We start from the raw sequence: 53356 nt of genomic DNA on the forward strand, positions 1-53356 counted from the left end.
TGTATGGCAGCCTCCTGCATCCGGGAGTTCGGGTCCGAAACGCACCGCGAGGAGTGGCTCCCCGAGATGGCCGAGGGCCGTCCCGTCGGCGCGTTCGCGCTCTCGGAGCCCGAAGCCGGCTCGAACCCTGCGGAGATGAGTACCGAAGCGCGACTCGACGAGGACGCCGGCGAGTACGTCATCAACGGCAAGAAACAGTGGATTACCAACGGCAAACGCGCCGGCGTCGTAATCTTGTTTGCCAAGACCAACCGCGACGACCCCGATACAGTCACGCAGTTTTTGATCCCGAAAGACGCCGACGGGCTCGAGGTCGGCAAGAAAGAGGACAAACTCGGCCTCCGAGCGAGCGATACGACGACCCTGCTTTTCGACGACGTTCGGATTCCGGAAGAGAACCGGCTAACTGAGGTCGGCCGAGGACTGAAGGCAGCGTTCTCGATCCTTACCGTGGGCCGGATCGCCATCGCGAGCCAGGCAGTCGGGCTGGCACAGGCGGCACTGGACGACGCCGTCGCCTACGCCGACGAGCGCGAGCAGTTCGGACAGCCGATCGCCGACCACCAGACGATCGCACACAAGCTTGCGGACATGCAGACGCAGGTCCAGGCGTCGCGGCTGCTGGCTCGCGACGCTGCCCGCAAGAACGAGGACAGCGTCGACCCGATGGCCGCGAGCATGGCGAAGTACTTCGCGAGCGAGGCCGCCGTCGACGTGGCCAACGAGGCCGTCCAGATCCACGGCGGTTACGGCTATACAACCGACTTCGACGTCGAACGCTACTACCGCGACGCCAAGATCACGACGATCTACGAAGGTACGAGCGAGATTCAAAAGGAGATCATCGCTCGTCACGTCCGGGAGAACGGCGGGAGTCGCTAGACGCGGAGGAATCGGACCGGACGGTCGACGCGCGGTCGCTCTCGGGGCGGATTCCCGCGAAACCACACAAGACTTTAGAAACTCGCCGTACACGTTTCTACCAATGTTCGATCAAGACGAGCTCGAGGGAATCCGCGAGGAACGGGAACGCTGGGAAGCGGAGACCCGCGATCCCGTCCTCGATGCCCACGGGGAACGCCAGGATCGGTTCGCGACCGTCTCGAACCACGAGGTAGACCGGCTCTACACGCCGGAAGACATCGCGGACCTGGACTTCGAGGACGATCTTGGGTTCCCCGGGGAGCCGCCGTACACGCGGGGGCCGTATCCGACGATGTACCGCGGCCGGACGTGGACGATGCGACAGTTCGCCGGGTTCGGTACCGCCGAGGAAACAAACGAGCGGTTCCACTATCTCATCGATCAGGGCCAGACCGGTCTCTCGACGGCGTTCGACATGCCGTCGCTGATGGGCCTCGACTCCGATCACCCGATGAGCGAGGGGGAAGTCGGCAAGGAGGGCGTCGCCGTCGACACCTTGCGAGACATGGAAATTCTGTTCGATGGGATCGACATCGGCGAGGTCTCGACGTCCTTTACTATCAATCCGTCCGCGCCGGTCATCTACGCGATGTACATCGCGCTGGCAGACCAGCAGGGCGTCCCCCGCGAGCAGGTCCGTGGCACTCTCCAGAACGACATGCTCAAGGAGTTCATCGCACAGAAAGAGTGGGTGATCCCCCCACGACCCTCGCTGAATATCGTCACCGACACGGTCGAGTTCGCCGTCGAGGAGACGCCGAATTTCCACCCGATCTCCATCTCCGGCTACCACATCCGTGAGGCAGGGTCCACGGCCGCACAGGAGGCCGCCTTTACCCTCGCGGACGGCTTCGCCTACGTCGAGGACTGTCTCGACCGCGGGCTCGACGTCGACGAGTTCGCGCCGTTGCTTTCGTTTTTCTTCAACTCTCACAACTCCATCTTCGAGGAGATCGCGAAGTTCCGTGCCTCCCGTCGGATCTACGCCCGCGTGATGGAAGACTGGTACGGGGCCGAGGAAGACGAGTCCAAGCGGCTGAAGTTCCACACCCAGACCGCCGGCCAGTCGCTCACCGCCCAGCAGCCGCTCAACAACATCGTCCGCGTGACGATCCAGGCGCTCGCTGGCGTCCTCGGCGGAACCCAGTCACTGCATACGAACAGCTTCGACGAGGCACTCGCGCTCCCCTCGGAAAAGGCCGTCCGCGTCGCCTTGCGTACCCAGCAGATCATCGCCGAGGAGTCCGGTGCGGCCGACATCGTCGACCCGATGGGCGGCAGCTTCGCCATCGAGAAGCTCACTAACGAGATGGAAGCCGAGATCATGGCCTACATCGAGGAGATCAAGGAGAAAGGCGACGGCTCCGTCCGCGACGGCGTCCTCGACGGCATCGACCAGGGCTACTTCCAGCGGGAGATACAGGAGTCCAGCTACGAGTACCAACAGCGAGTCGAACGCGGCGAGGAGGTCGTCGTCGGCGTCAACGAATACACGATCGAAGAGGACACGTCACCGGAAATCCTCCACATCGACGAGACCACCCGCGACCGCCAACTCGAGCGACTCGAGGCGGTCAAGGAGGAACGCGACGACGAGGCAGTCGATGCGACGCTCGAGGCCCTCTCGGACGCGATCGAGGCGGACGAGAACGTCATGCCGTACGTCGTCGACGCCGTCAAGGCCTACGCGACGATGGGCGAGATCATGCAGGTCTTCGAGGACCATCACGGAGCGTATCAGGAAGAACTGAGCCCCGTCTGAGTGAGCGTTTCCCCCCGAATCGTCTGTCGTTCGCGGTGCTCGATCCCGTCGGTGCCGGACTCGAGATCGGTTCGGCTTGCCGTCACTGCCGAGCGACCGTTCGTCGTCAACGAACAGTCCGGGGAGCGATTTTGGCGTTGTTCGGATTAGCTGGTTCCAGCAGTATGCGTACTCTGGTGTTGTGTTTCGGTGGTCGCCGGATCGACGTTTCTGGAGCAGTTTCCAAACTGGTAGGTATGTCGTTTTACTCTCTGGAAAGACGTTCAATGTAGTTGCTATTTCTGTGTGGTTCGTGTCGAGTGTAGCCGTGAGCCACGATGCTGAACCGACGAGAAATCGCCGTCTTCGGTATCGCATCTCCCAGTGGGTTCCGTCAAAAACACCTCAGGAAGTGCAGTTGTCCGGATTGGATACAGCCTGGAGAAAGCCGTTGGTTGCAGGATCAAAGCGGTATACAGCCAATACTGCTGGCCAGTGAGTTGGACCAGTCTCGTCGACCACGACGTGATTCGGTTCGATACCAAAAGTATTCAAAATAGTATCAGTATTCGGAAGTGGTAGTTTGGAAGCCAAACTGGAGACTCAACTGCAGCAACCCACGTAATGTCTGCTCACGCTTCACGGAGTCTACTGAATCTCGATGCGATATTCACTGAATCGATCGGATTCTGACCTGCTGATCAGCAACTCCACCGTTTCACTGCTTCAAACCCCAATCTGAACAGCGCCGACGTCGAACCGACGACGAGAATTAAACGTATTCTGTCATAAAAGCCGGATTTAAACTGGTCTGCCGTTAGCCCGCGCCGGCACCGAGTGGGCTGTGCGACCCCTTCGTAACGACCTCTTCGGTGAGGAAGATCAGAGTGAAGACGGCAGCGCCGGTGATTTGGACCGTCTGCCCGGGATAGACCATGACGAAGGCACCGAGCCAGAACAACCCGAACCGTATCGGAACTCTGTACTGACGTCCGAGCTCGAAGGGGTAATTAAGCCCGCAGATGATGGTGAACGCATCCATTATAGTACCAGGTGCAAATCGTTACAGTTGGTACTATAGCAGGCAATCTCTCCCGACCGTGGTTACTGCCGTCGGCACCGATGCCTGCAGAAACGCGACCCTATATATGATCGGGGTCGGTACACGTGGTTATGGAGTTTCCCGATCGGAGTGCGGTCCAAGACCTCATCGGGCCCCAGCCCGCTCCGACGTTCGCGCGTGTCGAGTACGATCCGCCGACCGAGACGCTCGCCGGGCCGCTGGCCGAAACCCGAGACGAATTGGCCGATCTCCCGTTCGAGTCGCTGCCCGAGGGCGCGACGGTCGCCGTCGGGGTTGGGAGCCGCGGCATCCACATGATCGACGAGATCACGGCCGAAGCGGTCGATTTCCTCGAAGACCGCGGTTTCGACCCGATCCTCGTCCCCGCGATGGGGAGCCACGGCGGTGCGACGCCAGAGGGGCAACTCGAGATACTCGAAACGCTCGGGATCACCGAGGAACGGATGGGCGCGCCGATCGAGGCCACGATGGCCGTCGAACGGGTGGGCGAGGTCGAGGTCGGCGAGACCGAGACGCCAGTGTACTTCTCCGCGGCGGCACTAGAGGCCGACGCCGTGCTGGTTATCAACCGCGTCAAACCACACACGAATTTTTCGGGACGGCTCGAGAGCGGTCTCTGCAAGATGCTCACCGTCGGACTCGGCAAACAGCGGGGCGCACAGGCGTTTCACTCGACGGCGCTGACGGAAGGGTACGTCCCGACGATCGAGTCGCTGCTCGAGGTCGTCCGCGAGTCGACGCCACTTCTGGGCGGACTTGCCCTCGTCGAGAACGGTCACGAGGAGATCGGTCACCTCGAGGCGGTCCCCGCCGACGAACTCGAGCAGCGGGAGCCACCGTTGCTCGACCGGGCCTACGATGAAATGGCGACACTGCCGACCGACGAACTCGACCTCTTGATCGTCGACGAGATCGGCAAAGAAATATCAGGTGCCGGAATGGACACGAACGTCATCGGCCGCTACCGCGTCGTCAACGCGCCGGACCCGGAAACGCCCGAGGTGACGCTGATCTACGTCCGTGGGCTCACGAACGAGACGAAAGGCAACGGCAACGGGATCGGACTGGCCGATATCACCCGACAGGCGGCAGTCGACGACCTCGACTTGCAGAAAGTGTACGCCAACGCCCTGACCAGCGGCTCGCTCGCCAAGGCGAAACTCCCGCCGGTCGCGCCCGACGACGAACTCGCCTTGCGGGTCGCGCTGAACGGACTCGGGGGCTACGATCCCGAAACCGTCCGGATTGCCTGGATAGAGAACACCGATCAACTCGAGGAGTTTCGTATCTCGGAGGCGCTGGTCGGGGAACTCGACGACGCCGTCACCGTCCTCGAGCGCGAGGAACTGGTGTACGAGGACGGGACGGCCCAGTTCGTGCCGATTTCGGACGCGACGTAGCCGCCATTACTCGACGATGTGGTCGTCCGCACGTTCGGGCGACGAGTAGGTCACGTTCAACTCGAGTTCGTTCGCCGCGGCGAGCATCATGTCGGGAACCTCTTGCTCGAATCGATCACCGGTCAGCCGGTGCGAAGGGCCGGCGACGGTGAGAGCTCCGAGAATCTCGTCATTGCACATGACGGGCACAGCAATGCCATTGATACCGTCGACGTGCTCCTTGCGGTTGAACGCCACGCCGCGCTCGCGGACGCCCTCGAGTTCGTCGTAGAACTCGTCTCGATCGGTGATCGTGTGATCGGTCAGCACGGGAAGCCCCCACTTGTCGAGGATACGGTCGACTCGTTCCCGAGACGAGTGCGCGAGGATCGCCTTACCAGCCGACGAGCTGTGCAGGTGAATCTGGCGGCCGACACCGAAACCGGCCCGGACGGCGCGGCTACCGGTCTCGACGTGGACGTAGATACCGAGCCCGTGGTCCTCGACGACGAACTGGGCTCGCTCCCCGGTCTCCTCGGCCAGCTGCTGAACGTGAGATCGAGTCATCTCGTCGGCCGGGTCACGGGTCCTGGCGGCCCGCCCGAGTCGCGTAAATCGAAGCCCAAGCTGGTATTGTTCGCCGTCTCGAGAGGCGTACCTGAGGTCCCGGAGCGTCTGTAGATGGCGGTGAGTAGTGCTCTCGGCCATATCGAGTCGCTCCGCGATATCCGAGAGTCGGGCAGGTCCGATCTCTTGGAGCGTGTGTACGACCTCGAAACTCGTTTTCGTCGCTCGGATCGTTTCGTTGGTTCGCTCCCCCATACCACCCTTATTAATGACATCCTCACTTATCAGTTCTAAATATCGAAAAGACTCTTGGCAGTTGTATTGGAGCTTGAAATCGTCTTTACGTCCGGTAGCGTCGACACCGGTGGTAAGAGAGCCAGTACGATTCGATTTTACTACGGGAGCATCGACTATATGGATTCTACTTTGTGGAACAATTCGAACTTGATCGTCCGAAAGTCTCGATCGATCGACCAATAGGTTACAGGCGTACCTTTGTAATTTAATCCATCCAGAATCGACGACCCATTGCAGTAGGTTACGTAGATGTGTCGTCGTGTCGTATCTCAGCACCTGTTGTTCGGATATCGTGGCTTCTTCCGCTCGGCGGAAACTATTACGACAACGGCAAGACGCTTCCGAGAGGCATAGCCTTACCGCTACGACAACCTTTTTCGTTCTTTCCTCTGGGGATACGAACGATATGGACCTCCAGATCGATGGCAACACGGCACTGGTAACGGCTTCCTCGAGCGGGCTCGGCAAGGCGTCGGCGACAGCACTCGCTCGAGAGGGCGCGAACGTCGTCATCAACGGACGGGACGCCGACCGACTCGAGGAGACGCGGGCGGAACTCGCGGCCGTCGGCTCCGGGGAAGTCCTCGCCCAGCAGGGCGACCTCACCGAGAAAGACGACATCGAGGCGCTGATCGAGGCGACCGTCGACGAGTTCGGCGGTATCGATCACCTCGTGACCAGTGCCGGCGGCCCGCCGTCCGGTCCGTTCCTCGAGACTGACGACGAGGACTGGTACGAGGCCTACGACCTGCTCGTGATGAGCGTCGTTCGGCTGGCCCGCGAAGCCGAGCCGTCCCTCAAAGAGAGCGACCACGGTACGATCGTCAACATCACCTCCCGAAGCGTCAAGGAAGCCATCGACTCGCTCGTGCTCTCGAACTCCGTCCGTATGAGCGTCATCGGCCTCGAGAAGACCCTCTCCAAGGAGTTTGCACCGGACGTTCGCACGAACGCTGTCCTGCCAGGACCCCACGAGACCGAGCGTATCGAGACCCTCGTGAACCAGGCCATCGAACGCGGCGAGTACGATTCCTACGAGGAGGGACTGTCTGACTGGGCGAACAACCCGCTCGAGCGTGTCGGCGACCCGATGGAGCTGGGCAACACCGTTGCTTTCCTCTCGTCGCCGCGGTCGGGCTACATCAACGGTGAGAGCATCCTGATCGACGGCGGGTCCACGGGGGCGAACCTATGAAGCCGGTCGAGTTCGACGACGCCGAGACCTACGAGCCCGACGAGGGCTGGCAGCGTCGCGCGCTGGCCGGCAGCGACCGGTTCAGTTTCGAGTGGTTCGAGAAGCCGCCGGGCCACAGCTCGCCGATGCACCACCACGAAAACGAGCAGGTCTGTCTCTGCCTCGAAGGCAAACTGACCGTCACCACCGAGGACGGCGGTTCGGTCACCCTCGAGCAGTACGACTCGGTGTTCCTCGAGGCCGACGAACCACACAAAGTCGAGAACACCGGCGACGAGCGTGCGGTCGGGCTCGATGTCTTCGCACCCGGCCGCTCGTTCGACTTCTGGACTGACCGGGAGGACTGACGTGCAGTACCTCGCTCGAACCACCGACGGCCGGCCGCTGCTCGGCGACGAGGAGGGGTTCGTGCCGCTGTCGGCACGTAGCTGCGGTCGCAACCGGATCGGGATACAAGGACCGGTACGATGTCGACGCTGACGTCGACTCGCATACCCGCACGATCGGCCCCTCGACTGTCTCGTTCGACGACTGTGAACGACCCAGCAGAAGATATCTTAGAACTGACTGGTATCGAGGCGTTCAGGCCGTTGTCTCACTCCTAGAAAACATGTACTCGGAATTGATATTGGGATAAATATTAGTACACAGTTAAAACTCCTTCGACGGATTGGCCCGTCAAGTCGTCCCTGAACAACTATTTCGATACTGCTGTCGGTAAAGATATTGTATCTTCCATCCGATCCTTCTATACTAATAACAGAAGTCAGATAGTTCCCTCGAGTTCAGGCGACCAATTTAGAGTTTGAATCCTGTCTCTAAAAATTATATATATGTCATATGTGTATTAGATGAATCACTGAGGTAACGTGAATCACGGGTCCGGTCCAGGTCGTCCGCGCTGCCGACCGAATGCCGATCCCCTACGAATTCCGGGCCAGCGACGAAGTGCCGGGGCGAGCAACGCCCACTCGAGACCGGCGGCGACGCCGTTTCCGTGACAATGACTGCAATTGGCTACCACGCGTCCCACGAACAGTTCTCACCGTCCGAACTGCTCGAGTTCGTCGAACTCGCCGAGGAGAACGGGTTCGATCACGCGCTCGCGTCGGATCACTTCCACCCCTGGAGCGAACGGCAGGGCGAGTCGGGGTTCGTCTGGTCGTGGCTCGGGTCGGCGATGGAGCGGACGTCGATGACCTTCGGTACCGTCAACGCGCCGGGCTATCGCTACCACCCCGCGATCATCGCCCAGGCCGCTGCGACGCTCCGGGAGAGCTACCCCGAACGGTTCTGGCTCTCGATCGGCAGCGGTCAGTTGCTCAACGAGGGGATCACGGGCACCGACTGGCCCGTCAAGGACGAGCGCAACGCCCGTCTCGAGGAGTCTGCCGGGATCATGCGACGGCTCTGGAGCGGCAAAGAGGTTACCCACCACGGCCGGATCAGCGTCGAGCGTGCACAGCTCTACTCCCGGCCGGAGACGTCGCCGCCGCTGATCGGCGCGGCGCTGTCGGAGGAGACTGCCCGCTGGCTCGGACAGTGCGAGTGGACCGACGGCATGATTACCATCGCGACACCGGCCCGGGAGGCACTCGAGAATCGCGTTGGGGCGTTCCGGGACGGATCACCGGAGGGAGAGGTGTATCTCAAGGTACAGCTCTCGTACGCCGAAGACGAGGAAGCCGCACTCGAGGGCGCGTACGACCAGTGGCGGACGAACTGCGTTCCGGGGCCGGTCACCCAGGAGCTTCGGACCCCCGCGGAGTACGACGAACTCGGCGACGAGATCAGTCGGGAACAGGTCGCCGAGAACGTCCGAGTCTCCGCCGATCTCGACGAGCACCGCGAGTGGCTCGCGGCGGACCGCTCGATGGGGGCCGACCGGCTCCTGTTGCACAACGTCAACCGAGGACAACGGCAGTTCATCGAGGCGTTCGGCGAGGATGTCCTTCCGGCGCTCTCGCTCGAATGACGGCAGGCTGTCGGCGATCGTCGACGACGGCCGAGACTTATTACCCTGACCGTGGTCCCTCTCCGCATGGTCGATAGCAGAACCTATGCGTTCGAGGAGTCGCGACCCGACGTTCACGAGGACGCGTCGGTGAGTCGCGAGGCGGTCGTCGTCGGCGACGTCACGGTCGAGGCCGACGCGAGCGTCTGGCCTGGCGTCGTCCTCCGGGGTGACATCGCACCCGTCAGGCTTGGCCGGGAGGCACACGTCGGCGACAACGCGACCTTGCACGCGAGCGTCCTCGGCGATCGGGTAATGGTCGGCCACGGCGCGGTGCTCAACGAGGCCGTCGCCGAGGAGGGTGTGTTGATCGGGTTCAACGCCACGGTCAACACCGACGCGACGATCGGCGCTGGCAGCATCGTCGCCGCCGGCACCGTCGTTCCCGACGGCTACGAGGTCCCCCCGGAGTCGTTCGTCCGCGGGGTGCCCGCCGAGACGACACCACTCGAGGAGACCGGAATCGATCCCGAGGCCGTCTTCGAGGAGTATTCCTCGGGCGAGTACACGAACCTGGCCAAGCGACACGACGAGCTCTTCGACGACGAAAGCGGGAGAGGTGACACCAGCGGCCGGGAAACTGGTGGTCGGCACGATTGACGCCCTGTCCCGGTACGTCGGTGGCCCCGACCCGTCGGTTATCGTGTCTGTTCGGCAGTCGCTCGAATCTCGAAAATTTCCTCGTATAGCGTCTCAGCGAGCCGATCGACGTTTTCCTCGGCTTCGCCGGCGTCCATGGTGTCGCCGACGCCTTGCCACTCGACCGAGAGTCGCGCCATCGGGACGACTGGAACGCCGCCGACGGTCACGTCGCCGTCGGGGGTGTGGACGACCCACTCCGTCCGCATTCCGTCGCTGGTCCGGGAGACCCCGTCGATCGTCCCGCCCGCGTCGCTCCATCGTTCGACGAGCTCGGCCGTGACTCGGCGGAGTTTGCGCTCGCCTAACCAGTGGACGGCGAGTCCACCAGCAGTCAACAGCAGGAAGGCGACGCCGGCCATCGCGAACCCGCCGTGGGGAACGTTCACCGAGGCGGCGAGCGCTGCGGTCGCGAGGACGAGCGCGACGACGCGGGCGTCGAACGCGGTCGGCACCGTCCCGCTCCAGTCGCCAGTTCGATCGGAGGACCCCTCGAATTGCATCTCGCCGGCACTCGCGGTGCCGAACGGATAGCGGTTGGCCTGCCCGATTGCGCGCTTTATTTGATGACGTCCCCACTCGATAGGAGGCGGGAAGGCGTTCCGGTTGGAGTTCGTGCTCTCGAGGAGAGAAACGCTGCGGAGACGCGTAGAGCCCCAATACTGGGGCCGGTTTTAATATCACGCTGGCCGAACAGTTCCGTATGTACCGCGTACTGTTGCCCGTCGACACGAGCGAGGACCGCGCTCTCGCGCAAGCCGAGTACGTCGCGTCGTTGCCGAACGCGGCCGACGAGATCGAAGCCTACCTGCTGTTCGTCTTCGACGAGGGGACCGGCGAGGTCCCCGAGGAGTTCGACGGTGCCAAATCGGTCGACCGGATCGGATCGATCCGAACGGCCCGGGACCGCCTCGAGGAGGCCGGCGTCGAGACGGTCCTCTTCGAGGACAGCGGCGACGCTGCCTCGGACATTCTGAATCTGGCCGACTCCAACGACGTAGACGAGATCGTCCTCGGCGGACGGAAGCGCTCGCCGGTCGGGAAGGCGCTGTTCGGCAGCGTCACTCAGTCGGTCGTGCTCAACACGGACCGCCCGGTCGTCGTCACCGGGAGCGGGACGGAGTAGCGTGGTCGTCGCCGCCAGTCCGAACTCGAGAGACGATAGTAGCCACTGCATGTCAGTGGGCACCTGCTCGCCAGACTGATCGGCGATCAGTGTGCAAATCGTTGCAGTTGGGACGATAGACGGTTAAAGCGTACACAGGTAAAGTCCGTCGCACTTCGGGCGCTGGTTCGAACGAGGCGACCAGTATGACACGACGTCGACGCAGACGGGACGCCGGCGACGTCCGGTGGGGCTGGACCTGTCCGTGCTGTAACGGGGAAACGACAGTTACGCGAGATTCATCTTCGGGCACGTTCCGCTGGGAGTGTGACCGCGAAGACTGTGACACGCTCGGCTTCGGCTTTCGGTCGCGGCGGCGGGCACGGATCGCGATTCGAGAGTCTGCCGACGAGTATCGGGATCGCAATCGCGATCGGCGTAATTGACTACAGGCAACCGTAGAGTCGTCCCCCGTTACCCGACGAGCGGCCGCTCCCCGACCGATCCGACTTCGCCGACCGGAGCAGACGGCCCGGTGGAACCGTTGCCTGCGGTCGATTCCTCGATGACGTATCGTTGCCCCAGCATCGGGTCCAGCAGTTCGTCGACCCCGCCGCGGTCGTCGCGCAACACCGGCGCATCGCTCGTGTCCGGATCGGAGAGTCGGTTCTCCACCGCGTCCTCGAGTTCGACGCCGAGGTCCCGCTGAGCGTTTCGCTCGGCCAACTCGGCGGTCGAAACGTTCGTCCCATCGTTTGGCGCGACCAACTGGACGTTCTGGACCGCACTCGAGTCCGACGTTCGGAACCCGTACACCTCGGGGAACACCTCCTCCATGGTCCGCTGTTGGGCGTAGTAAAACTCCGATCCCGGACCACCGGGTGAGGCGATCACGTTCGCGTGGAGGACGCCGTTCTCGGCGAGCCGATCCGAGACGAGTTCCATGAACTCGACGGTCGTCAGGTGAAACGGGACCTGATCTTTCTTGTACGCGTCCAGGACGATCACGTCGTAGGTCTCGTCGGTCGACTCGAGGAACTGCCGACCGTCCGCGACGTGGGCCTCGAGGTCCACGTCGTCGCTTCGATCGAGACCGAAGTACTCCTCGGCGGCGTCGGTCACTTCGGGGTCGATCTCGACCACGTCGACGTGGGCGTCGTAGCGCTGTTCGAAGTCCTGTGGGCCGGTGTAGCCACCGCCGCCGACGAACAGTACTCGATCGATGTCGTCGGGGTCGTCGGTCACCAGCATCGGCAGGTGGAAGTACCGCGTGTAGGTGTAGACGTGTCGGTTGGGCTCGCTCAGGTCTGTCGCGCTGTGTCGCGCGCCGTCGAGGTACATCGTGCGAACGTCCCCGTTGTCGACGATCTCGAGTTGCTGGTGTGGCGTCTGGGTCTCGTAGACGATGTCGCCACGGTAGTCCAGTCCGATCGATCCACCGCCGGCCGCGGCGACGAGCAGGAGGACGGCGGCCCCGCTCGCGAGAAGCGCTCCTCGAGACGGTCGCGGGAGCCGAAGTGTGACTGCGGTTCCGACCAGGGCCACGCCGAAGAGGACGCCGATCTGGTCTACCGTCAGTGCCGGGATCAACACGAACGTCGTCGCCGCCGAGCCGACGATACTCCCGATGGTCCCGAGGGCGTAGACGTGGCCCGAGGCCTCTCCGGTACCGACTTTCGCCGAGAGTTCGGCAGCGTACGGGCTGATGAACCCGAGCAGATAGGTCGGTGGGCCAAAGAGCAGGATCACTGCGGGGAGGGAGGCATACCGCGGCGGCAACGCGAGCGCCGAGGTATACGTGAGCAGGAGGTCACTCGCGTAGACGACGATCGCGACGTAGACCGCCGTCCCGAGCATGATCCAGGACATCTCGCGGTTCGTCGCCGTCGACGCACGCTTGCCTCCCTGCCAGTAGCCGAGACTCAGCGCGATCAGGAAGACCGTCAGGATGCCGCCGACGGTGTAGATGTGGCTCCCGAACTGGGGGGCGACGATCCGCACCGCCAGGATTTCCAGGCCCATGCTCGTGACCCCGGAGACGAACACCGCCAGCTCGGGTTTGCTCGGTCGATACGACCCGATGCGTCCGTCCATCAGCCGGTGTGATGGGGTCCGGCGGTGAGTACCTGTCGCCTCGACGCCATCGATTCGCTCGCGCCAGTGTGGAGCGTGTCTCGACTGTACGCCATTTCCGGTCCATCCGACTGGAGCGGTTCCACCGGCACATCGGTACAGCGATCCGCGTCAGGGTCTGGTGACGACGTGGGTCAAGACGAACACCCCGACGGCGACGATCGCGACGTTCGGAAGCGTCATCGCCGCCGCACCGACGAGGTCGGCACCCCAGACGAGCAGCCAGGCGAACGCCGCCGACAGGACCGCGTTGATGGCGACGAGGACGCGCGGATCGCCGTGTGAGGACTCGAGTCCCTCCCGGAACCCCTTCCGGTTTCGATCTCCCTCGTCGGAGCCAGCCATGCGCCGATACGGGACCGGGGATCACTTATGGGTTCGGGGCCGGCCTCGGGTGCTCCGGGACTGGCGTACCGTCCTCCGTGGGGTCGTCGGGACCGAGATTTATATTCGGGGACACGAACGTGGCGGTATGCGGGAGGTGTCGGCGTCTCGGACGATCGACGCGACCGAACGTGAACTTCGGCGCTGGCTCGAGCCGGCGACGATCGTCGAAGCCGAAGGAAGCTTCGACGTCGTTGCCGTCGAGGACGGCGAACGGAGTGGCGACGTGAGGGCGGACCGAGTTTCGGCTTCGGACCTGGACCCGGGTGAGACCATCGTCATCGCCAGCGGCCCCGGTATGCGACTGCCGCTGCGCTTCGAGCAGCGCGAGGGAACGATCTACTACACCCAGGAGGGCGAGCGTGGCCCGTTCGACCACATGGAGACGTGGATCGACCTCGAGCCGGAATCGGGCGGTACGCGGACGGAGTTGACGATTCGCTCGGCGGTTTCGCTGTCCGCACCGCTTCCGTTCGGCGACCGGATCGCCGCCTGGAAGCGCAACAGTGAGCTCGAACGGACACTGGAGGCGGCGGTCGACGAGTTCGCCTGACGGTCAGGTCCGTGGCTCCCGAAGCGTCGCTTCCTCGCCTTCGGTGGTCGGAAACGGGTGCTGGTCCGAGTCTACGTTTAGGCTCCGGTCCGTGTCGTCGCTCCCGGTGTCGGCCGCTTGCTCCCACCTCTCGTCGGCGATCAGACACGACTCGAGTTCGTCCTGGAGCCGCCGCTCGTCGTACTCGGAGCCGATGAGGACGAACTCCGTCCGCCGGTCGCCGTAGTCGTCGTGCCACTCGAGGTAGGGTCGATTCGAGCGGTACAACGCTCGATCCACGTCGGGGAGCGTGGCAATCCACGGACCTCGGGCGGTCGCACGGACGGAGGGACCTGCCTGCGAGACGTCGATCTGGAGGTCGCTGCCGGCGAGCCAGACGGTTCCTTTCGAGCGAACGATGCCGTCGGGTAGGTCCCGGAGAAACGACGCGAACCGTTCGGGATGGAAGGGGCGACGTCGGCGGAAGACGAAGGAGTCGATGCCGTAGACGTCGTCGGGATGGCGGTGGTCGTCGTGGTGATCGTGTCCGTGGTCCTCGAGCACCCGCTGCCAGCCCGCCGACTCGTCGAATCGGTCCGGATCGAACAGACCCACGCCGAGGAGCCGATCGGGATCGACCGCGGAGAACTCCGTCCGGATCGTCTCCGCGGTCGGACACAGGGCCTCGACGAGCGCCTCGGCCTCCTCGAGTTCCGCGTCCTCGCAGAGATCGGCCTTGTTGAGCAACACCACGTTCGCGAATTCGACCTGCTCGATCCAGAGGTCGGAGAGCGGTCGACTGGCTTCCCGGTCCTCGCCGCCGCGTCGTTCCGGCGTTCCATCGCCGGCGAAGGTGTCTCTGAACCGCCGCGTATCGAGGACGGTCACGAGTGCGTCGATTTCGTACAGCCCAGCCACGCGCGAACGAGTCGTAAACAGCCGTGCGACGGGTGCGGGCTCGGAGATGCCGGAGGACTCGACGACCAGGTGGTCGAACTCCCGGTCGCGAGCCAGTCGAACGACCGCCGTCTCGAGGTCGTCTTGAAGCTCACAGCAGAGACAGCCGTTCGAGAGTTCGGCCACGTCGCCCGCAGGGTCCAGGTCCGACCCCTCGGCGACGAGCTCCGCGTCCACGTTGACCGCGCCCATATCGTTGACCAGTACCGCCAGGTCGCGGCCGCCGGCGTTCGAAAGCAAGTGATTGAGCAGCGTCGTCTTGCCGGCACCGAGCCCGCCGGAGAGGACGGTGACGGGGATCGTGCTCGTCGGTGACATACCGAACGGCTTGGCGCTCGAGAGGGAAGAAGCGTTGCCTATCGGTCGGTCCCGGTTTCGGAACCCCCAGGGAGTGTTAGATCAGCTAGCTGTGTCCGTCCTCCCGGCGCTTTCCTCGCCGGAATCGGTCGCTCCGTCGTCCGTCGAGAACGGGAGCAGTCGTGTCGTGGCCGCGGTTTCCTCGAGTGCGGCTTCGTTTCGAACGACGAGTCCGCCGAACCCGACGAACAGGACGAGATCGACGTAGCTCGCGGCGAACTGGCCGACGAAGTTGTCGGTCAGCGCGAGGTTCTGAGCGGAGACGAGCCCGAGCAGGAGCAGCCCGGCCCAGGCGAGGAGGATCAGGTACTCGAGTTTTCGGTAGAGCAATCCGCGTCGTTCACTCACGGTCGCGGCAGTCCGTGCGAGCGGGCCGACGAGCAGGTAGACGAGTCCCACGAACGACAGGACCATGGTCAGGGAAATGACCGTCCCGGCCGTCCCGCCGAAGACCCAGCCCCCGAACGTAGCCCACAGCGTGCCCATGCTACAGACGAAGACGGCGGCGGTTCGTTTCGGTCCGGCGTCCGCGACCGCGCCGAGGACGTAGCTAATCCCCGCCCAGGCGACCGTGTAGCCGAGAAACCGGACGACGGACTCGTCGTTTCCGGTCGTCTCGACGGTCCAGAGCCCCCGCGACATGAGCAGGTACGTCACAGTCATGGCACCGCAGGCGAGGACGGCCGCGTACCCGTACCGCCGGCTTGCCCGCCCGAGCCGCCGCGTCGCCAGCAGCAAGCCGACGGCGGCCGGCCCCAGCGCGGCGCTGGTCAGCAGGTAGATCGTCGTATCCTCGATCATGGCTTCGGCGTCCCCTCGCTCGAATCGCCTTTCTCCACTCGCGGCGCGTTCGGCTTCGACTCGCCCTCGAGTGACGCGACCCGGGTGGAGTGCTGGTGGGCACCCGTCCGTTCCGGGTTCGCTGTGCCGAGTCGTCCCCGCGTCGTGTGGGGAATATCCATGTTATGAATTCTCAATCCACCCGATAAAACTGTTATTGCCGCGTTCCGGTCCCGACGCGACATCTTTTTGTCCTCGCCGCCGGTCGTGTTCACTGATGACACTTGCCGAGCGGATCGAAACGGTTCGAACCGCACTCGAGGAGTGGCTACGCGGCCTCTATCACGGCATGATCTCACATCCGGCCTACGAGAAGATCGAGGCCGAAGCCGAAGACCGCGAGGACGCGTTCATGCTCGCCTGTTTCCCCGATGCGTTCGGCGTTCCCTCGCCGGTCTCGTACTACACGTCGGAGCTGCTGCCGTATCTCGAGGACGAGTTCGAGGCCTGGGAGCGGCGGCTGTGGGACCGGAGTACGCTCGTCGAACGAAAGGGACGGCAGTACCACTTCTGATGGACCGACACGTCTTTTTCGGCGGCAAAGGCGGCGTCGGAAAAACGACCGTGTCGGGAGCCTACGCGTACAAGTGTGCCCGGGACGGGCTCGAGACCCTCGCGGTGTCGACCGATCCGGCCCACTCGATGGGCGACCTCTTCGACCAATCCCTGGGGGACGAGCCGCGATCGATCGAGGGCGTCGACGGGCTGTCGGCGATGGAGATCGATCCCGACGAGGAGGTGTCTCGGCACCTGACGGAGGTCAAACGGAAGCTCTCGGATCAGGTCTCCGCGGCCATGGTCAACGAGGTCGACAGACAGATCGAGATGGCCCACGGCACTCCTGGGGCGTACGAAGCCGCGCTGTTCGATCGGTTCGTCGACGTGATGCGCGAGCGCGACGAGTTCGACCGGATCGTCTTCGACACGTCACCGACCGGCGGCACCCTGCGGCTGCTCTCTTTGCCCGACTCTCTCGAGGGGTGGATCGACCGGCTGATGGCCAAGCGCAAGCAGAGCATCGATCTGTTCGAACGGGCCGCCCTGGGCGACCGGGAACCGAGACGCGTCCTCGAAGGTGATCCTGTCCTCGCCCACCTCCAGCAGCGCAAGGAGTTCTTCGAGTACGCCGGCGAGACGCTTCGTGAAGACGCGTCGTTTTACCTCGTGTTCAACCCGGATTCGCTGTCGATCCGCGAGACCGAACGGACGATCGACGAACTGGCTACACAGGCTCTCACGGTTCGTGGACTCGTCGCCAACCGACTCACGCCGGCTCCCGACCCCGACGAGGACGGACGCGGCGCACGCTACCTGCGTCGGCGGGTCGCCACCGAACGCGAGCGCCTCGAGACGGCCCGTACCCGACTCGAGCCGCCGGTCGTCGCGGAGATCGAGAGCCGCGTCGAAGAGGTCCGTCAGGAACACCTGACGGCAGTCGCCGACGAACTCACGATCGAAGCCGCAGTCGATGCCTAGATCCCGATTCGGTGACGGGATCGCTGTCCACAGTGGTCCTCGTATCGATCCAACAGCGCGATAGCATCTCACCCACGTTCGGTGGGGACATTCCACATGATTTTATGTACCTCTAAAATGACTTGAGGAGTGAGAACCCATGACAGGGGTAATCTGGATCGTGGTCCTGGTGGTCGGACTGTTCTCCGTGGGGTACGTGGGATACGGGCGATACCTTTCCCGGTTCGTCGAACTGGACGACTCCCGGGAAACGCCCGCTCACAAGTATCAAGACGGACAGGAGTACGTACCGGCGAAAAAGCCGGTGTTGTTGGGGCATCACTTCTCGAGTATCGCCGGCGGTGCGCCGATCGCCGGTCCCATCACGGCGGCGTTCATCTGGGGTTGGGTCCCGGCAGTGCTGTGGGTCGCCATCGGCAACCCGTTGATGGGAGCCGTTCACGACTTCATGGCGCTGTCCTCGAGTATCCGTCACGAGGGCAAGTCGATCGGGTTCATCATCGGGGAGTACATCGGCGAACGGGGGAAGAACATGTTCCTCTGGTTCGCCTTCCTCGTGATCGTTCTGGTGGTCGCGGTGTTCGCTCTCCTGGTGGCGGTCATCCTCGATGCGTATCCACAGGCGGCGACGGCGAGCCTGCTCTATATCGGGCTGGCGATCGTCTTCGGCATCTGGCTGTATCAGCTGGATCTCCCACTGATTCCAGGGACCGTCTTGTTCGTGGGCGGAATCTTCGCCAGCGTCTGGGTCGGCATCCAGTATCCGATCGCGCTGTTCGAGCCCAGCGGCTTCGCCGACGAGGCGTTTATCCTGTTTGCCGGTGAGGGTGCCTGGATACCCGGCGCGGAGCTGTTCGGCGCGAACACGGCGACGTGGATCATCGTCGGACTGGTGTACGCCGCGCTCGCGAGCGTCCTTCCAGTCTGGGTCCTGCTCCAGCCTCGGGACTACCTCTCGTCGTTTCTCCTCTACACGGGGGTCGGCGGGACCCTGCTCGCCGTCGTCGTCGGCACGCTACTGGGAACGACTCAGGGCGGCGCAGGGGCACTCGATATCCAGATACCGGCCTACACGAGCTTCATGGGCGGTCCGCTGGTCGGCGTTGCGATGCCGCTTTTCCCGTTGCTTTTCATCACGATCGCCTGTGGGACGATCAGCGGCTTTCACTCGCTGGTCTCCTCGGGGACGACGGCGAAACAGCTCAACACGGAAAGCGACGCCCGGACGATCGGCTACGGCGGCATGCTCGCCGAGGGGCTGCTCGCCGCGACCGCGCTCGCGGCCGTCTCGGTCGTCGCCTTGACCCCCGGCGGGGCCGTCCAGGGGATCGACGCGGCACTCCCCAACTTCGCCGAAGGTGGCGGTCTCATCCTCACGAGCTTCGGTATCCCGCTTCTCATCGGCGAGGTGTTCATGGCGCTCGTGTTCGTCAGCTTCCTGTTGACGAGCCTCGACACCGCGTTACGCCTGGGCCGGTACATGGTCGAGGAACTGATCGGGACGCCGGAAACCGACGCTCAGGAGAGGGCAGCAAACAAGTACGTCAACACCAGCATCGCCACGCTCGCGGCGTTCGTGCTCGTCTCGAGCGGCCAGTGGGAACAGCTCTGGCCCCTGTTCGGCGGTGCGAACCAGCTGCTGGCTGCTCTCGCGTTGCTGACCGCGACCGTCTGGTTGGCCAACTGGAAGGAGACGAAGCAGCTGCTGACCACGGGCGTTCCGGTCGTCGTGATGGTGATCGTCACGATCTGTGGACTGCTGTGGATCGCTCTGGTCGAGAACGTGCAACGGACGTTCCTCGATAGCGCCTGGCTAGCCGAGGCAACCGCGTTACAGATCGTCTCGAGCGGTCTCCGACTCGTGTTGGCACTGGTGTTGATCCTACTGGCGGTGGCGATCATCAGAATGGGCTACGAGAACCTCCAGTCGGCACGTGACGGTCTGCTGTCGACGAACGAAGCCTCAGTCGGGTCGGACGACGACTAACGGACCACGAATCGATTTTTTCGACACGGTAGCCGGAAGCGGCGCGTCTTCCGGGGACTGGACGGCCGACACTACAGCGAAACGAGACCACGAACGCGAGCGAGCAGTCCGTCGCCACCGCTCTCGAGGTCCTCCCACAACGCGAACGCCGCGTCGATCTCCGTTCGGTCGCTCGCGACGATCGTTTCCCGTTCGGGCGCGACGACACAGCAGTGTATCTCGTAGTGGCCGTGGAAGCCGAACCGAATGAGAGTCCGGTCCCGAAACTCCGCGACGAACGAGCGGACCTCCTGGGGGATGTCGGGAACGACGAGCACGAACGTGAACTCGGTCGCCCGGTGTTCGTCGTTCGGGTCGACTCGCTCGTCGGCCAAGTCGTGTCCTAGCGCGACCAGTTCCTCGAGGTCGGCCACCGACACGCTCGAGCGTCGGTCGGCGTAGAGGTACTCACGCATGTGGTGGTTCGCGTACTGAACTGACGGGTGGAACATGTGCTTGCTGCTTTCGACTCGGAGTTCGCCGTACAGGTCGAACCGGTTGCGTCCCGCCAGGACGTCCTTCTCGAGGTCGTAGGTATGGACGAGCCGGCCGGCGACTCGATCGAGGTACTCGTCGTCCCAGTCGGGGACCGCCTCGCGGAGCTTCGGTGGGAGTTCGGGGAGACCGTCGTCGGTTTCGGTTTCGCTGGTCCCGTGGTCGTCGTGTCGAGTTCCCGTCGTTGCGTTCCCTGTCGGGTTCGTCGCCGGCTCGGTCCCGGTCCGGTCGTCATTTCCCTGTGACATGGTTTTAGCTCGCGTATTCGTCGGTGTGCTCTCGATATCGGTCTCGATATCGGTCTCGATCTCGATCTCGATATTGATCTCGGCCCCGGTCGAACCCACGGTCGGTGTCGCATCGAATCCGACCGCGATTACCGCGGCCACAGAGTCTCGTGCAAACAAGTACCATGTCGACACCAAAAATCCGTCGGGACCGGAGCCGGCGGCGGGAGAAGTAAGAGGCTCGTCTCCGTAGGCCGTACTTGGAAGTACCATGGGTGACGAACAGGAAGCCTGCGGCCGCTGTTCCATGTCGGCAGCCGTGGATGTCGCCCGAGCCAGCCGTGAAGACGGCGACGAACGGTCGCCGAAAACCGACCGGGACCCTTACGGGGAGAGGCGGATCGAAGTCGACGCCGACGACCTCCGGACCGTCTCGCCAGCGGCGTGGGTCTCGCGGGTCTCGAGTCGGATCGACGACGCCGTGAGCCGATTTACGTGGGGTCGGTAGAACCGAGCGGCAAACGCAGCCGCGATCAGTTCGTCGTCACGATCTCGATCACGTCTCGAGAGTCGACCTCGTAGTCCGCGCCGAGCTGGCGGTTCGTCCGACAGTCGATCGCGTGGAGGAAGCCGTCGCCGATGTCCGAGTGCAGGCTGTACGCGAAGTCCTCCGCGGTCGAGTTCGGCGGAATCAGATAACAGTCCGGGAGCACCTCGCCGCGTTCGTTGCCCAGGCCGTTCGCGCCGCCGGGGAAGACCGGCGTGACGCCCAGCACGTCGAACAGCGCGGTTTCCAGTGCGGCCTGGACGCCGGTCGCGCCGTACTCGGAGAGGAACTCGCGAATCCGCTCGAGACCCTCTTTCTGTTCGCCGGATACGTCGCCGACGATCTCGAACTCCCCGTCCCCGGGACGGTAGTCGACGACGCCGCTCTTGTCGGCGGATTTCAGTGCCTTCTCGGCGTGAGCGCTGCACGGGACGAACGTGAGGTGATCGTAGTCGGGATCGTCAGTGATCTCTTCGTAGTTCGCCTGCGCTTCGGGCAGATCCATCTTGTTCGCCGCGATGACCATCGGTTTCGTCTCCGTGCGGATTTCCCGGGCGAGCTCGAGTTGGTCGTCTTCGTCCCACTCTTCGGGGTCGAAACCGACGCCGACCCGGCGGATCAGGCGCTTGATCTCGTCTTCGTTCGTCCGGAACGCGCTCATCTGCTCGGCGAGTTCTTCCTCGATGGCGTCGTCCTCGGTCGTGTAGCCGGACTCGTAGCGCTCGATTCCCTTCTCGAGAACGTCCAGGTACCACTGGTCGAGTTCCTCCTCGAGGAAGTCGATATCCTTGCGGGGGTCGTGATCCTCGGTGGGTTCGCCCTCGAGGTCCGTCTCCCCGGAGAAGTCCACGACGTGTACGAGCACGTCCGTCTCGTTGAGGTCGGTCAGGAACTGGTTGCCCAACCCCGCGCCTTCGTGTGCGCCGGGAATCAGGCCCGCGACGTCGACGAGTTTCGTCGGGACGAATCGCGTCCCGTGGTCACAGTAGCCGACGTTCGGGGTACACTCCTCGTCGAACTCCGGGGCCGCACAGTCGACTCGAACGTAGGCCTCGCCCACGCTGGGGTCGATGGTCGTGAACGGGTAGGCTCCCTCGGGCACGTCGTTCATCGTCGCCGCGTTGAAAAAAGAGGACTTGCCGACGGACGGTTTGCCGACCAGTCCGATCCGGTAACTCGTACTCATTATCCGTCCCTCGAGCGGCCCGACTAAACGGGTTTCTTTCCGGCCGCGCCTCGACACGAGGTCTCATACCATTCGGGCGACCCAGGAACCGTCTCCGTCCCCAACGGATGCGAACAGCCGTGTGGCAATAATTGTCGATCATCGTAGGCCGCGGCTAATATTACTGGTGCATGAAAAGTTATTAGTCACAGTCTTTCGTCCGCTTTTCCATGAGCCCGACCGACCGGACACTCGAGACGCTCGCGGTCGCTGCCGGCGAGGAACCCTTCCGGACGGGAAGCGAAGCCGGGGACGTCACCTCGCCGCTGCACCTCTCGTCGACGTTCGCGCTGCCAGGCCTCGACGCCGACATGAGTCTGGACGACGTCGACCCCGACGCCGGGGAGTTCGTCTACTCCCGGCTGTCGAACCCGACGCGACACGCACTCGAGAAACGCCTCGCCGCACTCGAAGGCGGCGAACACGGGATGGCCTTCTCCTCGGGGACGGCAGCCATCTTCACGACGGTCCTGGCTACCGTCGAGCCGGGCGACCACCTCGTCGCGTTCGACGATCTCTATGCCGGGACGCGACGGCTACTCGAGGAGGTGTTCGCGACCCGGTTGGACGTCGATGTCTCGTTCGTCGACGCGACGGAAACCGAGAACGTCGCGGCTGCCGTCACCGACGAGACGGCGTTCGTCTGGATGGAGACGCCGACGAACCCCGGGATCGAACTCTGTGATATTGCCGCTATCGCCGAGATCGCAGACGGTGCGGACGCGACCTTCGGCGTGGACAACACCTTCGCGAGTTCGTACTTCCAGCGGCCGCTCGAACTCGGGGCGGACGTCGTCGCCCACAGCACGACGAAGTACCTCAACGGCCATTCCGACTCGGTCGGCGGGGCCGTCGTCACCGACGACGACGCGCTCGCGGAGCGACTCGAGTTCCTCCAGCAGGTCGGTGTCGGCGACGCACTCGCCCCGTTCGACAGCTATCTCGTGCTCCGGGGGCTGAAGACACTGCACCTGCGGATGCGCCAGCACGAGCGCAACGCGATGGCGATCGCGGAGTTCCTCGAGGACCACGACCGCGTCTCGGCCGTCCACTATCCGGGCCTCGAGAGCCATCCACAGCACGACCTCGCCCGCGAGCAGATGGACGGCTTCGGCGGCATCCTCTCGTTCGAACTCGAGGGCGACATCGACGACGCGGCCGCGTTCCTGGAGTCACTCGAGGAGTTCACCCTCGCGGTTTCGGTCGGCGGCGTCGAGAGCCTGATCGAACTGCCGGCGGGGATGACCCACGAACCCCTCTCGGACGACGAGCGCGAGAAACTGGGGATCACGGAGACGCTGATTCGCGTCTCCGTCGGCGTCGAGGGGACAGACGACCTGCTTGCGGACCTCGAACGTGGGTTCGACGCGATCAGACGTCAGTCGGCGGTCGCCGACGACGATTGATCCGCGACTCGGTATAGCGGCCGAAAACCGGTTTCGATGGAATCGAACGCCGTCGAGGAATCCGTCTAGCCTTCCCAACTCGAGTTCTTGATTCCGCTCCAGCTCCAGCCGGCGAGCCCGATCCAGAGCAACACAAGCACGGCGAATGCGGCCCACTGCTGGGTCTGGGTTTCGGCGATCGGGGCGAAGACGTCGACCAGCCCGCTTGCCTGTAACAGTCCGAGGGCGAGCAACAACAGGCCGAAGATCGAGACGGCGGCGATTCCGAGCCAGTTGCGGCCCATCCACTTGCCCTCGCGTTCGGCCTCGTTTCGCTCGGTCGTGGGGTTCTCGGTCGGTTCTTCGTCGGGACTGGACATATCGATACGTACCGCCGTCGGGCGGGAAACGGTTCCACCTGCAGGCTCCGGCCCACCGTCCTGGCGGTCAGCCGACCCGTCGATCAGCACACACGCCCTATCAGTCCAGTACGTCCCCGAGTGCGTCCATCGTCCGCTCGACGCGCTCGATGCGGGCGTTGTGACCCATGTGGCCGATCCGAAGAACGTCGTCAGCGAGGTCGCCCAGTCCCGTCGCGACGACGATCCCGTGCTCGTCACGCAGCGTCCGCTGTAACTCACCTGCACGGCCGTCGACCTCGAGGGCGGTGACCGTCGGCGAACAGTCGGCCTCGGCGTCAGGGAACGTCTCGAGGGCGAGGTCCGCGGCCCGCTCCCGACAGACCCGTGCGGCCTCGTCGTGACGGTCGAACACCGACTCCATCCCTTCCTCGAGCAGCAGTTCCGTTGCGGCCTCGAGACCGGCGAGGTTCGCCGTCGAGTGGGAGTACGGGAACCACTCCTCCTCGAGGGCGGTCCGCCACGGCTCGAGGTCGAGGTAGAACTCGGGCGTCTCGACGGCTGCGATGCGATCCCACGCCCGATCGCTGATCGCGGCGGTCGTCACCCCCGGTGGCGCGCTGAGACACTTCTGGCTCGCGCCCAGACAGACGTCGATCAGGTCCGTCGGGACCGGCGTGCCGCCAAGCGAGGAGACGGCGTCGACGACGCTGACGATCCCACGGTCGTCGAGCATCTCGAGGATCGGCTCGAGGTCGTTCAGCGTCCCCGTCGGCGTCTCACAGTGGACCATCGTCGCGACATCGAACGGCTCGCCGTCGGTTTCGGCCCGCTCGAGTTCGTCTTTGACTGCTGTGGGCTCGAGGGTCTCGTGCCAGGACACGTCCAGGACGACGGCCTCGCCGCCGTAGGTCTCGACGAAGTCGGCGAACCCGGCTCCGTACCGCCCGTTCGAGAGACAGAGCACGCGGTCACCGTCCGCGACGAGCGAGGCAATCGCGGCCTCGAGCCCGAGGATGCCTTCGCCGCCGAGAACGACGATATCTGACGGATCGTCCTGTCCGCCAGGGCCGCTGCGTTCGCGGCCCCCGTAGTAGACGGCCTCGAGGTTTTCGGTGAGGTCGCGATAGAACGCGAAGAACGCCGGCTCCACGTCGGGGTTGGGCATCGGCTCGGCCATCCGTTCGCGGACGGCGGCGGGGACCTCGGTCGGACCGGGCGTCATCCGGTCTCGGTCGGGGAACTCGTACATGACGGTTGGGGAGACCCACTGGAGCATAAAACCATAGCCATTCCCCTCAGCACTCGATGTCTCGACCCCTACACCGGCCGCTCCCGCCGCCGACACAGCGTGCCGCGGACGAACGGCGTCACCGGAAAGATACCGAACTCGAGTCGTCGCACCTCCTCGACGGCGAACGCCTGGCGGCCCACGAATCTGTCGACGGTGTCCCGGTCGAGCTGGCAGCCCCCGCCCGCCCGCGACCACAGCGGGTTCAGTAGCTCCTGCCCGGTTCGTCGCCAGCCGTCTGCCCCGACGTGTTCGAGGAACCGAAACTCCCCGCCGGGTTTCAGGACGCGAGCGACTTCCTCGAGGGCCGCGTCGGGGTCCTGGACAGTACAAAAGACCATCCCGGAGAGGACGGCGTCGAAGGCGTCGTCGGGGTAGGGTAGCGACTCGGCGCGGGCGTCTCGCAGATCGACCGGGAGACCGCTCTCGCGGGCCTGCCGCTTCGCCCGCGAGCGCATGTGGGGGTCGGGTTCGATAGCGTGATACTCAAGCGCCTCGCGGTCCGTCTCGTTCCGGACGTAGGGAAACATCGCGCCGTTTCCGGCACCGACCTCGAGGACACGCCCCGAGAGATTCCGCGAGAGGTACTGCCGGTGGGTACGGAGAAACAGCGATTGTGGGAGCAGATCGTAGACGGCAGCGAAGAGTGGATGTTCGATCTCGACGCCGTGATCGTGATCGTGGTCGCGGTCGTGCCCGGACGTCGTGGATTTCTCGGCCATACACACCCCGACGAGGGGCCACGGGGAATCGTTTTCCCCGGCTCACCGCTCACCTGATCGTGTCCGGAATGCGATCGATGACGTCCGTCGCGAGGACCCCCGGCCCGTACTCGGCAGTCGCCAATTCGCCGCTCTTGCCCAGAATCCACGCGCCTAGCTCGGCGGCCGCTTCGCGGTCCATCCCCTGCCCGAGCAGGGAGGCGGTAATCCCCGCCAGCGTGTCGCCCGTCCCGGCGACCGTCAGCGCCGATGTCCCGGTCTCGTTTTGCTGTCGCGTTCCGTCCGCGATGATCTCGTCGATGTCGCCGGTCAGCGTGATCACCGCACCCGTCTCCTCGGTAATCGCCTCGAGCGAGCCGTAACTCTCGTAGATCGGATCGTCTTCCGAGGCGCTTGGCGTCAGTACCGCGTTCGAGAGGTCGGCCTCGAGTGCGGGTTCGATCGCGAGCGCGTCGACGACGACCGGGACGGACACCTCGTCGATCGTCTCGCAGACGGCGTCGGGCTCCGCGTCGACCAATCCGGGGCCGATCACGAGCGCGTCGGCCCACGCGGCGGCGTTGACGGTCTGTTCGTGGGCGTCTTCACCGAACCGCTCGCCGGCGTAGTAACTCGCAAGCAGGTTCACCGAGTGGCCGGCGACGACGTCGTAGATCGGCTCGGCGACGAGCGCCCGGACGTGGTCCGAGCCGGTCCGCAGCGCCGCCCGACCGACGACCGCGGGCTGGTTCGGATAGTCGATGCTCCCGCCGACGACGGCCACCCGGCCGTTGTCCGCGCCCGATTCCTCGGAGACGTTCGACAGAGTTCGCTGCAGTCTCCCCATACGTTCTCTCCCGACCCTCGACGGGTAGCCGTTTGGCAGGCGTGTTCCGGTCGGAATCCTGTCGTCTGACACCATAACTCATAGTACGTTGCCGTCGTAGGACCGCCCATGACCGTCTTCGACGATCGTACCGATGCCGGCGAACGGCTCGCGGCGGAACTCGACCGACGCGATATCGAGGCCGACATCGTCCTCGGCATCCCGAGAGGCGCACTCCCGGTCGCGCGCCCGGTCGCGGACGCGCTCGAGGCCGAATTGGACGTCGTGGTCGCACGGAAGATGGGCGCACCGGACAACCCCGAAGTGGCCCTCGGGGCCGTCGCGAGCGACGGCAGCACGTGGTACAACGACGATTTCGTCGAGCGGATCGGCGTCTCCGACGCCTATCTCGAGGAGGTCAGCACGGAGGAGGCCGACAACGCCCGTGAGAAAGCGGACCGGTACCGAGACGCGACAGCCCTGCCCGACCTCGAGAACAAACGGGTCGTGGTCGTCGACGACGGGGTCGCGACGGGCGCGACGGCGATCGCCTGCCTCCGGCAGGTACGGGACGCCGACCCGGCGTTCGTCGTCCTGGCGGTCCCGGTGGGCTCGCCGCGGTCGATCGCCGACCTCGAGGGGGACGAGGCCGACGAGGTGATCGCACTCGAGACCCCCCGGAACTTCCGTGCGGTAGGACAGTTCTACCGGGACTTCGGGCAGGTGACCGACGAGGAGGCGATCGAGTACCTCGACCGGAGGGGGTAGCGACGGAGCCGACTGTCACGGGGACCACGCCGACGGCTGGTGGCTGCGCGAGGGCACTCAACCGACGAGGCGTGCTTCGAAGAACGTCCAGGGCTCTTCGTCTTCGTCCTCGTCCTCGTCCTCGGCTCCAACTTCGATTTCGTCTTCGTCGGTGGGTGTTTCGTCGTCGGAATTGCCGTCTTCGCTCGCCTCGTCCGCGTCCTCGCGCAGCGTCTCGGGCAGACCCCAGGTCTCGACAACGTCGAACCCCGCGTCCCGCAACTGGGCTCTCGTCCGCTCCGCGCCGGCAACGTTCCACTCCATTCGGACGCCGGTCTCGAGCCAGTCGGGGTTCTCGCCACACCACTCGTTCGCGCCCTCACACACCAGCACGCGGCCGGCCGGCCGGAGCACGCGCGCGAACTCGTCGAGCACCGTCCGGTGGTCCTCGAGCGGGACGTGGATCAGCGACCAGTAGGCGACGACGCCGTCGAACGTGTCGTCGGCGAACGGCAACGCGGTCATGTCGCCCTGCGTCAGTTCGGCGTCGGGAACCGCGTCGGCCGCCAGCAGGAGTTGCTCGCGGGAGAAGTCGAGGCCGACGGGCGCGGGCGCGGCTCCGCCTGCAGCCAGCCGCTCCAGAACGGGCGTTCCCTGCCCGCAGCCGGCGTCGAGTACCCGCGGAGACGCCGGCAGGGAGTCGAGAAACGACTCGAGGATCGTCGTTCCGCGTCCGTCTTCCGATCGGCGGTCGGCGTGGGTCGTCGCTAGCTCGTCGTAGCTCCGACGAACGGCGTCTTTCTCGACCATTGGTTCGTCTCTCCCGTGCAACATGTTCAATCTTCGGTCGAGAAGGCCCCGAATCGGCTCTCCTACGTCGTCCAGCGCAGGCCGGCTGAAGTTCCGATGAGCGGTCTCGAACGGGTTTTAGTGTAGCGCACGCTGTCAGTGATCTCGTTCCCAGTCGAGGTGATCACGGCCTTCCATCCCGCGGCCGTCGGCTTCCTGTGGCGACACGGCGTCGACCTGCTGGACCTTCCGCTCTGGGAGTTCTTCGAGTACGTCGTCTCGGATCGCGTGACGACCGAAGCCCTCTCGCTCGAGCCGTTCGAAGTGGTCGTTACGTTCACGATCGACGACGAGACGCTTCGACTCGAGGTCGACGGGCCAGGATCGGTGAGGCCCGTATAGCCGACCTCACGAACGACCTGCTCAAACGAATTTGAGTAATGACGCTGTCAATATGTAACAAATACAACAATACTTATCGTGTACGCCGCCAAAGATGTGCTATGTTCATCGCATCCCGACTATGGGGAATTTCGGACTACTGGAGGGTCGACGATGGCAGCCATTGAGATCGACGGCCTCACGAAACGATTCGGCGACGTCGTCGCCGTCGACGACCTCGATCTGACCGTCGAGGACGGCGAAATCTTCGGCTTTCTCGGCCCGAACGGCGCTGGCAAGTCGACGACGATCGATACGCTGCTGGATTTCATCCGGCCCACCGACGGTACCGTCACCGTGCTCGGCCACGACGCACAGCGAGACGGGGAGGCCGTTCGTCGACGGACCGGCGTGCTCCCCGACGCCTACCACGTCTACGACCGCCTCACCGGTCGTCAACACCTCGAGTTCGCAATCGAGATGAAAGACGCCGACGACGATCCAGACGACCTCCTCGAGCGGGTCCACGTCGCGGACGCTGCGGACCGCAAAGCCGGCGGCTACTCGAAGGGGATGGCCCAGCGACTCGTTCTCGCGATGGCACTCGTAGGCGATCCCGACCTGCTGATACTCGACGAACCGTCGACGGGACTGGACCCCAACGGTGCCCGCGAGATGCGCGAGATCATCCGCGAAGAGAACGCTCGCGGGACGACCGTCTTCTTCTCGAGTCACATCATGGAGCAGGTCGAGGCGGTCTGTGATCGCGTCGCGATCATCGACGACGGTCGACTCGTCGCGGTCGACACGATCGACGGGTTACGTGGCGCGACCGAGAGCGGCGAAACGCTGTACGTCTACACGCAGACGCTCGACGACACTGTCGTCAGCGCTGTCGCCGCACTCGAGGGCGTCGGGACGGCCGGGATCGACGACGACCGACTTCGCGTGACCGTCGACGGGGTCTCCAAGTTCGCCGTGTTACACGCGATCGACGCCGATGTCGTCCCCGTTCAGGACTTTTCCGTGGTCGAGTCCTCGCTCGAGGATCTGTTCGTCCGGTACACGAACGACCCCACGGACGGAGAGAAAGAGGGCGTGGAACCGTGACCTGGGAGACGATCGCGACGAAGGACTTCCGGGACGCCGTTCAGTCGCGCGCGCTGTGGGCGATCATCGCCGTATTCGTGATCGTCTCGCTGCTCTCGACGTACGCCTACGTCGAGGTACCCGAGATGCTCGGCGAACCCGGCGGCGCGACGTTCGCCGGACTGCTCTTTTTTACATCCGGGCTGGTCGCACTGTTCGTCCCGCTGACGGCGATCGTCGTCTGTTACAAGAGCCTCGCCGGCGAGCGCGAACTGGGGAGCATCAAACTGCTGCTCGCACAGCCGACGACCCGACGCGACGTCTTCGTCGGGAAAGTCGTCGGCCGGGCGGGCGTCCTCGCGGTCGGTCTCGGCATCGGCGTCGTCGTCGGTCTCGGCTTCGGAGCGACGCTGCTCGGCACGCTCGAGGCCGTGGCGGTCGTGACGTTCGTCCTCCTGACGCTCGTGTTCGCCGCTGCTTACGCCGCGATCGTCGTCTCGCTGTCGGCGACGACGGGATCGACCGCACGCGCGACGACGCTCGCGCTCGGTTTCTTCGTCCTCTTCGAACTCCTCTGGGACATCGTGCCTATCGGCCTGCTGTACGTCGTGAGCGGGTTCTCGTTCCCGACGGAGATTCCCGACTGGGTGTTCACTGTGACTCAGGCCTCGCCGTCGTCGGCGTACTTCTCGTCGCTCGTCGCGTTGCTGCCCGATCTGGCGGACCAGGTCGGTGCCGAGCCCGGGCTCGAGGCCGGAGTCGAAGTGACGACGGACTCCGGCCCTCTCTACGCGAGTCCGGAAATCGGGCTGGTCGTTCTGGTGCTATGGTTGCTCGTTCCGACCGCTATCGGATACTACCGGTTCGATCGTGCGGACCTCTGAAACCTGAAAGGACTCGCTCCTCTCGACTCACCTTCCACGATATCGTCCGTTCTCGAGGTGTCCGAGGACAGGTGTCCGGTGATTCAAAGACGGTTCGATTCAATCCGGCTCGACACGTGCGGTGGTGGGCCGGTCGCGTCGAAAAAGATGGTGCCTGCAGTCGCGGCGGCGCGTGCGGTTCGCGAGTTAGGGTTTGCGACGCGCTATTTGCCGCCCGCGTCGGCTTCTCCCTCGTCGTCGAACTCGAGCGCGACGCTGTTGATGCAGTAGCGTTTGCCAGTCGGTTCCGGGCCGTCCTCGAAGACGTGCCCGAGGTGGCCGCCACACTCGGCACAGCACACCTCGGTGCGGCGCATGCCGTGGCTGGTGTCGAGTCGCGTCTCGATGCGGTCGTCGTCGGCGTCGTAGAAACTCGGCCACCCGCAGCCGGAATCGAATTTGGTATCGGAGTCGAACAACTCGGCACCGCAGCCAGCACAGGCGTAGCTCCCGTCCTCTTTGTGATCGACGTACTCGCCGCTAAACGGTGGTTCGGTGCCTGCCTCCCGAAGAATCTGGTACTCCTCTTCGGAGAGTTCGTCGCGCCACTCGGTGTCGGTTTCCGGGACCTCGTCGGCGGTCCGGGGCTGTTCGGATGCGTCTCGATCCATACCGTAGGGTAGGGTCGAACCGTAAAGAGTCTGTCCGCCCTCGGCGGGGGCGGCTCAGCGTCCCGTGACGACGTCCGTGCTCTCACAGCTCGGACACTGGGTCATCCGCCCGAGTTTGGGTACCTCGAGGCGGAGCCACTCGTCGGCACCGCTTGGCGCTTCGTACCCGCAGTTGCGACACAGCGAGCGCGTCTTCGTGACGTGGGCAGGCTCGTTGGCCATATTTGAGTGTACGACAGGTAGTAGCATATAGCTTGCTCCCGGCCGCCCCCGTCCCGATCCGATCCGCTCCGCTGCGGGGCCGAGAGCGGGAGCGGGAGGGCGGGAGACGAGCGCGTGACAGGGTCGCTATCGCGGACCGGACGAGGACGACGGCTCCAGTCGCCGTTCGTCGGATTCGGGCCGTTCCGCGGGTCGCTCGGAGATCGGGCCGTCGATCTCGGTCGCCGCTTGCTGCCGGTCGTCGTACCGCAGCACCGGTTCGTCCGCCGTCTCGGTTCTCTCCCCGTCCGGGTCCGACTCCTCCCCACGAGCCTCGAGTGTGTCGAGCGCATCGAGCCGGTCGAAGACATCGACTGTCCCGCGGCTGCCGCTGCAGGGTGCGACGTGAACCAGATCGCCGTCCCGGAACTCCGCCAGCGCGACTGTCGGCAGCCGCCAGACCTCGCGGTGTGCCCCCGTGATCACCGACTCGACGGTCCGCTCGCGGAAGAACGGTGCTAACCGTTGCCCGGTCTCGTCGGCCCACGCCTCGAAAGCCTCGAGTCGGTCGTCGATCCGTTCGAGTTGCGGAATCGAGACGCGGGAGCGGGCGGTTGCGTCCCGCTCGATCTCCGCTCCCCAGACACGGACCGTCGTTTCGATTTCGGACCGTCGCTCGAGCGCGTCGACACGCTCGATGGCGCGTTCCTGGGTCGGGCCGGTCGAGGCCGGTGCAAACGAGCGAATCCACAGTTCGACGGTCGTCGGATTGGGTGTTGGTGCCACGGCTGATCTCCGTCGGGTGAGTCAACGAACCCGTACAAAAGTATTACCCAGGCTATCAGTCGCTGGAAGCGTAGGAGATGGACGCACGCTTGCGATTTCTGGACTTCCCCGCTCGGAAATGCGGTAAGTGCTGTCGATTTCGAGTGCCAACCGACGTGGTCCCGCGTCGTCCCACCGCACACATTGACGGTCCCTCACCCCGAACGGCAATCGATGACAGTCGCGCACACCGTCGAACTCGAGGGCCACATCATCGACTCGGGAACGATGGGTACCTGTTTCGGGATCGTGATGGACATGGGCGGCGAGTTCGAGGTCGAGGAGTTCGAGGTCGGCCGCCACAAACACGACGAGAGCTACTGTCGGATGCGGGTGCTCGCCGAGAGCGAAGCCGACCTGAAAGCGATTCTCCACGAACTCAACCAGAACGGGGCGACCGTCGCCGATCCGCGGGATGCGACCCTCGAGCCCGCGCCGGCCGACGGGGTCGTTCCGCCTGGCTTCTACTCGACGACGAACCACCCGACACACGTCCGGATCGAGGGCGAGTGGGTCGAAGTCGAGGACCCGGAGATGGACTGTGCACTGGTTGTCGACCGGAATTTGCCGGACGACCCGCGCGTCCGTACCGTCGTTCTCAACGCCGTCGAAGAAGGCGACCTCGTCGTCACCGGCGACACCGGAATCCGCGTCGAACCGCCCGAACGACCGCGAGAGAGCGGCGGCTCGTTCGGATTCATGCAAGGCGGCATCTCGAGCGAGCGGCCGTCGGAGTCGCTCATCGGGGAGATCGCCGACGAGATGCGCTCCGTCCGTGAGGCCGACGGCACCGTCCTCGCCGTCTGTGGCCCGGCGATCGTCCACTCGGGCGGCCGGGACGCTCTCGCCGATCTGGTCCGGGCGGGCTACGTCGACGCCATCAGTGCCGGCAACGGATTCGCCGTTCACGACCTCGAGCGGGACCTGTACGGAACTTCGCTGGGCGTCGACACCGAAAGTCTGGAACACCCTCGCGAGGGGCACAAACACCACATCTACACGATCAGCGAGATCGTCCGTGCGGGCGGTATCGAGGAGGCCGTCGACGACGGGATCGTCGACGAGGGGGTGATGTACGAGTGCGTCGTGAACGACGTTCCCTACGTCCTGGCGGGTTCGATCCGCGACGACGGGCCGCTTCCGGACACGATCACCGACGCGATCGAGGCCCAGGACGCGATCCGCGAGCAGGCCCACGAGGCCGACCTCGTCTTGATGCTGTCGACGCTGTTGCACTCCGTCGCCGTCGGCAACTGCCTTCCGTCGACGACCAAAACCGTCTGTGTCGACATCAACCCGGCCACCGTCACCCAGTTGATCGATCGGGGCAGCGCGCAGGCGATCGGCATGGTCACCGACATCGGCGCGTTCGTTCCGATGCTTCGTGACGAACTGCTCGAGTCGGCCGACGCCGCCTGACGACGCTCTCTTTCGTAGGCCGACGGCGACGAGTACGGAGCTCCGGCGACGGGGGTCCGTACCTGTTATTGTCGTCTACGTGTTACCCTCACGCGATGGACCTCCGGGACGACCTCGCCACAGCAACACTCGAGACGCTCCCGATTACGGTCGCTGTCCTCGACGCCGAGGGGAAAATCCTGTTGACGAACCAGTCGTGGCGCGAGTTCAACCCCGAGGACGGCGACCACGTCGGCGTCGACTACGTTGCAACCGCGGAGATGGTCGAAGATGACGACGAACACGCCCGCCAGGCGGTCGAGGGGCTCGAGTCGGTTCTCGACGGGAATCGGGAGAGCTTCGAGCTAGAGTATCCCTGCCACACGCCCGACGAGAAACGGTGGTTCCTGATGCGAGCCTTCCGGTTTACCGTCGACGACGACCCGCGGGTCTCGGTCGTCCACCTCGAGATCACGGACCGGAAACTGGCGGAGATCGACGCCGAGTCGGCCGCCGAGCGACTCCGCGAGGAACAGCGGATGCTCGAACACGTCCTCGAGCGAGTCGACGGGCTCGTCCAGGACGTCACCGACGCTGCGGTCGGGGCGGCCAGCCGCGACGAGATCGAACGGCGAGTCTGTCGACGACTCGCCGAGACGGACCCTTACGTGCTCTCCTGGGTCGGCCGGGTCGACGTCACGACCCGCCGGGTCTCACCCCGCGAGTGGGCCGGCCGCGACGACGTTCCCCTCGAGGACGACGAACTCGTGCTCTCCTCCGACGAGACGCACCCGGCCGTACAGGCGCTCGACGAGGGGCAACCCCGCGTCGTGCAGGACGTTACGGCGTTCGATCACGCCGACCGTTGGTGGCCGACCGGCGCGGGAGAGCTGTTCCAGTCCGTCGCTGCGATCCCGCTCGAGTACGGCGACGTCACCTACGGCGTCCTCGTGCTGTTCGCCGAGGAGGTCGACGCCTTCGATCAGCGGGAACTGCTCGTCCTCGAGTCGCTTGCCGGGACGGTGGCGACGGCGATGAACGCGATCGAAGCCCGGCGCATGCTCACGACCGAGACGGTCGTCGAACTCGAGGCGGCGATCGAGGATTCCTCGCTGTTCGTGACGGCGCTTGCCAACCGGATCGGTGCGACGGTGACATACCGCGGGCTGACCTACGACCGTGACGGCACTGCACTGACGGTCTTCTACGTGAACGAAACCGGCGGCGTCGCGGACGTTGCGGACGATCTCGAGGGAGTCGAGGACGCGTCAGTCCTCTCGGAGTACGAGGAAGGAACGCTGCTCGAGCTGGCGCTGTCGGACGGAATCGTCGCTGCCCTCGCCGATCACGGTGGCGTGATCCAGCGGTTCGACGCGACACCGGAGGATCGGGTCGGCGACCTCGTGTTGCAGTTGCCAAACGGACAGTCCGCACGGTCGGTGTACGACCTGCTCGAGGAACGTTACGATCGGGCGGAGCTCATCAGCTACCACGAGTCGGATCGGCCGACGCGAACGCTGCGGGACGTGGCTGCGGAACTGGACTCGAAACTGACCGACCGACAGGAGATGGCGCTTCGCAAGTCCTTCTACGCCGACTACTTCGAGTGGCCCCGTGGCGTCTCCGGGGAGGAGCTGGCCGAATCGATGGACGTGTCCCGATCGACGTTCCACCAGCATCTCCGGGCCGCACAGCGAAAACTGCTCGAGGAACTCTTTGCCGTCGACCCCACTAGTGAGGGCTAGGCCTTTTATATACTCTTGTCGTATCTAGAACATCACGCGGTGGCCGGGTTAAATGAGAGAGGACCACATCGAGAGAGGCAAGGCGATACAGAAGCGAACCGGGAAAACGTTCTACCTCGCGACGAGGTTCCTCCCGGAGCGCGTTCGCCACGCGACCCACGTTCTGTACGCGTTCTTCCGAATCGCGGACGAGGTCGTCGACGACGCGAAGGGTGTACCGCCGGCACAGCAGCGCGACGAACTCGAGACGCTGCGTGCCCAGGCGCTGGGCGAACAGCCGGCTGAGGACCCGGTACTCGAGGCGTTTTGCGAACTCCGGGAGCGACACGACATCGCCGACAAGGAACTCGAGGAGTTCGTGGACGCGATGGTGACGGACATCGACAAAGACCGGTACGAGACCTACGCCGAACTGGAGTCGTACATGCGCGGGTCGGCGGCCGCGGTCGGCGTGATGATGACCGCGATCATGGACCTCGAGCCGGAGCTCGAGGAGGCGGCACTTCCCCACGCCATCAAGCTCGGTGAAGCGTTCCAGTTGACGAACTTCCTGCGTGACGTCCGGGAGGACATCGTCGAACGGGACCGGATTTACCTGCCACAGGAGACGCTCCGCGAACACGATGTCTCCGAGACGGAACTCGAGAACTTCGAGTACTCCGATCGGTTCGCCGCGGCGATGAAAGCCGAACTCGAGCGTGCCGAGGAGCTGTACCGCGAGGGGGTCGCAGGGATTCGCTATCTCCCCGCGGACTGTCAGCTACCGGTGTTGCTCGCCGCAGTGTTGTACGCCGAGCATCACTCGCTCATCCGCGCTCGAAACTACGACGTACTGTCGTCCGAGCCGTCCCTCTCGACGGGCCGCAAACTGTGGTGTCTCGCGAAGACGCGCTGGCACTGGCACTGGAACCGCGACCCGGAAGCCGTGTTCCAGCGCGTTTCGGCGGTTCCGACCGCAGACCCAGGGACCGAGCCGGACCTTCACGGCCACGAACCGGGCGACGGCGTGCCGACGCGGTAGGCGACGGACCGTCGGGTTTCGTGTCTCCGGTCGAGACGCCGGCCGCTACTCGAGAGCGACCGGCAGCATCGACGACGGAACGTTCTGCCGGACGCCGTCGACGACTGCCCCGCCATCGTCGACCTCGAGCGGCGGGACGGTCGCGACTCGTGTGGCCGTCATTCGCTCGAGTTCCGTGGGGTTCGTCCGCTCGGCCAGCGTCTCCCCTTCGTATTCGTTGAGAACGATCCCGGCGACGGACAGCCCCCGATTCTCGAGTGCAGCCACGGTTAGCGCGGTGTGGTTCAGTGTTCCGAGCCCGGAACGGGCGACGACGATGGCGGGAAAGCCGAGGTCGGCAGCGAGGTCGAGCACTTCGTAGCCGTCGGCGAGTGGGACTCGAACGCCGCCGATTCCTTCGACGATCGTGACCGTCTCGTCAGCGGCCAGCGAGCGACAGCCAGCCACGATGTCGTCGTAGGAGAGCGATTCATCCGCTATCGAGGCCGCGACGCGGGGTGCAAGCGGTGGTTCCAGTCGCCGGAGACACGTCGACGCAGTTGGCTCCTCACAGACGTCGGCAACCGTCCCTGCGTCGTCGTCTTCGGGTGCACCGGTCTGTGCCGGTTTGATAGCGTGAGCAGCGACCCCTTCGCTTCGGAGCCAGCCGGTCAGGCCGGCGGTGACGACGGTCTTGCCGACGCCGGTTCCGGTTCCAGCGACGAAGACGCCGGTCCCGGGATCGACGGGATCGGTCATCACGGCAACACCCCCACGGCCCGGCCGGCCTCCTCGAACGCCTCGAGGCAGGCATCGACGTCGTCTCGATCGTGTGTCGCCATCGGCGCGACGCGAATCCTGCTTTCTCCCTCCGGGACGGTCGGCGGACGGATCGGCGGGGCGACGACCCCGTGGTCGCGGACGCGACCGGCGAGTTCGACCGCCAGTTCGCGGTCGCCGACCAGGACCGGAAGCACGTGAGACTCCCCGAGGACCTCGTATCCGGCCGTCTCGAGACCCTCGCGGAGCCGCTCGACCGTCTCCCAGAGCCGGTCGGCTCGGTCTTCCTCTCGGGCGATCCGTAGCGCCTCTCGGGCCGCGCCGACGGCCGGCGGTGCGAGCCCCGTCGAGTAGACGAACGAGCGGGCGTCGTTGAGGAGAGACTCCACGAGCGGCTCGCTTCCCGCGACGTAGCCGCCCTGGCTGGCCAGTGCCTTCGAGAGCGTCCCCATCTGGACGTCGACGCGGTCGCTCAGCCCTTCCCGCTGGACGACGCCACCGCCGTCGTCGAACAGCCCCGTGGCGTGGGCCTCGTCGACCATGAGCCACGCACCGTACGTTTCGGCGATCTCACAGAGCGCCTCGAGCGGTGCGACATCGCCGTCCATGCTGAACACGGAATCGGTCACGATGAGCCACTGTTCGTCGGGGGCTGCCTCGGTAGCAGCCGAGTCGCATTTCGCGGCGAGGTCGTCGGGGTCACAGTGATCGTAGACGACCGTCTCCGCATCCGCGAGCCGGCAGCCGTCGATGATGCTGGCGTGGTTGAGCGCGTCCGAAAAGAGGCGATCGGGCTCGAGTGCTGCGATCGTCCCGACGTTGGCGGCGTAGCCCGAAGAGAAAACGAGCGCCCGTTCCGTCCGCTTGCACGCTGCAAGATCACGTTCCAGCGCACGGTGCAGGCTGGTGTCTCCAGTGACGAGTCTGCTCGCCCCAGCGCCGGTGCCGACGCCGTGGATCGCTCGCTCCGCGGCACGCTGTACGCGTCGGTCCCGTGCCAGCCCGAGGTAGTTATTGGACGCGAAGACGAGTGCCGGGTCGTCGAAGTCGACGGCCCCGCCGCGACCGCGAGGGTCCGGCGCGAACCGCGTCCGCGACGCGACCCGTTCGGCCGGCTCGAGGTCGCGTCGCAACCCGTTCCGGTCGCGGGCCTCGAGTCGGCGTCGGAGATCGAATCCGTACTCTGTCATGGTCTCTCGGAGTCAAAACCGCGGCATCAGTTCTGCGGGGCCGTAGACGCCGTCGTCGCCGACGCGGTGGCGCATTACGCCCGCTTTCATGTAGCCCAGCGCGGGACCGTTTACGTTGGCCGCCATGCTCGTGTCGTCGTCGAGTTGGAACGTGTTGGTCGCCGTCTCACCGTCGAACGTCGTCCCGGTCACGCTGACGGTCGTCGTGGTCGGTTTCTCGTCCGAGCGGACGTCGAGAATGCCGCCGACGGAGACATCGTCGGCGTCACAGATTCCCGCCCGTTCCAGCAGAACGTCGTCGGCGTGTTCCATGTCGTGAAACTCCAGGACGCCGTCGTGTTCCTCGACGAGGTCCTCGATTTCGTCTTTGCTGAGCGACCGGGCAGTTTCGACATCGTAGCCGTCGAGGTGAGCGATGTCCTCGCGGACGGTCCCGCGGTTGTCCTCGTAGCCGGACTTGAGACCGACACCCCACCAGATGTCGACCTCCTGTACCTCGACGAACGACTGAGCGGCAAGCGCCGCTGCGCCCGTCAGGAACCCCGGCGTCGCACCGGCACCACAGACGAACGTGATCCCGGCGTCCTCGAAGGTCTCCGCGCGCTCGTCGAGCATGTCGATGACCCGCGAGCGCTTGAGCACGTCCACGAGCACGCCGGCGTAGCCAGCGTCGACGAACCGATCGGCGATGCGGGGGATGAAATCGTGCTCGAGGTTCGGCAACGCGATAAGGACGGCGTCGATCGGCTCCGACTCCGCGATCACGTCGTCGATCGGCGTATCGGTCGGCTCCCCCTGCTCGGAGGCGACGACGCCCGCTCCGTCGCCGGTCTGTTTGACGCCGCCTCCCGTCCCGCTTGCCTCGACGCCGCCGTCGGTCGCCGCGTCCGGTCCCGCAGTGTCGCCGCGGCCGTCGCCCGCGACGTTCCCCTCCGTTGCCGCGAGCAGCTCGTCGACGTCGAGTCCGTCGTGATCGACGGCGATTCCGTTCCGGTCACAGGCCGCGACCGGGACGAGCCCGTCCGCGTGCTGGCTAACCTCGAGCGTTCGTCGGCCGATACCACCGGTTCCCAGTACCGCAAAGGTGATCTCCGTCATGCTGTCTCAGTCGGTTCGGTCGGTTGCTGCGTTCGGTTCCGCGGCTGCGTCGATGTCGGCTCCGTCACGGTCGCGAACGGGTCCGTCGGCTCGCGTACGTACCGCATCGGGATCGAACTCGTTTGCGTCCATGTTCGGGCGCATGCCGGCGCGTTCGATGATCTCGAGGTCCTCGTCCGGCGACTGGCCGCCCGTCGTGAGGTAGTCGCCGGTGAGGAGGCCGTCGGCACCGGCTTCCAGCGGCAGGTGTTGTTCGTCGGGCTCGAGGTTCGCCTCTCGCCCGCCGGTCAGGCGAACTCTCGCGGTCGGGTGAAGCAGTCGATAGACCGCGACCGTCTTGACGATCTCTGCCGTCGATATATCCGCCGAGCCGCCGAGTCGCTCGGCAAGCGGCGTTCCCGGAACGGGGTTGAGCACGTTCACGGGAAGCGACGAAATCCCGATCTCCTGCAACGCGATGGCCGCTTCGACGCGGTCGGTCGGCGTCTCACCCATCCCGAGGATGACGCCCGCACAGAGGTCCATACCTGCGTTCTTGGCGATTTCGAGCGTCTTCACCCGGTCCTCGAAGCTGTGGGTATCGACGATCTCCGGGAAAAATCGCGGCGAGGTTTCGACGTTGTGATTGTAGTGATTGATCCCCTCCTCGGCGAGGGTTTCGGCCTCGTCTTCGGTCAGAATGCCAAGCGACGCGTCGATCTCGACGTCGGTTTCGTCCCGTACCAGGCGAATCGCCCGGATGACGTCTCGCCACTCCTCGGGACGGTTCTCCTTGGAGACGCCTTTCTCTGCGACGACGATGCCGAACCGCTGGGCACCGTCCCGTTCGGCGCGTTTTGCGGCCTCGAGAATCTCCTCGGGCTCGAGGAAGTCGTGGGTGTCGATACCCGTATCGAAGTGGACGGACTGGGCACAGAACCCACAGTCCTCGGCGCAGTTACCGGCTTTCGCGTTGACGATCGAACAGGCATCGACCGTCCCGTCGCCGAACTGTGCCCGGACGTAGTCCGCCGCCGCGGCGAGTTCGTCGACCGGCTGGGCGATCAGCGCCAGTCCGTCGGTTCGATCGAGCGACTCGCCGTCGAGCACGCGCGTCACCGCCTCGTCGATCACTCGGTTCGCTGTCTCGTAAACCACGATATCTATATCGGTTTACGGCGTGTTAATTGTTACGTGCTAGACGGTCGTGTTGCGAAGAAAAGACGACGTAAGCGGACGGCTGGCGGACGATGCCGTCAGTTTCGCGGCCCGCTCGAGGGGTCCGGATCGAACCGGGGAAGCGCCGTCAGCACCATCTCACGGTCGTATCGGTCGGTGCTGAACAGGCCGAGACAGAACAGCCCGGCGACCCCCGCGGCGAGCCAGTTCCCGTACAGGAGGTTGATCGACCCCCACAGCAACACGAAACTCACCAGATCGTCCAGCATGAACTCACACTCGCGGACGCGCTCGAGCAGTCCCGATCGTTCGAACGCGAGATCGACGAGCGCGACGGCGACGGTCCCCGACAGCACCCAGCCGGCGTAGTTCGAGAGGGGGACCCCGTAGAACCCGCCGGACTCGAAGGCCCAGAAACCGATGGCGACGGCCGCCGGGTCGAGAACGACGTCGATGGCGACGACGGCCGCAATCGCGACTGGGACCCTCACCAGGAGTCGGTCGCTCCAGTCACCAAGCACCAGCAGCGTCAGCAGGTAGGCGTTCAGCACCAGTGGGATGAAAAACAGCGGAAGCGCGATCGGCACCTCCCCCAGCAGCATCGGCCCGAGCTGGATCGTGTACTCGAAGGCTCCGTAGGGCCAGTCCGTCCGGACGCCGACCATCTCGATCGCGTAGGTGTAGGCCGTCAGAACGCCGAGACAGCCCAGCGCCCACCAGCCGATCCGTGGGAGGACCCCGACGAGTAGCGGCGAACGCATGACCGCCGTTCCAAACAGGATAAACAGGGGATTGTACGCGAGCGGCTCCGGGAGCCACCCCTCCGCGCTCGCGACCAGCGTCACCGCGCCGACGACCGGGAAGACGACGGCGATCGTGAACCGATGCTCCCGAATGAGCTCCTCGAGGCGTCGCTGAACGTCCTGTCTTCGACCGACTCGACTGCTGGATGCGTGCGTGTTCGAACTCGATCTATCCATAGATCATCCTCCAGAGACCGCCCATCGTCAGCGCGGCTCCGACGACGGTGTTGATCGCGGGGAACCACCAGTAGGCACGATCGACGGCGACGCTCGAGCCCACGACGACCGCGATGAGCGCGGGGTACACGGCCATGGCGGCCCCGAGCCGGTAGTCGATCGCGCCGAAGGCGACGGCGCTTGCGAGCCAGCAGCCGCCACAGTAGGCGTACGTTCGGGACTCGCCGAGGACCGTCGCCGTCGTCTCGATACCTGCTGCACGGTCGGGTTCGATGTCCGGAATCGCCGAAAAGGTGTGCATTCCCATCGCCCACAGCCAGCCACCGAGGACGGCGAGTGCGGGTGGCTGGGTGCTAGCGACCGCGGCGTAGGCTGCCGCGCCGGGTTCGATGTAGAGTCCGTTCGACACCGAGTCGAGCACCGGCGTCGTCTTGAACCGGGCCGGCGGTGCGCTGTAGGCCGCTCCCAGAACGAGGAAGACGACGATCCACGGCCAGGCGGCCGAGGGGACGACCGGCAGGAGAACCACCGGCAACAGGCCACAGACTGCGACGGCCGCGGGAACGTACCCCTGACCCTGGTATCTCGCCTCTTTCTCGTCTTTCTTCGGGTTCTCGCGGTCGATGTCCCGATCGTAGACATCGTTGATCCCGTAGAGGAAGACGTTCGCCGGGACGAGGAAGTACGCGAACAGGACGACTGCGGCGGGCGCAAACAGCTCCGGCCGACTCTCGGCGGCGTAAGCCACGCCGACCACGACGGGACCCGCGAGGTAGAGCCAGAACCGCGGCCGGGAGAGGACAAGCAGGTACCGCAGTCGCTCGAGGCGGCCGGCACCGCCGCTCGATCCGGGGTCGCTTGGTCGTCCCGTTCCGCCGTCGGAGCCGTCTCCGCCGTCCGCTCGCCGTGGCGCGTTCTCGCCCTCGTGCATACTCCGCGTCCGGTCACCCGCGATCCTCGATCACGGTTTCCGCCGTGAGCTCGCCACTGATCAGACACATCGGAACGCCGATCCCGGGCGTCGTGTCGCCGCCGGCGAAGTAGAGCCCGTCGACCTCCTTCGAGCGGTGGGGCGGCCGGAACAGCGCCGTCTGTCGGAGCGTGTGGGCCAACCCGAGTGCCGTCCCCTGGTAACTGTTGTAGCGGCTGGCGAAATCCTCGACGGAGAACTGTTCCTCGACGACGATCCGGTCGCGGAGATCGGTGCCCGTGTTCGCTGCGATATCGGCCAGGATTTCGTCCCGGTACCGGTCGCGGGTCTCGGGCGTGTCCTCGAGGCCGGGCGCGATCGGCACGAGCACGAACAGGTTACTGTGGCCTTCCGGGGCGACGTCGTCGTCGGTCTCCGAGGGGACACAGAGGTAGTAGGCTGGATCGTCGGGCCAGGCGGGCTCTTCGAAGATGCTGTCGAAGTGCTGGCCCCAGTTGGTCGGGAGAACGAGCGTGTGGTGGGCCAACTCGTCGACCTCGCCCTCGACCCCGAGATACAGCAGGAACGCGGAGGGTGCGTACGTTCTCGACTCCCAGTAGTTGGCATCGTAGCCGCGCTGTTCGGGTTTGAGGAGGTCCTGTTCTGCGTGGGCGTAATCGGTGTTGCTGACGACGAGATCGGGCCGGAGCGGCCCGTCGGGGGTCTCGACGAGGAACGCGCCCTCGCGACCCTTGATCGCCGTCGCGGGCCGATCAGTGTCGTACTCGACGCCCAGTTCCCGTCCGAGTTCGACGATCCCGTCGACGACGCTTCCCATGCCACCTTCGGGGTACCAGACGCCGAGGTTGAAATCGACGTGGCTCATCAGGTTGTACAGGGCCGGCGTGTTGTTCGGCGAACCGCCGAGAAACACCAGCGTGTACTGCATGATCTGCTGGAGTTTCGGGTGTTCGAAGTAGTTCTCGACGTGATCTTGCATCGAGCCCAGCAAGGAGAGACCCCGTGCCTGCCGGGCGACGTCGAGGTCGACGTAGTCCCGGAGCCGCGAGCGATCCTCGTAGACGAAATGTTCCATCCCGACCTCGTAGTTCTCCTTTGATTTCTCGAGGTAGCGTTCGAGCGTTTCGCCAGCACCGTCCTCGTACTCCTCGAAGACTTCCTTCGTACGCTCTAGGTCCGGCGTCACGTCGACTCGATCCCCGTCCTTGAAGAAAATCCGGTAGTGGGGATCGAGGTGGGTGAGTTCGTAGTAGTCGGACGGCGTCCGATCGAACTGTCCGAAGAAGCGTTCGAAGACGTCGGGCATCAGGTACCACGAGGGACCCATATCGAACTCGAACCCGTCTTTCTCGAGGCGACTCGCTCGTCCGCCCAGCTGCTCGTTCTTCTCGATGAGGCGCACTTCCGCGCCCGCGTCGGCGAGGTAACAGGCGGTCGACAGACCCCCGATCCCTCCGCCGACGACCACGACAGACTCACCGGCCAACGGTTGCATAGCCTAATTGAATAGTGCAGCAGTGAAAAACGTACGTCTTACTCAGGTAGGCTCATCGCTCATCGCTCATCGTGGGACGGCGGACCGGCGGACCGACGGGGAATCGTCCCCGCCCGGTTTCCGTAGATCGGACCGCTGGTTTCGTGTAGTTCCCGCCCGTACTGGCCGTATGGACGGAACCGTGGTCGTCACTGGTGGAACGCGAGGAATCGGACGCGCCGTCGCCGAAGCCTTCGCCGCCGACGGGGCGACGGTCGTAATCGGTGCACGGAACGACAGCGAGGTATCGGAGACGGTCGAGACACTCGAGTCGGCCGGCGCGACCGCGGCCGCCGGCGTCCGGACCGACGTTCGAGACGAGTTCGACGTCGAGCGGCTGGTCGAGACTGCGTCCCGGACCGGCGACTCGAGGGGGATCGACGCCGTCGTCGCCGCGGCAGGGGTCTACCACGGCGAAGCCGGTGAGACTCCGACCGACGAGGAGTCGTACACCGCGGTCGACGACCACTGGCGAATCAACGGCCGTGGCGTCTTCGCGACGATTCGGGAGGCACTGCCCCACCTCAACGACGGGGCGCGCGTACTCGTTCCGACGGGTGCGGTCGCTCGAGACCCACAATCCGGATACGGTGCCTACGCGATTTCGAAGGCGACGGCCGAGGCGGTTGCCCGTGGGTTCGCCGCCGACACCGAGCACCCGGTCGGCTGTCTGGACCCGGGACGAGTCTCGACGGCCCTCTCGGGCGGTGAGGGACGTGATCCCGAAGCCGTCGCCGACATGTTCGTCTGGGCGGCGACGGACGCCGATCCGGACGAACTCGACGGGAACGTCCTCGGGCTGAAAGAGTGGAAGACGGCGACGCGGTAGGTGGTCGTCGTTTCGGGTCCGGGTCCGGGTCTGAGTCTGAGTCCAGGTCCGCCGCCCTCGCTACTCGAGATCACCGTCACCTCCCTCACCGCCCCCGAGTCCCAACGCGTCGCTCAACTCGAGGCTCACGTCCGACCGGGAGCGGGCGTACGCGTAGGAGGCGACGAGCAGCACGGCCCCCAACACGAGAAACGACAGCGTCCGTGCGACGGTATCCAGATCGCGCGTATCGACGAGAAACACCTTCGCGGTCGCGAGGCCGAACACGCCGATCGCGAGCGCCCGGAGCCCCCGAACGTCGAGCGTGAACCCGGCCACGAGCAGGGCGAGGCCGAGCAGTACCCAGGCGATAGAGACGCCGAGTCCGGACAACTCGAGTGCGAGCACGAGCACGGCCAGCCCGGTCGCCGCGGTCGCGTAGACGCCCTCGAGCGGCGGCAGGAAGCGGCGTTCGGCCTCGGAGAGCGTCGACTGGTCGGCGGCGAACCACCACGCCAGTCCGTAGAAAACGCCGATCGCGAGCGCGAACGCGACCGGTCGACCCGTCAGCGTCGCCATCGGCTCGGCGGCGTCGAACGCGGCCAACTCGCTCGCGTCGACGGCGAGCAGTTTGAAGCCCGTCGCCCCGGCGACGACGTGGCTCCCGTACCGGAAGCCGGGCTCCTCGAGTTCCCTCGCCGCCAGGACGCCGACACAGACGATCGCGAGCGCGCCGACCGTCGTCGCGAACGTCCCGACCGCGATCCCGATACCGAGCGCGAGAGCGCCGACGGAGCCAGCCGCGGCAGTTCCGTCGGCTTTGACCGATCCCCGGTCGGTGATCACGTAGGCACCTCCGAGAAGAATCGCGACGACGATCGCACCGAGCCCGGCCGCGTCGGGAATCGCGTCTTCGACGGCGTTCTCGAGCAGGAGCGTTCCGAACGCGGCGTTGACGAGCGGGAGGGCGATAAGCTGGACACGGTAGCGACGGTTCTCGAACCGCGTCGCTGTGACGTCACGCAGAACGTAGCCGCCAGCCAGGTAGATCACAAGCGTCAGGACCGCGGTCAGCGCGAGCACGGCTGCCGACGGCTCGACCTCGACGAGCCACAGCAGAACGACGCCGTAGGTGGCGAACGTACTCGAGAGGACGAGCCGACTCCAGGGTTCGACTGTGGCGATGGCGACCAGTCCGCCGGCCAGCAGGAGGAGGTACACGGGCGTCACCGCGAGCGTCGCGGCCTCGATGCTCAGTGCGGCGGTGACGTAGCCAAGCAGGAACGCCTCGCCGACGACCAGCGCCGCGCCGTCCCGGATCGAGACGACCGCCGTCACGCCGACCAGCAGCGTCAGCGCCGCGAGGACGGCCCACAGCGGCGTCCCGATCGCCTCGCGGTACCCCTCGAAGCCGTAGGCAGCGTAGATGCTGAGGTAGGCGACGGCCATCCCTGCCCCGGCGGCGATTCGGCCCCAGCGGACGTACCCCTGTCGCGTCGTGGCGTATCGACCGCCGGCAAACAGTGCCAGGCCACCGATCGTCCCGACGACGACCCGACCGAACGGACCGAGCAGCCCGATCTCGATTGCCAACTGGACGAAGAACGCGACGCCGATCACGAGCGCGGCAGCGCCCGCGATGCCCAGCCACCGAACGCCGACGGCGAGTTCCCAGTCGCGGGCCGTCCCGCTCGAGCGGAGGCTCGAGTGATCGGCCGACGCCTCGTTTGCCTCCTCGTCGTCCGCAGCGTTGCCGGCTCCTGTCCCCTCGCTGCGGTCGTCCGCCCGCTCTCTCTCGCTCGTCTCGGGGTCCGACTCCGGTCGGGACGGATCGTCGGCCTCGGCCTCGAGTTCCTCCTCGAGCGATTCGACTCGACGGCGAAGCGAATCGAATTCGGTCCGGAGCCGCCGGATATCCTCCTGGAGGTCGTCGTTCGCGTTCCCGTCGTCGGCCATCTCGCCTGTGTCGTCTCACTCCGACAACATAAATCGGCGGGTACGGTCTCCCGCTCGACGACTGCGACGACTGGTCGACTTCGGGTGAGCCACCGCTAATCGCACGGAACACGTCCCTCTACGGGAGCGTCGCTATCACTACGAGGGGTTGTTCGACGTGGCGCGTGTGAGCCACGGCTGAACCCGGGCCACGTTCGGAGGGTCGTCGCAAGCTATATATTCGGCTGACATGACTGTCGGCCATGCCTGGACCGGTCTTTCTCGAGAGCGATCGCGTTACGCTTCGCCCGATCGAGCGGGACGACCTCGCGTTCCTCCAGCGTGCCATGAACGCGCCCGACGTGTGGCGGCCCGCGCTCGATATCGACCCGATGAACCGCGAGCAGGCCGCGGAGTTCTTCGAGACCGTCGTTTCCGAGACGGACGGCGGCGTCCACTGTCTCGTCTGTACGGACGGGGACCCCCTCGGCGTCGTCACGCTCTCTGCATCGCGGTACGGTCCCGACGAAACTGCCCGCTCGCGGGCCGCAGAACTCGCCTACTGGCTCGCTCCCGAACACCACGGCCAGGGGTACGGCTCCGACGCGGTCTCGAGACTGCTCCGATACGCCTTCGAGGACCGGAACCTGCGGCGAGTGAGTGCTCGTGTCGGGAGCTTCAACGACGCTTCGGTCGGGCTCCTCGAGCGTCTCGGCTTCGAGCGGGAGGGGCGACTACGGGACGCAGCCTGGTATCGCGGCGACTACCACGACATGTACTGGTACGGGCTGTTACGCGAGGAGTGGCGGAAGACCAGCGACGTGTGCGAGCGATAGCGGTCGCTCGTCGGTCGGGGTACGGTCCGAAGAATACGCTCTGGGACTGCAGTATGCAGTCGGCGCAAAATCTCAGTCGATGTGTCCTTCGCGGCGGAGCTGGTCGGCGTCCTGACTGGTGTAGCGCCACTCGATGGTGGCCTTCTCGTCTTGCCAGTCCCAGGGCTCGGCGACGACGATGTCGTCTTGCTCGATCCAGGTTCGGTATTTCATTCGACCCGGAATGCGGCCGAGTCGCTCCTCGCCGTCTTCGCAGCGGAGTTGCACGTGGTTCCCGCCGAGGTGTTCGGTGACGACGGCGAATACTTCGTCGCTGTTGGGCATACGGAGGTTCCGTCGCCCGGAGTCTTCTGTCACAATCTACCTACGAGCGGAAGACGTTTAAATGGTTGGAGAGTCGTGGTACCACGTCGCAGCCAACCAGCAGCAACCACGGGTCACCACTCGCACGTGCAAACGGCGGATATCGATCCGCCGTCGTCACAACTCGCGGTCCGAATCCGGATTCTCGAGTTCCCACAGGAGTTCCGGCAGGAACGCCTCGAGGTTGTCGATCACTGTGCGGTCGCTGACGTTCAGCCCGTCACAGTGGTCGTGGGCCGACTCGCGGATATCGACGTGGAGGTCCCCGCCCTCGCGCCAGACGGCAAGCGGGAAGACCGAACACCGCGTCGGTTTCCAGTCTTCCTCCAGGTGCAGCGAACAGAGCCCGTCTTCCCGCAGGAAGGCACAGGCACAGCCGTCGTCGCCGACGTGGTCCTCGCGGTCTTTCTCCTCGCGGGTGACGAACTTCTCGCCGCGGAAGTCGGTCGTGTTCTCGGCGAGGTTGGCCCGCTGGGCGAGCTCGAGGAGGTCCCGGTCGTAGAGGAGAACACCGTGGTGACAACACCAGGTACAGTCGTCGACACACTCGAAGGTGAGGTCGGGATCGAACTCGACGACGACCTCTCGGCCGGGGTAGACTTCGACGCGGTGGGGAACCTCCGTGCTCACGTCAGCGGGAAGGGGGTGCGGGCGGAAGTGCCTTTCTTCCTGGGCCGGAGGGCAGTCACGGTCGTTCCGCGTCTGGATTGTCCGTCGCTCGAGCACTCGATTCCGCGGCTACTCGATCTCGAGAGCACCGTACATGAACCCCGCGTGGGGCGAACAGTAGTACGGCTGGCGGCCAGGCTCGTCGGCCTCCCACTCGAAGGTGTCTCCCTCGCTCGAGATCGTCGTGTCGAACGTCTCGCCGCCGCCGCTTCGCTGCTCGAGATCGGCCGTCGAGGTGACGGTGTGGAAGACGCCGTCGGTGTTGACCCACTCGACGGTAGTCCCCTCGTCGACGGTGGCGAACGCGGGATCGAAGACGAAGTCCGGTTCGTCTCCCTGGCCTTCGCGGGTCTCGATCTCGACGTGGTCTTCACCCGTCAGGTCGGCGAACTCCTCGTCGATGTCGGCCGTGCCGTCCCCGTTCGCTTCCTCGTCTTCTACTTCGTCGTCTTCCTCGTCGTGACCGTGGGCTTCTTCGGCCGCCTCCCGTTCGTCCTCGTTTCCGTCACCGACGATCAGACTGCCCTCCATGAACCCGGCGTGTGGTTCACAGTAGTAGTGCTGGACGCCGTCCGAGTCGGGCGTCCACTCGAACGTGTCGCCGTCGGAGGCGATGGTCGCGTCGAACTCGTCGCTCGGGGTTTTCTCCTCGAGCGAGTCAGTCGAGGTGACGGTGTGGAAGACGCCGTCGGTGTTGACCCACCGGACGGTAGTGCCGGGCTCGAGTTCGACGATCGCGGGGTCGAAGACGAAGTCGGGTTCTTCTCCCTCTCCTTTTTCCTCGCCCTCGCGAGTCTCGATCTCGATCACGTCCTCTTCCTCTTCGGCGTCGTCCGCAGTGGCATCTTCAGACTCCGCTTCGTCGCCGCCCTCGTTTTCCGACTCGTCGTCGCCGAGACAGCCGGCAAGCGCCGCACTCGAGGCGGCCCCGAAGGCGACCAGCAGCCGTCTGCGACTTGCGGGTCTCGGGTTCATGGATGTCAGTGATCACTCCGTCGGGGTGGGCATGAACTCGCGGTCGACGCCGACCTCGACTTCGCCCCAGGGCATCTCGTGGTCGCGGGTAGCGTGGTGGACGAGCCACGTGCCCCACTGTTCGGGGTCCTGACCGCCGTGGCCGGCTTCCCAGCTGTCTGCCTCGTGCTTGTGGAAGTGCGTGAACTCCTCGTCCTGACCGGCGGGGATGTCGTCCGTGGTGAACTGCCCGCGGACACCCATTCCGAAGTAAATGAGGTTCTCGGCCTCCTCGACCGCCGGCTCGTCCCAGTGGAGGAAGACGAACGTCTCCTCGCTGACCCACTTCCAGACGTGTGCGGGCGTGCCGTGTGGAGCGTCGTCCTGGCCGGTCGTCCAGCGATCGTCGAAGATGTCGATCAGTTCGTCCCGGTCGGCGTCGGTGAGGTCGCTCTCGCCACTGTCGGGGGTCTCCCAGTCGGTTTCGTGGCCCTCGCTGCCCTCCTCGGGCGGCGTCGGCATGAAGCCGTAGTCGATCTGGGGTTCGATCGGCTCGTCGTGGAACGGGTACTCGATCTCCCGAACCGCGATGTGGGTCAGCCAGTACCCCTCGTCGCCGGTGTCGCCGCCGTGGCCGGCCTCCCAGCCGTCGGCCGTGTGCTGGTGGAAGTGCGTAAACTCCTCGCTGGGCTGGCTCTCCTCGGTAAAGAGTCCCTTCTGCCCGATCGTGATGTAGTCGAGTTCGGTTGCTTCCTCCGGATTCGGCTCGTCGAAGTGAAGCCCGATCAGGGTCTCGTCGCTGACCCACTTCCAGACGTGTCGTGGGGTGTAGGATCGCTCTTCGCCCTCCACCTCGTGTTGGTCCTCGTTCATCGGCTGATCGTCGAACGCCGCGACCAGCGCCGAGATATCTTCCTCGGAGAGCGACTCCCCCTCCGGGGTCGGCTCGAGGCTCGCCAGGTCCGCTTCCTCCTCTTGAGCTTCGTCACTGTCCGCCGATTCGTCTCTCGACTCGTCGGTCTCGTCGCCCTCAGTGCCGTTCTCGTCGGCTGCTTCCTCTTCGCCACCGAGACAGCCAGCAACCGCGACGGCACCGCTCGCTCCCAGTAGTTGTATCGCGCGTCGTCGGTTCATCGTCCGCAGTCGGTCGGGTGACATACGTACTACACCAGTGTCGAGTAGACGATGGTGCTATGGTGGTTGTGCGCAGCCGACGCACTCGGGACGTAGATATATCCAGCACCAGTACAGTGCCGTCCGACCGAGACGATGGCCGTTACGTCTCGGGCGACTCGAGCCAGGTTTCGTGGAGATCAACCCACGCGAGCTCCCCAGGAGCGTCCGTATCGTCACGAAACAGAACCGTGCTAACCCGACCCGTCGTCTCGTCGGTCGTCTCCTGGCACTCCTCGTACCGAACCGTCGCATGCGACTCGGTCCGTGCGACTACTTCGACGTTCCGGATGTCGATGTCGAACGCTCCCGGCTCGTCGCGGCCGTAGTCCTCGCGGATTCCCTCGAGAACCGCCTCGCGAGCCAGTCGGTCGCCGTCGGGCGTCACCATCTCGAACCCGGGAGCGAGCGCCTCCTCCAGTCGGCCGGCGTCGGTTTTCGGCCGTTGGCCTGCGTACCACTCGACGAAAAACTCGTGTAACGATTCGATCTCCGCCGCGTACCGCGAGCGATCCGACATAGCGGTCGTTCGGGCGGCCGACGCAAAACTGTATCCCGGCTCCGACAGGAAGCGGTTCTCGGAACGGTCGCTCCTCGCTCGCTGACCCGAACTCCGGGTCGTGAGGAAACAGGTGAGAGGAGAAAACGAGCGTGCTCCGAACCTACGGCCCGAACTCGTCGATGCGTTCGTGGACCGTCTCGGCCCACTCGTCGACGGCCTCGTGCATCCGCTCCTGTGCGTCCGGAACCGGCACGGCGTAGTACTGATAGACGTAGCCACCGCCGTCGAGCAGTCGGCGTTCGCGTTCGACCAGCCCTTTTTCCGACAGCGTCGACAGCGACCGATTCACGTTGCTCCTGTCGCGCTCGAGGTCGGTCGCGAGTTCGGAGACCGTACTCCCCTGGAGTTCGAACAGTCGAAAGTACGTGCGCGTCTCGTGGGACTGGATGCCAAATACACACTCCATGATCCGCTCGAACTCCGGACTATCGACGAGCATGAGCGTCTCCATTCGTTGCTCGGAGTCGGTCATGTTCCTGTGTCAGGGAGGTACCGCCCTATAGTTTGGGAGCGAAACGTAACTCCCGAGCGTCGCCGGTCACTGTCGGTCGACCCGACTCGATCCGTAGGCAACTCCCAATCGTCACCGCCGTGACGCTCACTCGGCCGAGGGCCGAACGTCTTCTTCCGTCTCCTCGGCCGGCTCCGCCCTGGCGAGCCGATACCGCTCGAGACAGGACTGCATCTCCTCCTGTGACTCGAAGGTGAGCAGCTTCATCGGCGTATCGCAGTAGTACGTTCCCTGCTGTCTCCGCAACGCCATCCGCAGCGTCTTTCCGAGAACGTCGACCTCGATGATCACGCGGTTTCCGCTGTCGAGTTTCTCGAGAATCTGCCCCGAAGTGAGGTCTTTCCGGTCGACGTAGATCGTGTCTCCCATGGTTCCGATACACGGACGCCAGCGGCAAGAAATTACACGACTGGGCGTTCGCGCCGATCAGTTCCGCGACTCGACTACGTCGTTTCGGAGCGTCCCGACACCCTCGTACGTGATTTCGACGGTATCGCCGGGCTCGACGAGACCTGGATTGGCGGGGCTGCCGAAGGCGACGACATCGCCCGGCCGGAGTGTGAACCGCTCGGAGAGGAAGGAGACGATCTCGTCGGGATCGAACAGCATCAGTTCGGTGTTTGCCTCCTGGCGGCGCTCGCCCGCGACATCGGTGTGCATGTCGATCCCGTGAGGATCGAGGTCGGTCTCGAGCCACGGCCCGAGCGGCCCGGAGCCGTCGAAGGCCTTGCGCGCGGTCCGGCCCTGCTGGTCGAGTGCGTCGATGTCGTTCATAATGGTGTAGCCGCGGACGACCTCGGGGACCTCTGCCGGAGCGACGTTACGACAGCGTTCGTCGATCACCGCGGCGAGTTCGCCGGCGTAGGTCAGTTCGTCGGTGAACTCGGGATAGGGAATCGGCTGCTCGTGGCCCAGCAACGCCGTGGGCGGCTTGATGAAGAAGTCCGGTTCCTCGGGTCGTTCGTACTCCATCTGCTCGAGCGTCTCGGCGAAGTTCCGGCCGACGCAGTACAGCGTCGACGGCTCGCAGGGTGGCAGCAGTCGGCCGTCGACACCGACCTCGTAGGTACCGTCGTCGGCGTGAACGGTACCGTCCTCGTATCGGCCCGAAACCGGTCCGTCGGATGTCAAGAGTCGTGCGAGTCGCATGGTCTCTGGCTCCCGTTCCTCGCTCGAGGCTGTTAGCGGTGCCGGTCGGTCGTCGTGAAGTACCTCGGGGTCACGTGATTCGAGACGCTTCGCGTCTCGTCATCACGGAAGACAACCTCTTCCGTACGACCCCGAGGAACTCTCGCTGTCTCTCTGTAGATACCGACAACGCTGGCTCCTGGTGTTAGTTATTTGTCTCCGCTCGTGGGCCAGCCGAACGTTAGTGTCTAGGGAAGTGCTTTACCTGTAGAGACGCTGGAAGTGGTAATGGGACGGCTCGATGACATCACACTCGAGGAACTCTACGAGC

57 protein-coding genes are annotated in these 53356 nt (G+C 64.9%); 23 read left to right on the forward strand and 34 right to left on the reverse strand.

Annotated features, from left to right (window positions below; genetic code table 11):
* Both C446_RS11995 and C446_RS12000 read left to right on the forward strand, forming a co-directional pair.
* Positions 1-882, forward strand: an 882-nt coding sequence (locus tag C446_RS11995; RefSeq protein WP_006673374.1) for an acyl-CoA dehydrogenase family protein, incomplete at its 5' end; no start/stop codon positions are given.
* A 103-nt stretch (positions 883-985) separates the two neighbouring features.
* Positions 986-2686: an acyl-CoA mutase large subunit family protein gene (locus C446_RS12000; protein ID WP_006673375.1), complete on the forward strand. Its 1701-nt coding sequence runs from the start codon at positions 986-988 to the stop codon at positions 2684-2686.
* Positions 2687-3482: 796 nt separating this feature from the next.
* On the opposite strand, the gene C446_RS12005 is transcribed toward C446_RS12000, so the two are convergent.
* Positions 3483-3707 carry a hypothetical protein gene (locus tag C446_RS12005; RefSeq protein WP_006673376.1) on the reverse strand — a complete coding sequence of 75 codons (225 nt, stop codon included), beginning with the start codon at positions 3705-3707 and terminating at the stop codon, positions 3483-3485.
* Between the two features lie 131 nt (positions 3708-3838).
* Between C446_RS12005 and C446_RS12010 the strand changes: the two genes are divergently transcribed.
* Positions 3839-5149: a nickel pincer cofactor-dependent isomerase, group 22 gene (locus C446_RS12010; RefSeq protein ID WP_006673377.1), complete on the forward strand. Its 1311-nt coding sequence runs from the start codon at positions 3839-3841 to the stop codon at positions 5147-5149.
* A 6-nt stretch (positions 5150-5155) separates the two neighbouring features.
* Here C446_RS12010 and C446_RS12015 read toward each other — a convergent pair whose 3' ends face one another.
* On the reverse strand, positions 5156-5950 hold the full coding sequence (locus C446_RS12015; RefSeq protein WP_006673378.1) for an IclR family transcriptional regulator: 795 nt from the start codon (positions 5948-5950) through the stop codon (positions 5156-5158).
* Positions 5951-6398: 448 nt separating this feature from the next.
* On the opposite strand from C446_RS12015, the gene C446_RS12020 reads away from it, so the two are divergent.
* From C446_RS12020 to C446_RS12035, 4 genes are all read left to right on the forward strand, one after another.
* Positions 6399-7187: an SDR family oxidoreductase gene (locus tag C446_RS12020; RefSeq protein WP_006673379.1), complete on the forward strand. Its 789-nt coding sequence runs from the start codon at positions 6399-6401 to the stop codon at positions 7185-7187.
* A complete protein-coding gene (locus tag C446_RS12025; RefSeq protein ID WP_006673380.1) occupies positions 7184-7534 on the forward strand; it encodes a cupin domain-containing protein in 351 nt (116 codons plus the stop codon). Before C446_RS12020 ends, C446_RS12025 begins: the two co-directional genes overlap by 4 nt.
* 656 nt (positions 7535-8190) lie before the next feature.
* On the forward strand, positions 8191-9162 hold the full coding sequence (locus C446_RS12030; RefSeq protein ID WP_006673381.1) for a TIGR03885 family FMN-dependent LLM class oxidoreductase: 972 nt from the start codon (positions 8191-8193) through the stop codon (positions 9160-9162).
* Positions 9163-9228: 66 nt separating this feature from the next.
* Complete coding sequence (locus tag C446_RS12035; protein WP_006673382.1) at positions 9229-9801, forward strand: gamma carbonic anhydrase family protein; 573 nt, start codon at positions 9229-9231, stop codon at positions 9799-9801.
* 38 nt (positions 9802-9839) lie between these two features.
* Here C446_RS12035 and C446_RS12040 read toward each other — a convergent pair whose 3' ends face one another.
* Positions 9840-10343, reverse strand: coding sequence for a hypothetical protein (locus C446_RS12040; protein ID WP_006673383.1), 504 nt, complete (start codon positions 10341-10343; stop codon positions 9840-9842).
* A 200-nt stretch (positions 10344-10543) separates the two neighbouring features.
* Here C446_RS12040 and C446_RS12045 point away from each other — a divergent pair, with 200 nt between their 5' ends.
* Positions 10544-10966, forward strand: coding sequence for a universal stress protein (locus tag C446_RS12045; RefSeq protein WP_006673384.1), 423 nt, complete (start codon positions 10544-10546; stop codon positions 10964-10966).
* 453 nt (positions 10967-11419) lie between these two features.
* Here the strand turns inward: C446_RS12045 and C446_RS12050 are convergent, their stop codons facing one another.
* Together C446_RS12050 and C446_RS12055 are read right to left on the reverse strand one after the other, a co-directional pair.
* Entirely contained in the window at positions 11420-13039 is a 1620-nt protein-coding gene (locus tag C446_RS12050) for a spermidine synthase (protein ID WP_006673385.1), read from the reverse strand.
* Positions 13040-13189: 150 nt separating this feature from the next.
* A complete protein-coding gene (locus C446_RS12055) occupies positions 13190-13423 on the reverse strand; it encodes a hypothetical protein (RefSeq protein ID WP_006673386.1) in 234 nt (77 codons plus the stop codon).
* A 127-nt stretch (positions 13424-13550) separates the two neighbouring features.
* On the opposite strand from C446_RS12055, the gene C446_RS12060 reads away from it, so the two are divergent.
* A complete protein-coding gene (locus C446_RS12060; RefSeq protein WP_049920199.1) occupies positions 13551-14015 on the forward strand; it encodes a hypothetical protein in 465 nt (154 codons plus the stop codon).
* A 3-nt stretch (positions 14016-14018) separates the two neighbouring features.
* Here the strand turns inward: C446_RS12060 and C446_RS12065 are convergent, their stop codons facing one another.
* The 3 genes from C446_RS12065 to C446_RS19100 form a co-directional block, all read right to left on the reverse strand.
* Positions 14019-15269 (reverse strand): CobW family GTP-binding protein, encoded by a 1251-nt coding sequence (locus tag C446_RS12065; RefSeq protein WP_006673388.1) that lies wholly within the window; start codon positions 15267-15269, stop codon positions 14019-14021.
* A gap of 81 nt (positions 15270-15350) precedes the next feature.
* A complete protein-coding gene (locus tag C446_RS12070) occupies positions 15351-16109 on the reverse strand; it encodes a bacteriorhodopsin (protein WP_006673389.1) in 759 nt (252 codons plus the stop codon).
* Positions 16106-16270, reverse strand: a complete 165-nt coding sequence (locus C446_RS19100) for a hypothetical protein (protein ID WP_160162971.1) — start codon at positions 16268-16270, stop codon at positions 16106-16108. Before C446_RS19100 ends, C446_RS12070 begins: the two co-directional genes overlap by 4 nt.
* Positions 16271-16365: 95 nt before the next feature.
* Here C446_RS19100 and C446_RS12075 point away from each other — a divergent pair, with 95 nt between their 5' ends.
* From C446_RS12075 to C446_RS12085, 3 genes are all read left to right on the forward strand, one after another.
* Positions 16366-16662: a hypothetical protein gene (locus C446_RS12075; RefSeq protein ID WP_006673390.1), complete on the forward strand. Its 297-nt coding sequence runs from the start codon at positions 16366-16368 to the stop codon at positions 16660-16662.
* A complete protein-coding gene (locus tag C446_RS12080) occupies positions 16662-17624 on the forward strand; it encodes an ArsA family ATPase (RefSeq protein WP_006673391.1) in 963 nt (320 codons plus the stop codon). The genes C446_RS12075 and C446_RS12080 overlap by 1 nt, the downstream gene beginning before the upstream one ends.
* Positions 17625-17763: 139 nt before the next feature.
* Complete coding sequence (locus tag C446_RS12085) at positions 17764-19611, forward strand: carbon starvation CstA family protein (protein ID WP_049920197.1); 1848 nt, start codon at positions 17764-17766, stop codon at positions 19609-19611.
* A 71-nt stretch (positions 19612-19682) separates the two neighbouring features.
* Here the strand turns inward: C446_RS12085 and C446_RS12090 are convergent, their stop codons facing one another.
* Positions 19683-20393: a hypothetical protein gene (locus tag C446_RS12090; protein WP_049920200.1), complete on the reverse strand. Its 711-nt coding sequence runs from the start codon at positions 20391-20393 to the stop codon at positions 19683-19685.
* Between the two features lie 250 nt (positions 20394-20643).
* Between C446_RS12090 and C446_RS12095 the strand changes: the two genes are divergently transcribed.
* Complete coding sequence (locus C446_RS12095; protein WP_006673394.1) at positions 20644-20880, forward strand: hypothetical protein; 237 nt, start codon at positions 20644-20646, stop codon at positions 20878-20880.
* 25 nt (positions 20881-20905) lie between these two features.
* On the opposite strand, the gene C446_RS12100 is transcribed toward C446_RS12095, so the two are convergent.
* Positions 20906-22105: a redox-regulated ATPase YchF gene (locus tag C446_RS12100; protein WP_006673395.1), complete on the reverse strand. Its 1200-nt coding sequence runs from the start codon at positions 22103-22105 to the stop codon at positions 20906-20908.
* Positions 22106-22314: 209 nt separating this feature from the next.
* Here C446_RS12100 and C446_RS12105 point away from each other — a divergent pair, with 209 nt between their 5' ends.
* Entirely contained in the window at positions 22315-23550 is a 1236-nt protein-coding gene (locus C446_RS12105) for a trans-sulfuration enzyme family protein (RefSeq protein WP_006673396.1), read from the forward strand.
* Positions 23551-23615: 65 nt separating this feature from the next.
* Here C446_RS12105 and C446_RS12110 read toward each other — a convergent pair whose 3' ends face one another.
* The 4 genes from C446_RS12110 to C446_RS12125 all read right to left on the reverse strand — a co-directional run bounded on the left by C446_RS12110 (position 23616) and on the right by C446_RS12125 (position 26727).
* Complete coding sequence (locus C446_RS12110) at positions 23616-23909, reverse strand: hypothetical protein (RefSeq protein WP_049920201.1); 294 nt, start codon at positions 23907-23909, stop codon at positions 23616-23618.
* 100 nt (positions 23910-24009) lie between these two features.
* A complete protein-coding gene (locus tag C446_RS12115; RefSeq protein WP_006673398.1) occupies positions 24010-25140 on the reverse strand; it encodes a pyridoxal-phosphate-dependent aminotransferase family protein in 1131 nt (376 codons plus the stop codon).
* Between the two features lie 68 nt (positions 25141-25208).
* Positions 25209-25901, reverse strand: a complete 693-nt coding sequence (locus C446_RS12120) for a class I SAM-dependent methyltransferase (RefSeq protein WP_006673399.1) — start codon at positions 25899-25901, stop codon at positions 25209-25211.
* 49 nt (positions 25902-25950) lie between these two features.
* Positions 25951-26727, reverse strand: coding sequence for an NAD(P)H-hydrate dehydratase (locus C446_RS12125; protein WP_006673400.1), 777 nt, complete (start codon positions 26725-26727; stop codon positions 25951-25953).
* 108 nt (positions 26728-26835) lie between these two features.
* Between C446_RS12125 and C446_RS12130 the strand changes: the two genes are divergently transcribed.
* Positions 26836-27474 carry a phosphoribosyltransferase gene (locus C446_RS12130; RefSeq protein ID WP_006673401.1) on the forward strand — a complete coding sequence of 213 codons (639 nt, stop codon included), beginning with the start codon at positions 26836-26838 and terminating at the stop codon, positions 27472-27474.
* A gap of 57 nt (positions 27475-27531) precedes the next feature.
* On the opposite strand, the gene C446_RS12135 is transcribed toward C446_RS12130, so the two are convergent.
* Positions 27532-28263: a class I SAM-dependent methyltransferase gene (locus tag C446_RS12135; protein WP_006673402.1), complete on the reverse strand. Its 732-nt coding sequence runs from the start codon at positions 28261-28263 to the stop codon at positions 27532-27534.
* 138 nt (positions 28264-28401) lie between these two features.
* On the opposite strand from C446_RS12135, the gene C446_RS12140 reads away from it, so the two are divergent.
* From C446_RS12140 to C446_RS12150, 3 genes are all read left to right on the forward strand, one after another.
* The gene (locus tag C446_RS12140; protein WP_006673403.1) at positions 28402-28644 is read left to right on the forward strand and encodes a DUF7351 domain-containing protein; all 243 of its coding nucleotides are present in this window, start codon (positions 28402-28404) and stop codon (positions 28642-28644) included.
* A 153-nt stretch (positions 28645-28797) separates the two neighbouring features.
* Positions 28798-29733, forward strand: a complete 936-nt coding sequence (locus C446_RS12145; protein WP_006673404.1) for an ABC transporter ATP-binding protein — start codon at positions 28798-28800, stop codon at positions 29731-29733.
* A complete protein-coding gene (locus tag C446_RS12150) occupies positions 29730-30596 on the forward strand; it encodes an ABC transporter permease (RefSeq protein WP_006673405.1) in 867 nt (288 codons plus the stop codon). The genes C446_RS12145 and C446_RS12150 overlap by 4 nt, the downstream gene beginning before the upstream one ends.
* A gap of 203 nt (positions 30597-30799) precedes the next feature.
* Here the strand turns inward: C446_RS12150 and msrB are convergent, their stop codons facing one another.
* The 3 genes from msrB to C446_RS12160 form a co-directional block, all read right to left on the reverse strand.
* Positions 30800-31246 carry a peptide-methionine (R)-S-oxide reductase MsrB gene (msrB, locus tag C446_RS12155; RefSeq protein ID WP_006673406.1) on the reverse strand — a complete coding sequence of 149 codons (447 nt, stop codon included), beginning with the start codon at positions 31244-31246 and terminating at the stop codon, positions 30800-30802.
* A 54-nt stretch (positions 31247-31300) separates the two neighbouring features.
* Positions 31301-31468 carry a hypothetical protein gene (locus C446_RS19340; RefSeq protein WP_006673407.1) on the reverse strand — a complete coding sequence of 56 codons (168 nt, stop codon included), beginning with the start codon at positions 31466-31468 and terminating at the stop codon, positions 31301-31303.
* A gap of 126 nt (positions 31469-31594) precedes the next feature.
* A complete protein-coding gene (locus C446_RS12160; RefSeq protein WP_006673408.1) occupies positions 31595-32233 on the reverse strand; it encodes an HTH domain-containing protein in 639 nt (212 codons plus the stop codon).
* 213 nt (positions 32234-32446) lie between these two features.
* Between C446_RS12160 and C446_RS12165 the strand changes: the two genes are divergently transcribed.
* The 3 genes from C446_RS12165 to C446_RS12175 all read left to right on the forward strand — a co-directional run bounded on the left by C446_RS12165 (position 32447) and on the right by C446_RS12175 (position 36436).
* Entirely contained in the window at positions 32447-33691 is a 1245-nt protein-coding gene (locus C446_RS12165) for an ornithine cyclodeaminase, nickel-pincer nucleotide-dependent (RefSeq protein WP_006673409.1), read from the forward strand.
* Between the two features lie 95 nt (positions 33692-33786).
* Positions 33787-35415 (forward strand): bacterio-opsin activator domain-containing protein, encoded by a 1629-nt coding sequence (locus tag C446_RS12170; protein WP_006673410.1) that lies wholly within the window; start codon positions 33787-33789, stop codon positions 35413-35415.
* 52 nt (positions 35416-35467) lie between these two features.
* A complete protein-coding gene (locus C446_RS12175) occupies positions 35468-36436 on the forward strand; it encodes a phytoene/squalene synthase family protein (protein WP_006673411.1) in 969 nt (322 codons plus the stop codon).
* Between the two features lie 45 nt (positions 36437-36481).
* Here the strand turns inward: C446_RS12175 and bioD are convergent, their stop codons facing one another.
* From bioD to C446_RS12210, 7 genes are all read right to left on the reverse strand, one after another.
* A complete protein-coding gene (bioD, locus tag C446_RS12180; RefSeq protein ID WP_006673412.1) occupies positions 36482-37174 on the reverse strand; it encodes a dethiobiotin synthase in 693 nt (230 codons plus the stop codon).
* A complete protein-coding gene (locus tag C446_RS12185; protein WP_006673413.1) occupies positions 37174-38385 on the reverse strand; it encodes an aminotransferase class I/II-fold pyridoxal phosphate-dependent enzyme in 1212 nt (403 codons plus the stop codon). The genes bioD and C446_RS12185 overlap by 1 nt, the downstream gene beginning before the upstream one ends.
* A 12-nt stretch (positions 38386-38397) precedes the next feature.
* Positions 38398-39483: a saccharopine dehydrogenase family protein gene (locus tag C446_RS12190; protein WP_006673414.1), complete on the reverse strand. Its 1086-nt coding sequence runs from the start codon at positions 39481-39483 to the stop codon at positions 38398-38400.
* 6 nt (positions 39484-39489) lie between these two features.
* Complete coding sequence (gene bioB / locus C446_RS12195; RefSeq protein ID WP_006673415.1) at positions 39490-40620, reverse strand: biotin synthase BioB; 1131 nt, start codon at positions 40618-40620, stop codon at positions 39490-39492.
* 98 nt (positions 40621-40718) lie between these two features.
* Positions 40719-41621, reverse strand: coding sequence for a bisanhydrobacterioruberin hydratase (gene cruF / locus C446_RS12200; protein WP_006673416.1), 903 nt, complete (start codon positions 41619-41621; stop codon positions 40719-40721).
* Positions 41614-42552 carry a prenyltransferase gene (locus tag C446_RS12205; RefSeq protein WP_006673417.1) on the reverse strand — a complete coding sequence of 313 codons (939 nt, stop codon included), beginning with the start codon at positions 42550-42552 and terminating at the stop codon, positions 41614-41616. Before C446_RS12205 ends, cruF begins: the two co-directional genes overlap by 8 nt.
* Before the next feature lie 13 nt (positions 42553-42565).
* Positions 42566-44047: a phytoene desaturase family protein gene (locus tag C446_RS12210; protein ID WP_006673418.1), complete on the reverse strand. Its 1482-nt coding sequence runs from the start codon at positions 44045-44047 to the stop codon at positions 42566-42568.
* Between the two features lie 169 nt (positions 44048-44216).
* Here C446_RS12210 and C446_RS12215 point away from each other — a divergent pair, with 169 nt between their 5' ends.
* Entirely contained in the window at positions 44217-44915 is a 699-nt protein-coding gene (locus C446_RS12215) for an SDR family NAD(P)-dependent oxidoreductase (RefSeq protein WP_006673419.1), read from the forward strand.
* A 60-nt stretch (positions 44916-44975) separates the two neighbouring features.
* Here C446_RS12215 and C446_RS12220 read toward each other — a convergent pair whose 3' ends face one another.
* A complete protein-coding gene (locus C446_RS12220) occupies positions 44976-46850 on the reverse strand; it encodes a DUF2339 domain-containing protein (protein WP_006673420.1) in 1875 nt (624 codons plus the stop codon).
* A 242-nt stretch (positions 46851-47092) separates the two neighbouring features.
* Between C446_RS12220 and C446_RS12225 the strand changes: the two genes are divergently transcribed.
* Positions 47093-47665 (forward strand): GNAT family N-acetyltransferase, encoded by a 573-nt coding sequence (locus C446_RS12225; RefSeq protein WP_006673421.1) that lies wholly within the window; start codon positions 47093-47095, stop codon positions 47663-47665.
* A gap of 72 nt (positions 47666-47737) precedes the next feature.
* Here the strand turns inward: C446_RS12225 and C446_RS12230 are convergent, their stop codons facing one another.
* The 8 genes from C446_RS12230 to C446_RS12265 form a co-directional block, all read right to left on the reverse strand.
* A complete protein-coding gene (locus tag C446_RS12230; RefSeq protein WP_076738713.1) occupies positions 47738-48022 on the reverse strand; it encodes a translation initiation factor eIF-1A in 285 nt (94 codons plus the stop codon).
* 123 nt (positions 48023-48145) lie between these two features.
* Positions 48146-48658: a YkgJ family cysteine cluster protein gene (locus C446_RS12235; protein ID WP_006673422.1), complete on the reverse strand. Its 513-nt coding sequence runs from the start codon at positions 48656-48658 to the stop codon at positions 48146-48148.
* A gap of 108 nt (positions 48659-48766) precedes the next feature.
* Positions 48767-49672, reverse strand: a complete 906-nt coding sequence (locus C446_RS12240) for a cupredoxin domain-containing protein (RefSeq protein ID WP_006673423.1) — start codon at positions 49670-49672, stop codon at positions 48767-48769.
* Between the two features lie 12 nt (positions 49673-49684).
* Positions 49685-50809 (reverse strand): hypothetical protein, encoded by a 1125-nt coding sequence (locus C446_RS12245; RefSeq protein WP_006673424.1) that lies wholly within the window; start codon positions 50807-50809, stop codon positions 49685-49687.
* Positions 50810-50927: 118 nt separating this feature from the next.
* Positions 50928-51344 carry a DUF4440 domain-containing protein gene (locus tag C446_RS12250; RefSeq protein WP_006673425.1) on the reverse strand — a complete coding sequence of 139 codons (417 nt, stop codon included), beginning with the start codon at positions 51342-51344 and terminating at the stop codon, positions 50928-50930.
* 142 nt (positions 51345-51486) lie between these two features.
* Entirely contained in the window at positions 51487-51858 is a 372-nt protein-coding gene (locus C446_RS12255; RefSeq protein ID WP_049920198.1) for a helix-turn-helix domain-containing protein, read from the reverse strand.
* Positions 51859-51984: 126 nt separating this feature from the next.
* Positions 51985-52266: a hypothetical protein gene (locus tag C446_RS12260; RefSeq protein ID WP_006673427.1), complete on the reverse strand. Its 282-nt coding sequence runs from the start codon at positions 52264-52266 to the stop codon at positions 51985-51987.
* A 57-nt stretch (positions 52267-52323) separates the two neighbouring features.
* A complete protein-coding gene (locus C446_RS12265; protein ID WP_006673428.1) occupies positions 52324-53046 on the reverse strand; it encodes a fumarylacetoacetate hydrolase family protein in 723 nt (240 codons plus the stop codon).
* Between the last annotated feature and the right edge of the window lie 310 nt (positions 53047-53356).

Source organism: Halobiforma nitratireducens JCM 10879 (assembly GCF_000337895.1).
Taxonomy (GTDB): domain Archaea; phylum Halobacteriota; class Halobacteria; order Halobacteriales; family Natrialbaceae; genus Natronobacterium; species Natronobacterium nitratireducens.

Coding starts and splice junctions, on each gene's coding strand:
- C446_RS12000 (WP_006673375.1), top strand. CDS start 986: ATGTTCGATCAAGACGAGCTCGAGGGAATCCGCGAGGAACGGGAACGC.
- C446_RS12005 (WP_006673376.1), bottom strand. CDS start 3,707: ATGGATGCGTTCACCATCATCTGCGGGCTTAATTACCCCTTCGAGCTC.
- C446_RS12010 (WP_006673377.1), top strand. CDS start 3,839: ATGGAGTTTCCCGATCGGAGTGCGGTCCAAGACCTCATCGGGCCCCAG.
- C446_RS12015 (WP_006673378.1), bottom strand. CDS start 5,950: ATGGGGGAGCGAACCAACGAAACGATCCGAGCGACGAAAACGAGTTTC.
- C446_RS12020 (WP_006673379.1), top strand. CDS start 6,399: ATGGACCTCCAGATCGATGGCAACACGGCACTGGTAACGGCTTCCTCG.
- C446_RS12025 (WP_006673380.1), top strand. CDS start 7,184: ATGAAGCCGGTCGAGTTCGACGACGCCGAGACCTACGAGCCCGACGAG.
- C446_RS12030 (WP_006673381.1), top strand. CDS start 8,191: ATGACTGCAATTGGCTACCACGCGTCCCACGAACAGTTCTCACCGTCC.
- C446_RS12035 (WP_006673382.1), top strand. CDS start 9,229: ATGGTCGATAGCAGAACCTATGCGTTCGAGGAGTCGCGACCCGACGTT.
- C446_RS12040 (WP_006673383.1), bottom strand. CDS start 10,343: ATGCAATTCGAGGGGTCCTCCGATCGAACTGGCGACTGGAGCGGGACG.
- C446_RS12045 (WP_006673384.1), top strand. CDS start 10,544: ATGTACCGCGTACTGTTGCCCGTCGACACGAGCGAGGACCGCGCTCTC.
- C446_RS12050 (WP_006673385.1), bottom strand. CDS start 13,039: ATGGACGGACGCATCGGGTCGTATCGACCGAGCAAACCCGAGCTGGCG.
- C446_RS12055 (WP_006673386.1), bottom strand. CDS start 13,423: ATGGCTGGCTCCGACGAGGGAGATCGAAACCGGAAGGGGTTCCGGGAG.
- C446_RS12060 (WP_049920199.1), top strand. CDS start 13,551: ATGCGGGAGGTGTCGGCGTCTCGGACGATCGACGCGACCGAACGTGAA.
- C446_RS12065 (WP_006673388.1), bottom strand. CDS start 15,269: ATGTCACCGACGAGCACGATCCCCGTCACCGTCCTCTCCGGCGGGCTC.
- C446_RS12070 (WP_006673389.1), bottom strand. CDS start 16,109: ATGATCGAGGATACGACGATCTACCTGCTGACCAGCGCCGCGCTGGGG.
- C446_RS19100 (WP_160162971.1), bottom strand. CDS start 16,270: ATGGATATTCCCCACACGACGCGGGGACGACTCGGCACAGCGAACCCG.
- C446_RS12075 (WP_006673390.1), top strand. CDS start 16,366: ATGACACTTGCCGAGCGGATCGAAACGGTTCGAACCGCACTCGAGGAG.
- C446_RS12080 (WP_006673391.1), top strand. CDS start 16,662: ATGGACCGACACGTCTTTTTCGGCGGCAAAGGCGGCGTCGGAAAAACG.
- C446_RS12085 (WP_049920197.1), top strand. CDS start 17,764: ATGACAGGGGTAATCTGGATCGTGGTCCTGGTGGTCGGACTGTTCTCC.
- C446_RS12090 (WP_049920200.1), bottom strand. CDS start 20,393: ATGTCACAGGGAAATGACGACCGGACCGGGACCGAGCCGGCGACGAAC.
- C446_RS12095 (WP_006673394.1), top strand. CDS start 20,644: ATGGGTGACGAACAGGAAGCCTGCGGCCGCTGTTCCATGTCGGCAGCC.
- C446_RS12100 (WP_006673395.1), bottom strand. CDS start 22,105: ATGAGTACGAGTTACCGGATCGGACTGGTCGGCAAACCGTCCGTCGGC.
- C446_RS12105 (WP_006673396.1), top strand. CDS start 22,315: ATGAGCCCGACCGACCGGACACTCGAGACGCTCGCGGTCGCTGCCGGC.
- C446_RS12110 (WP_049920201.1), bottom strand. CDS start 23,909: ATGTCCAGTCCCGACGAAGAACCGACCGAGAACCCCACGACCGAGCGA.
- C446_RS12115 (WP_006673398.1), bottom strand. CDS start 25,140: ATGTACGAGTTCCCCGACCGAGACCGGATGACGCCCGGTCCGACCGAG.
- C446_RS12120 (WP_006673399.1), bottom strand. CDS start 25,901: ATGGCCGAGAAATCCACGACGTCCGGGCACGACCGCGACCACGATCAC.
- C446_RS12125 (WP_006673400.1), bottom strand. CDS start 26,727: ATGGGGAGACTGCAGCGAACTCTGTCGAACGTCTCCGAGGAATCGGGC.
- C446_RS12130 (WP_006673401.1), top strand. CDS start 26,836: ATGACCGTCTTCGACGATCGTACCGATGCCGGCGAACGGCTCGCGGCG.
- C446_RS12135 (WP_006673402.1), bottom strand. CDS start 28,263: ATGGTCGAGAAAGACGCCGTTCGTCGGAGCTACGACGAGCTAGCGACG.
- C446_RS12145 (WP_006673404.1), top strand. CDS start 28,798: ATGGCAGCCATTGAGATCGACGGCCTCACGAAACGATTCGGCGACGTC.
- msrB (WP_006673406.1), bottom strand. CDS start 31,246: ATGGATCGAGACGCATCCGAACAGCCCCGGACCGCCGACGAGGTCCCG.
- C446_RS19340 (WP_006673407.1), bottom strand. CDS start 31,468: ATGGCCAACGAGCCTGCCCACGTCACGAAGACGCGCTCGCTGTGTCGC.
- C446_RS12165 (WP_006673409.1), top strand. CDS start 32,447: ATGACAGTCGCGCACACCGTCGAACTCGAGGGCCACATCATCGACTCG.
- C446_RS12170 (WP_006673410.1), top strand. CDS start 33,787: ATGGACCTCCGGGACGACCTCGCCACAGCAACACTCGAGACGCTCCCG.
- C446_RS12175 (WP_006673411.1), top strand. CDS start 35,468: ATGAGAGAGGACCACATCGAGAGAGGCAAGGCGATACAGAAGCGAACC.
- bioD (WP_006673412.1), bottom strand. CDS start 37,174: ATGACCGATCCCGTCGATCCCGGGACCGGCGTCTTCGTCGCTGGAACC.
- C446_RS12185 (WP_006673413.1), bottom strand. CDS start 38,385: ATGACAGAGTACGGATTCGATCTCCGACGCCGACTCGAGGCCCGCGAC.
- C446_RS12190 (WP_006673414.1), bottom strand. CDS start 39,483: ATGACGGAGATCACCTTTGCGGTACTGGGAACCGGTGGTATCGGCCGA.
- cruF (WP_006673416.1), bottom strand. CDS start 41,621: ATGGATAGATCGAGTTCGAACACGCACGCATCCAGCAGTCGAGTCGGT.
- C446_RS12205 (WP_006673417.1), bottom strand. CDS start 42,552: ATGCACGAGGGCGAGAACGCGCCACGGCGAGCGGACGGCGGAGACGGC.
- C446_RS12210 (WP_006673418.1), bottom strand. CDS start 44,047: ATGCAACCGTTGGCCGGTGAGTCTGTCGTGGTCGTCGGCGGAGGGATC.
- C446_RS12215 (WP_006673419.1), top strand. CDS start 44,217: ATGGACGGAACCGTGGTCGTCACTGGTGGAACGCGAGGAATCGGACGC.
- C446_RS12220 (WP_006673420.1), bottom strand. CDS start 46,850: ATGGCCGACGACGGGAACGCGAACGACGACCTCCAGGAGGATATCCGG.
- C446_RS12225 (WP_006673421.1), top strand. CDS start 47,093: ATGCCTGGACCGGTCTTTCTCGAGAGCGATCGCGTTACGCTTCGCCCG.
- C446_RS12240 (WP_006673423.1), bottom strand. CDS start 49,672: ATGAACCCGAGACCCGCAAGTCGCAGACGGCTGCTGGTCGCCTTCGGG.
- C446_RS12245 (WP_006673424.1), bottom strand. CDS start 50,809: ATGTCACCCGACCGACTGCGGACGATGAACCGACGACGCGCGATACAA.
- C446_RS12250 (WP_006673425.1), bottom strand. CDS start 51,344: ATGTCGGATCGCTCGCGGTACGCGGCGGAGATCGAATCGTTACACGAG.
- C446_RS12255 (WP_049920198.1), bottom strand. CDS start 51,858: ATGACCGACTCCGAGCAACGAATGGAGACGCTCATGCTCGTCGATAGT.
- C446_RS12260 (WP_006673427.1), bottom strand. CDS start 52,266: ATGGGAGACACGATCTACGTCGACCGGAAAGACCTCACTTCGGGGCAG.
- C446_RS12265 (WP_006673428.1), bottom strand. CDS start 53,046: ATGCGACTCGCACGACTCTTGACATCCGACGGACCGGTTTCGGGCCGA.